Genomic DNA, 56,042 nt, shown 5'->3' on the forward strand with positions numbered 1-56,042 from the left:
TGAACCAGTTGCCGCCACGTTCCGCGCGCAAAAGCGTGCAGGGGTCAGCGGGCGCCGAACGGCCGCCAAAGCAGCGGCGTGACGAACTCCAGGAAGTGCTCGAGCACGGCCTCGGGCGCTTCGATCTGCGGCCAGTGCGCGATGTCGTCGGCCAGCATCACGACGTCCGGGTTCGGGATGACCTCGCGGTACCTCGCGGCCATGTGGGCGCCGGAGTTCGGATCGGACGGGCCGTCGATCAGTCGCATGGGGATCGTCGTCTCACGCATTGCGCGTACCCAGCGGTTGCGGTGGGTGTAGCGGTCGTTGATGAAGCGGCCGACCTGGTGCATGACCTTCTTGCCGTCGTTGTAGTCGAGGATCTCGTGGAACTTGTCCATCAGTTCCTTCGACGGTTTGGTGTTGACGCCGAACATCTCGTTGATGGTCGGGTCGGCCAGCCGCCGCGACAACGGCGTGCCCTGCAGCGGGCTGATGATGTCGCCCAACGGAGTTCGCGACAACGCCTTCTGCAGCAGCCGCGGGGTGTACGACTCGACGAACAGCCCGCCGTTGAGCCAGGTGATCGACTCGATGTTCAGCTTGCCGTACGACTGATCGCCGAACCGGTTGCGGGCCAGCAGTTCCTGGCACACCGAGTCGCCGATGTCGTGGGCCAGGATATGGGCGGTCTGCACGCCGAGGTGGTCCAGCAGCGCCTCGTGCATATCGGCGTGGTCGTGCACCGAGTACTGGTACGCCGACGGCTTCGCGGAGAAACCCATGCCGATCATGTCCGGCGCGATCACGGTGAACTTCTCGATGAGCGTCGGCCAGATCAGTGACCAGTCCCAAGAATTGAACGGGTAGCCGTGGATGAGCAACAGCACCGGTCCGCTGCCGAGCTCAAGGCCGTCCTGGCGGTAGAAGATGTCGAATCCGAGGTAGTCGAAATACTGGCCGGCGGACTTCCAGGCTTCGAGTTCGTCGTGCATGGGTTGAGCGTAGGCCGCGGACAGTCTGACGTCGCCGCACCGCGTCAGCCAGGCATGTTGGCGCGCCGAATTACCATTGACAGCACGGAACAGAGAAGGACATCGGGATGATTCGGCTCCTGCTAGTGCTCGGCGTCGTCGCGGTCATCCTCGCTGTCATCATGATCCTCGGCGGCGCCGCGCTCGGGGCCGTCTTCTCATCCGATCGCAAGGCGCGCCGCCCCCTGCCGACCATGACACGGGCCTGGCTGCTGTCGATCGCCGTGGTGGTCCTGATCGGCATCGCGACGGAGGGCATCCTGCTGCTGCCCGCCATGGGCATCGCCGCCATCGGGTTGTTGATCATGCACATCGTGATCGACAGTCGGTCCGGCTCCACGACTGCGCGCGAACCGTCATCCCAGGAATTGGTACGGGCGCGGCTTGTTGAGGAGTTCGGAGACGACGGTATCGAGCTGCTCGACGGCGCACAGGCCGCCATCGAGCGGATCGAGCGCTCGGACGCCGCGGTCGACGGCTGGCTCGGTAACGACCTCGACTTCACCGGCGACCTGACGGCAATCCGTGAAAACTGCCGAGCCACACAAGAGCTCAAGGGCTTGATCACAGAGCTCGGCGGGATCGCCGAGCCCGATTCAGACGATCTGGCGATGCTGGAGGACGCTCGGGCGAAAGTTCGGGAGCTGGGGTCACGGTCGTGGGCGCGGGTGTATGCCTTGCAGGGATGCGCCGAGAAGGCCGAGGAGATCGACCAGTCGCTGCGCGACGACCGCGCCCGGGCACAGCTCGCGGAAAAGCGCGACGACATCCGCAGCCGCATGGCCGCGAGGTTGTACGGCGTCGAGGCGGCACCGGCTCAGACCCCGTCGTCGTCGGTGGACAAGATCACCGCGCTCGCGGAGGCGTATCAGGAGATCCGGGGCAAGATCGACCGCGACGGCCGGGACCGTTTCGCATGACCCACGACCCCGAACCGTCGGATGGCGAAACGCCGACTCGCCCATGGCTTCCGACACATTGGGCCTGGTTCGCGGGAATCGTGGGAGGACTCGGAGTCATTGGGTGCGGCTTCGCATTCCTGCTGATGCTCCCGCTGGCGATGGCCACCGACGGCTGCCACGACGGCAGCACCGACTGGGTGTGCACGCTGTCAGCGCGCGGTCAGAATTTCCTCATCGCCATTCCATGGCTGTGTCTGATGGCGGGCATCGTCGCCGCCGTGGTGACCGCTGCCTTGGCGGCACGTCGACGCTGGAGTCCATTGATCGGCATACCCATTGGCCTCGTTGTCGCCTGGGCAATGATCCCGGTAGGGAAAGCGATCGCGCTGCACGTGTGAGTCGTCCGCAAGTCCGGTCGCGACAACTGGGGCTTTTCGTTGCATTCGTCGTTGTACGTCAGAGCTTTGGTATCCAGCCAGACCACGACGGCGACAAGACAAACCCTCGACCCCGAGGGTCTTTGCAGGCGGTCATTTTCTTGTCATCCACACCGCAAGTGACCCCAAATACCGTCAGTGTGTGGAATGGCGGTAGTACCTTGGCCGACGCCTTAGTGACACATCCTGTGTCAGTGACTTTTCGTGGCTCTGAATTCGTACCGATTGCGTTTTCCTCATAGATACCTTCTTGAGGATCGCAACGCGCTGACTCGATGCCAGGCAAGTTATTGCCGACGCAACTCGCGGAAGGAGATTCTCCGTAGGTACATCGGATACCGTCAGGAGTACTGAAACCGTATGTGGTTATTTTGTTGGGACGGCCGGGATTATCGGACTCCCATTTGTATTCGTCTGGCCCAACCGGGACGTAGCCGCTCAAATCGGGGAACTTCCCCGGTTCCACCGAACGGGATAGCTCGCTGTGAATTGACGGACGCGCAGCAGCGTCACAAGCTGACGGCAGCACCATCAAGGTGGAAAACAGCGATACGACAATCAGGCGAGTGATCATTCACACCTTTGGTATCCAGCCCGACCAGGACGGAGACAATACGAAACCTTGACCTTGTGGGTCCTTGCACGCCGTCATGCCTTTGTCATCCACACCGCAAACCACACCGTTGACCGTCAGTGTGTGGAATGGAGGAAGAACTTTGTGCGGCGGCGAATCCTCCGAGCAATTCGAGCTACCCCTAGGCCATTGCTGCAGACCTCGACTCGTACTCATTACGTTGTAGCGGTAGATACCTTGCACGGAATCGCATGTTGCGGGAGAAACTGCGGGAAGGTTGTTACCTCCGCAGGACGCTGAGGCAGGTTTGCCAAAACTGCATCGAACCCCATCAGGAGTATCGAACGCGTATTTGATGAGTTTTTCGGGGCGGCCCGGGTTGTCGAGCGCTTGCGCATAGTCATCAGGGTTTGCGGGTGTGTAGCCGCTCATATCGGGGAATGCCACTGGTCCACCAGATTCATGCGGTTCCGCAGAAGCGGTGCAAGCGGAAGTCAAGACGATCGACGCAAGAAGCACCAGAGTAAGTGCGAACCGAATCATCTTGATCGTTCCTCTCGATGGTGGTAGCTGCGGTTGTCCCTAGCGGGGCTTGACATTGACATGAATATCCTGCACGTCGTAATGCACCGGACCGATGGGATGCTTGTCCGCATCTACCGGCTGAAACCACTGGCTGCCAAACAAACCGAGATTATCCAGTGTCGAGCCGGGCAGAATGTAGCCGCCGTACGGCGCTGGCACGTGGTTCGGTGCTCCCGAGGCATTGTCCATCACCACAATCGGGGCTCCACCCGGCCTAACGACGTTAGTTTGGCTGTCGCCAACGTGTACCTCGACTGTAGGCATGTTCGTATCACCGTCGCCACTATGGAGGTTCGTGCCTGCGAGAACCGGTTTACCTTCAACCTCCCGGAAGCTCAGTTCTCCCCAGTTCTGACCGTCAGGTGTGATTGTCGAGGTCGCTGGCTGTCCCGCCGCGCCCCAGGTGTTGTTGCCCGGGTTGTACGGTTCCCACGCCCCGCGGTCGCTGATGTGCGCGGGATCAACCCGATACATGGAGACGCCTTGGCTGCGGTCGAACGCATCCGCGGCGATGTACACCTTGCCGTCACTGCCTTGGTAGCCGCTGAATTGAGTTGGCAACGTGGGGTTGTCGACGACAGACCTATAACTCCCCTCGATCGGCTTCCAGCCGGCAGCCGGATCGTTCGTGACCTTTACCAGCCACGAGCCCTTCGGGCTCAGGCCCTCGCTCGTGTTGGTGCCCACAACCATCATGTAGGTGTCGTTGCCGATCTTGACGCTGCCCGCCGGCAGCGCGTTGTTGGCCCCCGCCGCGCGAGCCGCATCAGGTATCGGGAAGAGGGTATGCGGTCCCGGTGATTCATTTGGCAACCCGCTGTTGAGGTTGGTCCCGGTCAGCGGCGCACCGAAATGAGGCTTGCCGTTTCTGTCGAATGTCACAGGCACCGCAACTGAGGGATAGTGCTCATTCCCAGGTCCGCCGACCTGGGGGTTGGCATAGGAGTCCCCGAAAATTGCCACCTTTGTGCCGTCCGGCAGTGTGATGACCTCGCCGAGATCCGCTGCGCGAATCCCGGGGATAGCGTCGGGGCTGTCGGTCCCGGCGATCGGCCCCTTGTTTCGGACCTCACCGGGTGCGAGCGGCCCCTCACCGGTCAGTCCCAGCAGCTCTGCCAGTGTCGTCGGCGTTTTCGTCGGTTCCGGCAACCCTGTCGCCTTCGCGATCGCTTTGGCCAGATCAGCGTCGATTCGGTCGCCTTCGGCCTGCGCATCGGCGATCCGTGCCTCCAGATCGGCGATCTTCTTCGATACTTTCAGTTTGGTCTCATCATCGAGATAGTCGTAGTTCGCTGGAACGCTCACCTTGTTGGTTGTTTGATCAACTTCCACCGCCGGTGCTGCGGCCGCATCGTCGAGAATCGCTTTCACAGTGGTAGCGAGGGCGGTGGCGTCTTGTTCTGCGTGGTCCATCGCGGCCGCCGCCGATGACAAGTCCTCTGACCTGACGTTGTGAGCCGCGGCGCTCATCAACATCGACAGCATCGCCTCCTGCGCAGCCTGACCTTGCCACGTGGAGGTTTTCACCAACTGTTGGTAGAGCTCCGCAGAGTTCGCGTGGTTGACCGACGCGTCACGCGTAGCTTTGGCCAGCCCTGCGATCTCAGAAACCCACTCCCGCAGCACCTGCAGCAACACGAGTTCAGATCACAACCCTGTGTCGGTGATTCGCGCCGCGCCACTGCTATCAGTGCGTTCATATGCACCCGCAGCCCCGCGGTGTCCCTCGGCGTGTGACGTGAAGCGTTTACCAAAATGTGCGCCGTCCGCTTCCCACGCAGCCAGCATTTCCGGTAGTGCAGCGGCCGACAGTCCCGAGCCCAGCGCCGCTTGGCTTGCCGCAGCATGCGCCTTGAGATGTTCGGTGGAGAAATCACTGCTGTGACCATCCAAGCGGTCAGCAGTCATTCGCAGCTCGATTGGATCGACCTTCAACGGATCGCTCGGCACGGCCACTTAAACCCCCTCAAACTAGCCCCCACAGAAAATGATAGGGCCGCCCGGCAACGGTCGCCGACGGCAATTTCACCGCCCCAGTCGTAGCCAAACGACGACGGCACCGGTCAATCTGCGCGCACACGGCGGGAGCTGGGCTCGCGGCAATGCACTCGATCCTTGGCGAAATTCGTTTCGATTCACTCGAACTCGAGTGTGCGCCTGCCGAACTTGTACAGCACGAAGGGCGCGGGCAGAAATGTCCCGCCGCTCGAGCGAGCGGCCCCAAAATGCACGCGACACACCGGGATTGGGCGTACAAACACGGCCGCTCGCGGGAGATTACTGGGAGGCGATGTCGACCGAGCTGCCGAGGGCGGCGACCCAGCCGGTGACCTGGCGGGCGATGTCCTGGTCGGTCAGACCGAGCGACACCAGGACCTCACTGCGGGTGGCATGGTCCTGGAACTCCTGGGGCACGCCGACGTCGCGGCACGGCACGTCGATCTCGGCACGCCGCAGCGATGCCGACACTGCGGAGCCGATGCCGCCGGCGACCCCGTTGTCCTCAAGTGTCACAACGAGTTTGTGGGCGCGGGCCAGGTCGGCGATGGCCGCCGGGACCGGGAGCACCCAGCGGGGGTCGACGACCGTCACACCGATGCCCTGCTTGCGCAACCGGTCGGCGACCAACAGCGCCATCCGGGCGAACGCGCCCACCGCGACCAGCAGCACGTCGTCGGGCAGACCGTCGGCAGGCTCGGTCAGGATGTCGACGCCGTGCTGGCGGCGGACGGCCGGAATGTCGTCGCCGACCGCACCCTTCGGGAAGCGGACGGCGGTCGGCCCGTCATCGACGGCCAGTGCCTCACCGAGTTCCTCACGCAGCCGGGCGGCATCGCGCGGCGCGGCGACCTTGATGCCGGGCACGATGCCGAGCATCGACATGTCCCACACGCCGTTGTGGCTGGCGCCGTCGTTGCCGGTGACGCCGGCGCGGTCGAGAACCATGGTGACGGGCAGCTTGTGCAGCGCCACGTCCATCATGATCTGGTCGAACGCCCGGTTCAGGAACGTCGAGTAGATGGCGACGACGGGGTGCATACCACCCATGGCCAGACCGGCGGCCGACGTCATCGCGTGCTGCTCCGCGATACCGACGTCGAAGAACCGGTCCGGGAAACGCTGCCGGAACGCCGACAGACCCGTCGGCCCCGGCATGGCCGCGGTGATCGCGACGATGTCGCGCCGCTTCGTGGCCTGCTTGATCAGCTCCTCGGAGAACACCGAAGTCCAGCCGAGTACCGACTCGGCCGTGGACCGCCCGGTGTGCGGGTCGATGATGCCGGTCGAGTGCATCTGCTCGGCTTCGTCGTTCTCCGCGTGCGAATAACCCATGCCCTTGCGGGTGACGACGTGCACGATCACCGGCGCATTGAACCCGCGGGCGTGCCGCAGCGCCGCCTCGACGGCGTGCTCATCGTGCCCGTCGATGGGCCCGACGTACTTGAGACCCAGATCGGTGAACAGCGCCTGCGGTGCCAGCGCGTCCTTGATGCCGGCCTTGATGCTGTGCACACACTGGTAACAGAACTCGCCGACGACGGGCACGCCACGCAGCGCATGCTTGCCGCGTTCCAGCGCCTTCTCGTAGCCGGGCTGCAGGCGCAGGGCCGCGAAGTGGTCGGCCAGGCCACCGATGGTCGGCGCGTAGCTGCGACCGTTGTCATTGACGACGATGACGATGGGCCGGTTGGCGGCCGCGATGTTGTTCAGTGCCTCCCAGCACATGCCGCCGGTGAGTGCGCCGTCACCGACGACGGCGACGACGTGGCGGTTGCGGTAGCCGGAGAGTTCGAAGGCCTTGGCCAGGCCGTCGGCGTAGGACAGCGCGGTGCTGGCGTGGCTCGACTCGACCCAGTCGTGTTCACTCTCGGCGCGCGACGGGTAGCCCGAGAGGCCACCCTTCATGCGCAGGGTGTCGAAATCGGGGCACCGGCCGGTCAGCATCTTGTGGACATAGGCCTGGTGACCGGTGTCGAAGATGATCGGATCGTGCGGCGAATCGAAGACCCGGTGCAGGGCCAGGGTCAGCTCGACGACACCCAGGTTGGGGCCGAGATGCCCGCCGGTGGCGGCCACCTTGTGCACCAGGAATTCCCTGATCTCGGCGGCAAGTTCCGTCAGCTGAGGCTGCGACAGGTGCGCCAGATCAGCTGGGCCGCGGACCTGTTCAAGCATTCCGACAGTCTACGCACGCACCCCGGGTACAGCCGGTCAAGGCTGATAGATGTCCGGCACGCCGTCGCCGTCGTCGTCGGCGGTTTCCCGTTCGTGGATGCGGCGGTATGCCGCGTTGCGAGACAGCAGCAGCACCGCGGCCAGCATCCCGGCGATCACCGAACCGGTGAGCACGCCGATCTTGGCATCGGCGCCGGTGGCCGTGCCGGTACCGAACGCCAGCTCACCGATCAGCAGCGAGACCGTGAAGCCGATGCCGGCCAGCATCGCCACCCCGGCGACGTCGAGCCAGCCCAGGCCCTCGTCGAGCTCGGCGACGGTGAACCGCGCCAGCAGGAATGTGGTGCTGAACACACCGATGGCTTTGCCGAACACCAGCCCGAGAAGTACGCCGCCGGTCACCGGATGGGTGATCGCGTCCACCAGACCGGGCCAGCCGCCCACGCTGACACCCGCGGCGAAGAACGCGAACACCGGCACCGCCACCCCCGCGGACAGCGGCCGCAGCGCATGCTCGAACGCCTCGGCCGAGGCGTGCTTGCCCAGGACCGGCACGCCGAATCCGAGCAGGACCCCGGCCACGGTGGCGTGGATACCGCTCGCATGCACCAGGGCCCAGGTCGCCACCGCCAACGGCAGCAGCAGCCACCAGTGCCGGATGCCGCGCTGCACGGCCGCCACGAACAACCCACCGGGGATGACGGCGAGCGCCAGCGCCGTCGGATTGAGGTGATCGGTGTAGAAGCACGCGATGACGATGATGGCCAGCAGGTCGTCGACCACCGCGAGCGTCAGCAGGAACGTGCGCAGCGCGGTGGGCAGATGCGTGGAGATGACGGCCAGAACGGCGAGCGCGAAGGCGATGTCCGTCGCGATCGGCACCGCCCAGCCGTCGAGATTCTCGGGATGCCCGAGCGCGAGATTCATGCCCACGAAGATGGCGGCGGGCGCCAGCATGCCGCCGACTGCGGCGGCGATCGGCAGCGCGGCGCGCGCCGGGTCGCGCAGGTCGCCGGCGACGAACTCGCGTTTGAGCTCGACGCCGACGACGAAGAAGAAGATCGCCAGGAGCCCGTCGGCCGCCCAGGCCGACAGGCTCAGGTGCAGATGCCACGACTGCGGCCCGATCGCGAACTCAGACAGCGCGTGATAACTGTGCGCGGCAGGCGAATTCGCCCACACGAGGGCGGCGCCGGCCGCCAGCAACAGCAGGATGCCGCCGACGGTCTCCTTGCGGAGAATCTCGGTGAACCTCTGGGCTTCGGGCCAACTGCCCCGGGTCAGCAGCCGCCGGCGCGTGTTGCGGTTGGTCATCGGAACTCTCCTGGGCAGCGTTGAACGGCGCCGACCAGGCTTCCCGGCACACCTGTCCGCAAACTTACCGGGTCAGCAGCGCCACGCACTCGACGTGGTGCGTCAGCGGGAACGAGTCGAAGACACGAAGGTTCGCCACCTCATACCCGTGTCCGCGGTAGAGCCCGATGTCGCGGGCGAAAGAGGCTGCCTCACAACCGATGTGGATCACCCGCGGCACCCCGGCCGCGGCCAGCTGGTCGATGACCTCGTGCCCCGCGCCGGTGCGGGGCGGGTCCAGTACCGCGACGTCGGCCGCGATCCGCTGGGTACCCAGCGCCCGGCGCACCGAATCGGTCACCACCTCGACGCACCCCAGGTCGCCCAGCGCGGACCGGGCCGCGCGCGCCGATCCGCGCGACGTGTCCACCGTCACCACGCGACCCGACTCCCCCACCGAACCGGCCAGCGCCGCGGCGAAAACGCCTGCGCCGCCGTACAAGTCCCACGCCGTCTGGCCTTCGGACAGCTCGGCCCACTCGGCGACCAGCGCGCTGTAGGTGGTGGCGGCGTCGCGGTGGGACTGCCAGAACGCCGTCACCGGAACGAGCCATTCGCGATCGCCGACGCGCTGCACTGCTTCGTACTGGCCCGAGATCACCTCGGTCATGCCGGCCTTGCTCTTCTTGCCGGCACGCGGGCCGGACCGCACGACGTGCCGGTGCCCGGCGTCGTCGAGCACGACGTGCAGGTGCGCGCCGGGCGGTTGCAGCGGCAGATCGTCCAACAACCCGGCCGGCACCTGAGCACATGACAGGTCGGTCACCAACTCGTCGCTGTGATACCGGTGGAACCCGGCCCGGCCGTCGGCCCCGACCTCGAGCCGCACCCGGGTACGCCACCCGGTAGCGCCGACGGTACCGACCTCCGCGGCGACGAGGTCACCGGCCTCGTGGCCGCCGAGCCGGGCCAGCTGATTGGCCACGACCTCGCCCTTGAGTCGCCGCGCCGCGGCCGGATCGACGAAAGCCAGGTCGCAGCAACCGGATCCCTGCGCCCCGGCGATCGCGCACAACGAATCCACCCGGTCGGGAGACGCCTCGAGCACCTCGAGAACATCGGCGTGCCAGTACGAGCCGCGTTCGGAGGTCACCTCCGCGCGCACCACCTCACCCGGCAGCGCGTGCCGGACAAAGATCACGCGGCCGTCGTGCCGCGCCACGCAGCTGCCACCGTTGGCCGGCGGGCCAACGGTCACTGTTACCTCAGTCATTCAATGATGCCGGTCATTCGATGATGCCCCGTCTCGTGTCGCCCGGCGCCGAACCCGGAGTCATGGTCACCTTCACCCGTTCGGACGAATTCAGCTGCCACGGAACGGAAGTCACCATCACGTTCGGGATGAACAGCAGCCGGCCCTTGAGGCGCAGCGCGCTCTGGTTGTGCAGGATGTGCTCCCACCAGTGGCCCACCACGTACTCCGGGATGAACACCGTCACGACGGTGCGCTTCGACTCGGCGGTGATGCGCTTGACGTAATCGAGGATGGGCCTGGTGATCTCGCGGTACGGCGAGGCGATGACCTTCAGCGGCACCGACACGTCGCTGTCTTCCCACTTGTGCACCAGCTCGCGTGTCTCGGCGTCGTCGACGCTGACGGTGATGGCCTCCAGGACATCCGGGCGGGTCGCCCGCGCGTAGGCCAGGGCCCGCAGCGTCGGCAGGTGCAGATTGGACACCAGCACGACGGCGTGGTTGCGGCTGGGCAGCACGACGTCCTCGTCGGGGCCGGACTGCGCGCGCAGCTCCTGGGCGACGGTGTCGTAGTGCTTGTGGATCGCCTTCATCAGGACGAACAGCAGGCTCATCGCCAGGATCGCGATCCAGGCGCCGGCCAGGAACTTCGTCACGATGACCACCAGCAGCACGGCGCCCGTGCAGATGAAACCGATGGTGTTGACGATCCGCGCGCGCTGCATACGGCGTCGCTCGGCCGCTTCGGTCTCGGTGCGCAGCAAGCGGTTCCAGTGCCGCACCATGCCGATCTGGCTCAGCGTGAACGACACGAACACGCCGACGATGTACAGCTGGATCAGCGCCGTGACCTCGGCGTTGAACGCCACCACGAAGGCGATGGCGGCGAACGCGAGGAACAGGATGCCGTTGGAGAACGCCAGCCGGTCACCGCGGGTGTGCAGCTGCCGCGGCAGGTAGCGGTCCTGCGCCAGGATCGAGCCCAGCACCGGGAAGCCGTTGAACGCGGTGTTGGCGGCCAGGACCAGGATCAGACCCGTCACGCCGGCGATCAGGTACAGGCCCACCGGGAAGCCCTGGAAGACCGCCTCCGCCAGCTGCGTGACCACCGTCTTCTGGTGATAGCCGACGGGCGCGCCCTCCAGTTGGTCGACGCTGTCGGCCATCTTCAGGCCGATCTGCTTCGCCAGCACGATGATGCCCATGAACAACGACACCGCGATGGCGCCGAGCAGCAGCAGCGTCGTTGCGGCGTTGCGCGACTTGGGCTTCTGGAAGGCGGGCACACCATTGCTGATCGCCTCCACACCCGTCAGGGCGGCACAGCCGGACGAGAACGCGCGGGCGACCAGGAACACCATGGCGAAGCCCAGTACGTCGCCGTGCTCGGATTTGATGCTGAAACCGGCAGACTCGGCCCGCAACGGGTGGCCCAGCACGAAGATCTGGATGAAACCCCACGCCAGCATGAGGTACATGCCGATCATGAAGGCGTAGGTGGGAATCGCGAACGCCGTGCCGGACTCCCGGATGCCGCGCAGGTTCAGCGACGCCAGGATCAGGATCGCCAGCACCGAGAACAGCACCTTGTTCTGGGCGATGAACGGCACGGCCGATCCGATGTTGGACATCGCCGACGCCGTCGACACCGCGACCGTCAGTACGTAGTCGACCAGTAGCGCGCTCGCCACCGTCAACCCGGCGGTATGCCCGAGGTTCGTGGTGACCACCTCGTAGTCACCGCCGCCGGACGGATAGGCGTGCACGTTCTGCCGATAACTGGCGATCACGATCAACATGACCCCGGCCACCGCGAGACCGATCCACGGCGCCATCGAATAGGCCGACAGACCGGCGACCGACAGCACCAGGAAGATTTCCTCCGGCGCGTAGGCGACCGACGACAGCGCATCCGACGCGAAGACCGGTAAGGCGATACGTTTGGGCAGCAACGTGTGGGCGAGCTTGTCGCTGCGGAAGGGTCGGCCGATCACCAACCGTCGCGTAGCGGTCGAAAGCTTGGACACGAGAGCCAAGGGTAAGCCCCCCAGGCTCGGGTTGTAGCGTTCGGACTGAGCTGAGGCATGAAATTCGCTTCGGGGCCGGTTCCTGGCCCAGAAAGGATCGGCTGGTGCGAGTAGTCGTGATGGGCTGCGGCCGGGTTGGCGCATCGCTGGCAGACGGATTGGCCCGCATCGGTCATGAGGTCGCCGTGATCGACCGGGACAAGACGGCGTTCCATCGCCTGTCGCCCGAATTTCCCGGAGAACGCGTGCTGGGCATGGGTTTTGACCGCGACGTGCTGGAGCGGGCCGGTATCGAAGAGGCCGGCGCGTTCGCCGCCGTGTCCTCCGGTGACAACTCCAACATCATCTCGGCGCGAGTCGCGCGAGAGACATTCGGCGTGCAGCGCGTCGTCGCGCGTATCTACGACGCCAAGCGCGCCGCGGTGTACGAGCGGTTGGGCATCCCGACCATCGCGACGGTGCCGTGGACCACCGACCGGTTGCTGAATCTGCTGACGCGCGAGACCGAGACCACCAAGTGGCGCGATCCGTCGGGCAACGTCGGCGTCACCGAACTGTCCCTGCACGAGGACTGGGTCGGCTACCGCGTCACCGCACTGGAAGGGGCGACCGGCGGCCGCGTCGCGTTCCTCATCCGGTTCGGCAGCGGCGTGCTGCCGGACGCCAAGACCGTCATCCAGGCCGGCGATCAGGTGTACATGGCCGCGGTGTCGGGCCGTGTCGCCGAAGCCATCGCCATCGCATCGCTGCCGCCCGGCGACGACGTCGAAAGCCACTAGGAGCGCACATGAAGGTCGCAATCGCGGGCGCCGGCGCCGTCGGCCGCTCCATCGCGCGGGAACTGGTCGATCACCACGAGGTGACGCTGCTGGAACGCAATCCGGACCACATCGACGTCGACGCCGTCCCCGCGGCACAGTGGCGTCTCGGCGATGCCTGCGAGATCTCGCTGCTCGAGTCCGTCAAGCTTCATGAGTTCGACGTCGTCATCGCTGCCACCGGCGACGACAAGGCCAACGTGGTGGTGAGCCTGCTCGCCAAGACCGAGTTCGCGGTCCCCCGCGTCGTGGCCCGCGTCAACGACCCGCGCAACGAGTGGCTGTTCGACGACAGCTGGGGCGTCGACGTCGCGGTGTCGACGCCGCGCATGCTGGCGTCACTGGTCGAAGAAGCCGTGTCGGTGGGCGACCTGGTCCGGCTGATGAGCTTCCGCAAAGGCCAGGCCAACCTGGTCGAGATCACGCTGCCCGACGACACCCCGTGGGGCGGCAAGGCGGTCAAGCGTCTGCAACTGCCGCGCGATGCCACGTTGGTGACGATCCTGCGCGGCCCACGCGTCATCGTGCCCGAATCGGACGAGCCGCTCGAGGGCGGCGACGAACTGCTGTTCGTCGCGGTGGCCGAGGTCGAGCAGGAGCTGCGCAACCAGGTGCTGAACCCGGGCTAGTCCTCGGTGACGTGATGTTCGGCGTCGCGGAGGGCCTTCTGGGCCGTCCGGATGGCCAGGTAGGACGCCAGCGCGGCGACCGCGGTGAGCGGCCAGCCCATGGCGATCCGGGCCACCCCGAGCAGACCCGTCTGGTCGAGCCCGTAGAGGTGGTTCTGGACCAGGAACCGCGCCCCGAACACCACAACCCACACCGCGGTCGCGATGTCGAACGCGAGCACCGCCCGCCGGACGTCGCGCCAGCTGCGGTCGTGTCCGGTGACCCAGCTCCAGCCGTAGCCGACCAGGGGTCGCCGGATCACGATCGAGATCGCGAACACCCCGGCGTAGATCAGCGATGACCAGATGCCAAGCAGGAAATAGCCTTTCGAGGCGCCGATCATGTAGGCGATCAGCGCGCTGATCCCGACGCCGATGAATCCCGACACCGCCGGCTGCACCGATTCGCGCCGCGCCAGCCGCCAGACGAGCACCAGGGCCGCGACGCCAAGCGCCGCGTAGATCGCGGCCGTCAGCCCGAAAAAGCTGGAGACGGGGACGAAGACGAGGACCGGCAGGGACGAATAGATCAGGCCGCTGATGCCGCCCATCTGCTCCAGCAGAACGTGCGCCGTCAGTTTGGCGTCGCCGTCATCCTGTTGGGCCTCGATGTCGGCTTCGGTCTGCTCGTCGTTCGCGGTCCCCTTGTCGGGGAAAGTCACTTCTGAATCTCGTAATGCGGGTTGTAGATCGCTTTGGCCCCGCTGTCCAAGTTGCCGAGTCGTCCGTGCACCCGCAGGGTGCGTCCGGATTCGATGCCTGGGATGCGCCGCTGACCCAACCAGACCAGCGTGACCGTGTCGGTGCCGTCGAACAGCTCGGCTCGCACGCCACCCGAACAGCCCTTGCCGTTGGTCTCGACACACCGCAGCGTGCCGACCATCGTCACTTCCTGTCCGCGCGTGCAGTCCACCGCTCGCATGGCGCCGGTGTTCAGGGCCTCGTCGTTCAGCTCCTGGACATCGCTCTGTTCGAGGTCCTCGGTAAGCCGCCGGGTGAGTCGGCGCAAATAGCCTTCCGCCGTAGCCATGGTCTCTCCTGAGACTTGCTGCGAATCCACCGTGGACCCGCTATCTAACCAACGTCACGCTAGACCTCTTGGTTCCGATTTGCCATTTCGGCGCGGGATATATCTTCGTTATCCCGCTCACTGGACGGCGCACCCGCCCGGACCCCCTTGCGTGCGCCGTTCCGGCCGCCGGGCACCATCGAGGGATGACGGCCAACTTGCAAGGGATGACCGCGGTACTGCTGCCCGGCACGGGATCGGACGACGACTACATCCGCCGGGCCTTCGGCGGCGCACTCCTGGGCGCGGGTGCCGTGGTGATCGCCCCGCGGCCGTTGCCGGGCGACCTGATCGCCGGGTATCTCGAAGCGCTCGACGCCGCCGCACAGCACGGCCCCATCATCGTCGGCGGCGTGTCCCTGGGCGCCGCCGTCGCCACGAACTGGGCGCTCGAGCACCCCGACCAGTGCATCGCCGTCCTGGCCGCCCTGCCCGCCTGGACCGGCGAGTCCGACGGCGCACCCGCCGCCCAGGCCGCCCGCTACTCGGCACAGCAGCTGCGCGAGATCGGGCTCGACGCGGCCGTCGCCGGCATGCGCGCGGGCAGCCCCGCCTGGCTCGCCGACGAACTGACGCGGTCGTGGACGGCACAGTGGCCGGGCCTGCCGGATGCGATGGAAGAAGCAGCGGGTTATGGCGGGCCGACGCGCGAACAGCTCGCCGATCTGCAGGTGCCGATGGGTGTCGCCGGGGCGGTCGACGACGCCGTGCACCCCGTCGCGGTCGCCGCGGAATGGGCCGTGGCAGCCCCCAGGGCCGCGCTGCGGACCGTCACCCTCGATGCGATGGGCGAAGAGCCGACAGTGCTCGGCGACGCCTGTGTGGCCGCATTGCGGGAGGCCGTCAGCCTCCGGTGATGGTGCCCATCTGCTGGGTGCGCAGCTGCTGCATGGCCGAGCCCTGCTCGCTGCGACGGGCGTCCGGCTCCCCTTCGGGCTGCTGCCCGAACTGCTGCTGCAGCTGTTCGAGCGCCTGCTGAGCCTGCTCCATCTGCTGCTGCGCCATCTGCTGGGCGGCCGCGCGCAGCTGCTCCAGCAGCGGCTCGGACAGCTGCACCGGCAGCGGGCTGCGGACCGGCAGCGGCGTGTCACCACGACGAACCACGGTGTCCGCCAACGAGGTTCGCGCCTCGTCGGCGATGGCGTCGATGGTCTCCTCGGTGCCCACGACGACACAGCGCACCATCCACCGGTAGCCGTCGGTCCCGATGAAACGCATCACGACCTGCGGCTGGCCCGGCTGCGGCACCGGCAGGCCCACGACCTCGCGGCCCCACGGCCCGTCCTCGATGCGCGCCTCGGCGTTGTCGCCCCGAAGGGATTCGGCCAACTCGGCGGCGATCTCACGCCACAGTCCGCCGGTCTTGGGCGCGGCATACGCGGCCACGGAGAACCGGCCGTTGGGCGTCATGATCCAGACGGCGTTCGGCACACCCTGTTCATTGACCTCGACGTTGAGCTGCGAACCGTCGGGCACCGGGACGAGCACCCCGCCCAGGTCCAGGCGGGCCGCCTCGGCGTCGGCCGGGTCGTCGAAGTCCTCGATGTCGAACGGGCCGTCTTCTTCGGGGTTGAACTCGAATGCCATCACAAACTCGCATGTCCGCCGGAGGAACCGTGGCCGCCCGCGCCACGTGAGGTGTCAGCCAGCCCGGCCTCGTCGAACGACGTGACCTCGACCAGCTCGGGCAGCTCGACCCGCTGCACCAGCAGCTGAGCGATCCGGTCACCGCGTTTCACGATGATGGGCTCGCTGGGGTCGAGGTTGATGAGGGCCACCTTGATCTCGCCGCGGTACCCGGCGTCGACGGTCCCGGGCGCGTTCACGATCGAAAGACCAACGCGGATGGCCAATCCCGACCGCGGATGCACCAAACCGACCATGCCGTGCGGAACCGCGACGGCGATCCCCGTCGGCACCAGCTCGCGCTGACCGGGGGCCAGTTCGAGGTCGATCGCGCTGAACAGATCGACGCCGGCATCGCCGTCGTGAGCACGGGCCGGCATCGGCAGATCCCGGTCCAACCGAACTACCGCCAGAGAGGTGGACACGACCGCACAGACTACCCTTGGCCGCGTGTCAGACACGCGAGCAGCCACCCAAACCGTCCGCTATCGCGAGCGGTTGACGGTGCCTTTGTGGTGGTGGTTACCGGGTTTCGGGCTGGCGGCCCTGATCGCGCTGGAAGTGGTGCAAGGCGTGTCGGGCGTGCCGGCCTGGGCGCCGTTCGCCGTCCTGCTGCCGGTCGCCGCGGCGACGCTGGTGTGGATGGGGCGCATCGAGCTGCGCGTGGTGAGCACCGGAACCGGGCCGGACGCCGAGACCGAGCTGTGGGTGGGACCGGCACACATCCCGACGAGCGTCATCTCCCGGTCGGCCGAGGTGCCGCGCTCGGCGAAGTCGGCGGCGCTGGGACGCCAGCTGGACCCGGCCGCGTACGTCGTGCACCGGGCCTGGGTGGGTCCGCTGATCCTCGTGGTCCTCGACGACCCGGATGACCCCACGCCGTACTGGCTGGTGAGCACCCGTCATCCCGATCGGGTCCTGGCGGCATTGCAGGGCCGCTAGCGCGGCCCATAAGACGCCGAATGGCCGGTCCCCGCGCGGAAGCGCGAGAGACCGGCCACTGACGTCTGTGAATCCCTAGGCGGCGCAGTCGGTGCAGATCATCACGCCGTTCTTCTCGCTGGCGAGACGGCTGCGGTGTTGCACCAGGAAACAGCTCGAGCAGGTGAACTCATCGGCCTGCTTGGGCACCACGCGGACCGAGAGTTCCTCGCCCGACAGGTCAGCGCCCGGCAACTCGAAGTTCTCGGCCGAGTCGGTCTCGTCGACGTCGACGACGGCGGACTGTGCCTCGTTGCGCCGTGCTTTCAGCTCCTCCAGAGAGTCCTCGGAAACCTCGTCAGTCTCAGAACGCCGCGGGGCGTCGTAATCGGTAGCCATGGTCATCCCCTCCGTTACCTTGCAGCAGAGCTTTGTACCAGCGTCGAACGCTTCCGCCAAACGATTCGTGCCCGAAAAGCGCGCCGACTATATGTGATTTGCATCACAGACGCAAGAGGTGCTTGGTAATCATGCAGGGTGCGGTGCATCTACAGTGCTCATGTGGTCGCACAAATCACCGAGGGCACAGCCTTCGACAAACACGGTCGGCCGTTCCGCCGCCGCAACTACGTGCCCGCCGCGGTCCTGTTCGCGGTGCTGGCCGTGGCGACGCTGATCGCCTGGCTCGTCGTCGCGAACCAGCCCGCCGAAATCCACCAGGCGATCACCTGCAATCCCCCGCCCGCGCCGACCGATCCGAATCAGCCGAAGCTCGGCGACGAGGTGTCGCAGTCCTCGATGGTCAACGTCGTGCCGGCCAAACTCGCCGACACCAAGATCAAGGTGCTCAACGCCAGCGGCCAGGGCGGCCAGGCCAGCGAGGTCGCCGGTGAGCTGCGCGACCTCGGCTTCGGCCAGCCGGCGGCGAGCAATGACCCGGTGTACGCCAGCACCCGCATGGAATGCCAGGGCCAGATCCGGTTCGGCCCGGCCGGCAAGTCCGCGGCCGCCGCGCTGTGGCTCGTCGCGCCGTGCACCCAGCTGTTCCAGGACCAGCGCCCCGACGACTCCGTCGACCTCGCGATCGGCACCGAGTTCAACGAGCTCGCCCACAGCGACGACATCGAGGCCATGCTGGCCAGCCTGAAGCCCGACTCGACCCAGCCGGCCGACACCTCGCTGCTGCCGAAGATCCACAGCGCGACCTGCTAGCGGTACCCGACCCGCTCCAACTGCCCGGTCAGCGCCGCCGCCACGCCGGGTGCCGCAGCGATGACCAGGTCGTCGCCGTCCGCACCCGGTGCGGGCAGCCGCACCACCGCGCCCGCCTCTTCGGCGACGAGGGCCGCGGCCGCCCAATCCCACACGTGCACACCGGATTCGAAGTACGCGTCGAGCCGGCCGGCGGCGACCATGCACAGATCCAGCGCGCACGAGCCGACCCGGCGGATGTCCCGCACCTCGGCCAGCAGCTCGGCCACCGCGCCGGCCTGCTGCCGCCGCCGCTCCCGCGCGTAGGCGAACCCCGTCGCCACCAGCGCCATCGGGAGCTCGTCGATGACGTTGCAGCGCAAGGGCGTTGACACGCCATCGCGGGTCACCACGGCCCCGTGGCCGCGCGCGGCGGAGAACACCTCTCCGGTCGCCGCGTTGGCAACCGCCCCGGCCACGGACACGCCGTCGATCTGCACCCCGACCGACACCGCATAGGCGCCCAGCCCGTACATGAAGTTCACCGTGCCGTCGATGGGGTCGAGCACCCACACCGGCACGCCCGCGGGCGCCCGCGCCGCGCCGCCCTCCTCCTCGCCCAGGATCGCGTCGTCCGGCCGCAGGGCCGCCAGTCGCTCACGCAGCAGCCGCTCGGTCTCGGTGTCGACCACGGTCACCGGATCGGTCGGGCTGCTCTTGGTGCGCACCGCGCCGTCGTCCTGCTGCGGGCCGGCGAAAACCTCGCCGCGCCGCCGGCGGACGAACGCGGCGGCCTCGGTGGCCAACTGCTCGGCGAGCGCGCGCAGTGCGGCAGGTGCGGTGCCACTTTCGGGTTCGCGTGCTGTCATGACACCTATCGCAGCACACGCGGTTAGGGTGTGGGTCGCGCCCTCTTGCCCACCCCCTCCAAGGAGTGCAGATGACCGAGACGCCCACCGCCGCGACCGACGCCTCACAGCATCGAGCGCTGGGGATCGATGTCGGCGGCAGCGGCGTCAAAGGCGGCATCGTCGACCTCGACACCGGCCAGCTGATCGGCGAGCGCTTCCGGCTCCCCACCCCGCAGCCGGCCACGCCCGAAGCCGTGTCGGAAACCGTCGCCGCCGTCGTCCGCGAGTTCGGCTGGACCGGACCGCTGGGCGTCACGTATCCGGGCGTGGTGACCGAGGGCATCGTGCGAACCGCGGCCAACGTCGACAGCAGCTGGATCGGCACCAACGTGCGCGACATGTTCGCCTCGCGGCTGGACGGCCAGGACGTCACGGTGCTCAACGACGCGGACGCCGCGGGACTGGCCGAGGAGAAGTTCGGCGCGGGCCGCGAGGTGAACGGGCTGGTCGTGCTGCTGACGTTCGGGACGGGCATCGGCTCGGCGGTGATCTACGACGGGGTTCTGTTGCCCAACACCGAGTTCGGGCACATCGAGGTCGGCGGCAAGGAAGCCGAGCACCGGGCCGCGTCGTCGGTCAAGGAACGCAAGGACTGGTCCTACGAGCGCTGGACCGAGGAGGTCACCAAGGTGCTGGTGGCGGTCGAGAACGCCATCTGGCCGGACCTGTTCATCGTCGGCGGCGGCATCAGCAAGAAAGCCGACAAGTGGGTGCCGCTGCTGAAGAACCGCACTCCCGTGGTCGCCGCGACGCTGCAGAATTCGGCCGGCATCGTCGGTGCCGCGATGGCCGCCGACGGCGCCTTGCACCGCCATTAGCGACCCCTCAACGCTCCGAGACCGGCGCTGATACGGCTTCTGGCCACTATGTCGTTACAATGGTCAACGGCGGCCGCCTGAACGGATAGCGGTGAACATCCGATCGAAGATCGACGCCAATATTCGACAGCCGACGCTTTTCGGTGGCGCACGCCCACGCCACCGATGTACGAAAGACCGAAAGGGTGGCCGTGGTAGCGACCAAAGCCAGCGAGACAGCCGACGAGCCGGTGAAGCGCACCACCAAAGCCCCCGCGAAGAAGGCCGCCGCCAAGGCGCCCGCCAAGCGCGCTGCTAAGGCACCCGCGAAGAAGGCCGCCGCCAAGGCGCCCGCCAAGCGCGCGGCGAAGGCCGCGACCAAGCCTGAAGACGGGGGCGTCGCCGACGACGTGACCGACGTCGACGACCTCGCCGTCGAACCCGACGAGATCGACGTCGACGACGCCGACCTGGAACTCGACGACGACCTCGAGGCCGACGACGTCGCCGACGATGACGACGAGGACGACGCCGAAGAAGGCGAGTCCGAGGGCGAAGCCAACACCGAAGGCGCCAAGGCCGCGCCGAAGGCCGCCGACGGCGACGACGCCGACGACACCGCCGAGCCGTCCGAGAAGGACAAGGCCTCCGGCGACTTCGTCTGGGACGAGGAAGAGTCCGAGGCGCTGCGGCAGGCCCGTAAGGACGCCGAACTCACCGCTTCCGCCGACTCGGTGCGTGCCTACCTCAAGCAGATCGGCAAGGTCGCGCTGCTCAACGCCGAGGAGGAGGTCGAACTCGCCAAGCGCATCGAGGCCGGCCTCTATGCCACGCAGCTGATGTCCGAGCTGATGGAGAAGGGCGAGAAGCTGCCCGCCGCGCAGCGTCGCGACATGCAGTGGATCTGCCGCGACGGCGACCGCGCCAAGAACCACCTGCTGGAAGCCAACCTGCGCCTCGTGGTGTCGCTGGCCAAGCGCTACACCGGCCGCGGCATGGCGTTCCTGGACCTCATCCAGGAAGGCAACCTGGGCCTGATCCGCGCGGTCGAGAAGTTCGACTACACCAAGGGCTACAAGTTCTCGACGTACGCCACCTGGTGGATCCGTCAGGCCATCACCCGCGCCATGGCCGACCAGGCCCGCACCATCCGTATCCCGGTGCACATGGTCGAGGTCATCAACAAGCTCGGCCGCATCCAGCGTGAGCTGCTGCAGGACCTGGGTCGCGAACCCACGCCCGAAGAGCTGGCCAAGGAAATGGACATCACGCCGGAGAAGGTGCTCGAGATCCAGCAGTACGCGCGTGAGCCCATCTCGCTGGACCAGACCATCGGCGACGAGGGCGACAGCCAGCTCGGTGACTTCATCGAGGACAGCGAAGCCGTCGTGGCCGTGGACGCCGTGTCGTTCACGCTGCTGCAGGATCAGCTGCAGTCGGTGCTGGAGACCCTGTCCGAGCGCGAGGCCGGGGTCGTCCGGCTGCGCTTCGGCCTCACCGACGGCCAGCCGCGCACGCTGGACGAGATCGGCCAGGTCTACGGCGTCACCCGTGAGCGCATCCGCCAGATCGAGTCCAAGACCATGAGCAAGCTGCGGCACCCGTCGCGCTCGCAGGTCCTGCGCGACTACCTGGACTAGTCCCCCGGTTCAACGAAAACTGCCCCGAAACTCCGGTTTCGGGGCAGTTTTCGTTTGTCCGGCGAGTCAGCAGGGGACGCAGCGGTATCCGTTCCAGATCCAGCCCGCACCGCAGCCGTGGTCGCCGGTTTCACCGCGACAGTTCATCGGTTGCGCGACGACCGTCGGCTGTGGACTGAACGTCGTGGTGTCGGTGGAGCTTTGCGCCGCCTGCGCGACGGACGCGGGGCCGACGGGCGCGACCAGCAGCGCCGCAGCGGCAACAGCCAGGACAGTTTTGGTGTGCATGAAAGCCTCCGGCGTCGGGGTCGAATTGGATACGAACCGTCAAATTTTACGCTTGCGTCAGATTGCTGACCAGAGGTCAGGCTCCCCCACTGCCCGAAAACCTGAGGCGGGGAAAACCCTGCATATGAAAGGCTTTCGCGCATGCCAACCTCGGAGCATCCACTAGGCCAAGCGATGCTGGACGTCTCGTCCGAGTGCTTCGCGGCGATGGCTGACGTCCTCACCGCGCTCGGTGACGACCTCGCCAATCGCCGGCCCGACCTGCCCGGCGCGAACAGCTGCTATGCCATCGTCAACCACTGCATCGGGGTGGTCGACTACTGGGCGGGCTCTTTCATTGCCGGACAACGGATCCCGCGGGACCGCGACAGCGAGTTCACCGCCACCGGACGGGTCGACGAGCTGCTGACACGGCTGACGGCCCTGCAGCAGCGCTTCCCCGGCTGGGTCGAGGTGGCCGTCACCGAGGGCATCCGGGACCGCGAGCTGGCCGATGGGGTGCGCGGCGGCACCACGCGTGCCGCGGTGCTGGCCACCGCCAGCCCGGAGTGGACGCTACTGCACATCCTGCACGACATCGCGCAGCACGTCGGGCACCTGGAAATCACCCGAGACCTGCTGCTCTCCACGCGAACGGAGAGCTGACGCAAGTCGGCCCCCTGCTCCGCGGAGCAGGGGGCCGATCGCTCGACGGTAACCGTCAGTCGGTGCTGCCGGCGCCGGCGCCGGAGCCGGCGGTGGCGTGCGCCGTGGCAGTGTCGGCCTTGGCCGCTGCCTTCTTCTCCTCCGCCGCAGCCTTCTTGGCGTCGGCCTTGGCCTTGGCGGCCGCCTTCTGCTCTGCAGCCTTGGCCTTGGCCGCAGCCTTCTTGGCCTCCGCCGCAGCCTTCTTGGCCTCGGCTTTGGCCTTGGCTGCGTCGGCCTTGGTCTGACCGTCGACCTTGGCCTGATCGGCCTGGCCGTCGTCGGCCTTGGCGTTTGCATCAGCCTTGACGTCGTCGCCCTTGGCGGTATCGGCCTTGGCCTGGTCCGACTTGGGATCGGCAGCCTGCGTGTCACCGACCTTGGCCGGCGAGTCGCCCGCCTGAGCCACGGCCGGAGCCTTGGCCGCAACCGGAGCCGGAGCCGAGAAGGCAGCCGGCGAGACCACTGCGCCCGAAGCCGGGTCGGTGGTCTTGGCGCCTGCCGAAGCAGGAGCCGGCGGGTTCAGCTTCTTCTGCAGGTTGTCGATGGCCGTGGTGACCCCACCGATGACCTGGGCGTTGATGGCCCGCGCGAACTTGGTGGTCGAGAACAGCGCGTCGGCCGCAACGTGGTTGATCGCGGTCAGAATCTTGCCCACGTCACCGGTCTGGAACGCCGTGGCGACGTCCTGCACCACACCGCCGAGCTGACGGCTCAGCGTGCGGACCTGGGTCAGCACCTGCTCGATCGGGCCCTTCTGCATGCCGGCGATCTCGACGCCGTTCCAGTTCACCAGGTTCCAGCCGTCCTCGGGGTTGCCCTCGACGACGACGTAGTTGGTGTTGGACAACGGGTGCTGCGTGAACAGCATGATCTTCTGCTCGACGCTCAGATTCTTGGCATTCATCATCGTCCAGATCATGATGGTGCCGCCGTGCGAGAACACCGCTGCGTTGCGGTCGCCGTTGTCGTAGATCGTCTGCAACGCACCGTTGACCCGGTCCTCGAACTGATGGCCGTTGAGGCCCGTCGTGCTCCCCGGTGCGCTCGGGATGAACGCGTCCAGGTTCGGGGTGATCGGGTTGAAGCTGACGTTCGGCGGCGGGGTCACCGACAGACCCGCCCACGCCAGCGGCGCCGTCAGGTAGCCGAACAGCGCCGCCCGTTCCGGCGTGCCCTCGTACATGCCGGCTTCGATCTCCTGGATGCCCGGCAACACCGTGATCGGCAGGCCCAGGTACTGCGACATGGGTACAGCCGTCTGCTGCGTCCGGACCATCGTCGAGGCGTAGATGGCGTCGAAGTTCCGGTCGCCGAGCTTGGCCGCGATGTCCTTGGCCTGCTGCTGGCCGAGGTCGGTCAGCGTCGGCCCCGGCGTCGATGTGTCACCGAGCCCCGACAGGTTGCCGTATGACTGACCGTGCCGGATGAACGTGATCGTCATGTTCTCGGCCGCCCATGCCGGCAGCGCTGACATGACCAGAAGTGCGCCCGCCGTCAGTGCGACGCCGAGTCCCTTCAGCCCACGCGCGCGACGACGATGTCCCGCGCCTGAATTTGTGTGGTTAATGGTGTCCTCACTGTCTCGGGGGATATTTACCCGCGCGACAGTGCCAGTCCTGTAATGGTGATACAGGCCACAATCCCGGCCAGTGGACAGGTTTCGTCACAATTGACGAAACCTCGACGACGCAAATCGGCCCCCTTCCCGTAGGAGAAGGGGGCCGATCTGTTGTTACCCGACAGCGAACCGTCAGTCGGTGCTTCCAGCGCCCGCGCCGGCCGTGGCCTTCGCAGACTCTGCCTTGGCCTTCGCTTCGGCCTTCTTGGCCTCGGCGGCAGCCTTCTTGGCGTCAGCCTTGGCCTTGGCCTCGGCCTTCTTGGCCTCAGCGGCAGCCTTCTTCTCCTCGGCCTTGGCCTTGGCAGCGGCCTTCTTGGCCTCGGCCGCAGCCTTCTTGGCATCAGCCTTGGCCTTGGCGTCGTCGGCCTTGGTCTGGCCCTCGGCCTTGGCCGCGTCGGCATCGGACTTGGCCTCGTCAGCCTTGGCCTGCCCCTCGGCCTTGGCCGCGTCGGCATCGGACTTGGCCTCGTCAGCCTTGGCCTGGCCGTCAACCTTGTTGTCCGACGCCGGAGCGTCGGCAACCTTGGCCGGCGAGTCGCCTGCCTGCGCCGCGGCCGGAGCCTTGGCGGCAACCGGAGCCGAGAACGCCGCCGGCGAGACCGCAGCACCCGAGGCCGGGCCGGTGGTCTGCGTGCCCGCAGCCGGAGCCGGCGGAGCCAGCTTCTTCTGCAGGTTTTCGATGGCCGTGGTGACCCCGCCAATGACCTGGGCGTTGATGGCCCGCACGAACTTGGCCGTCGAGAACAGCGCGTCAGCGGCACCGTGGTTGATCGCGGTCAGGATCTTGCCCACGTCACCGGTCTGGAATGCCGTGGCAACGTCCTGCACCACCGAGTTGAGCTGACGAGACAGCGTGCGGACCTGGGTCAGCACGTTCTCGATCGGGCCCTTCTGCATGCCGGCGATCTTGACGCCGTTCCACTCGACCAGGTTCCAGCCGTCCTCGGGGTTGCCCTCGACGACGACAACGCCCGTGTTACCCAGCGGATGCTGGGTGAACAGCATGATCTTCTGCTCGGCGCTCAGGTTCTTGGCGTTCATCATCGTCCAGATCATGATGGTGCCGCCGTGCGAGAACACCGCTGCGTTGCGGTCGCCGTTGTCGTAGATCTTCTGCAACGCGCCGTTGACCCGGTCCTCGAACTGGTGACCGTTCAGACCGGTGGTCGGATCGGCCGCGGACGGGATGAACGCGTCCAGGTTCGGGTTGGTCGGGTTGAAGGCGATGTTCGGCGGTGGCGTCACGGTGATGCCCGCCCAGGCCAGCGGAGCAGTCAGGTAGCCGAAGATGCCTGCGCGCTCCGGGGTGCCTTCGTACTTGCCGGCTTCGATCTCCTGCAGACCTGGCAACACCTGGATCGGCAGACCCAGGTACTGCGACAACGGCGTCGCCGTCTGCTGCGTCCGAACCATCGTGGACGCGTAGATGGCGTCGAAGTTCCGGTCGCCGAGCTTGGCCGCGATGTCCTTGGCCTGCTGCTGGCCGTCCGGCGTCAGCACCGGGCCCGGCACCTGCGTGTCGATGTTGCCCGACGTGTTGCCGTACGACTGACCGTGCCGGATGAACGTGATGGTCATGTTCTCGGCCGCCCATGCCGGCAGTGCCGACATGACCAGAAGGGCACTCGCCGTCAGTGCGACGCCGATTCCCTTCAGTCCTCTTGCGCGACGGCGCTTGCCCGTCGCGTCTTCAGAATTCGTGTGGTTGATCATGTCCTCACCGTGTCGGGGATATTTACGCGCGCGATCGTGTCAATCCCCGACCGTGATTCGGGCCACATTCCCGATGAGTGGACAGATTTCTCATACTGTCGTTCATTTTCCGTTAACCAAGGGCATCGACTCCGAAATTTGCCGGAAGAACTGCAAAAACCCCCTCGGCGTCCGGCCGGTAGGGCACGGTGCGGGTCACCGCGCCGACGGGCAGTGCGCCGTACAAATGAGGGAAGAGCATCGAGGCCGGGTCCGTCGGCACCCCGGGTTCCCAGCGAACCGGTGAGCCCAGCAAATCCGGATCGCAGACCAGCAGGAGCAGGTCGGACTGCCCGCGGTAGAGCCGATTGGCCGGCAGGTGCACCTGTTCGGGAGCCGACAGGTGCACGAACCCGACCTCGTCGAGTGAGGGTGGTCTGAGCTCACCATCGAACTGAGCACGCGCCCAATCCGTTTCACTACATAGATGGACCAGGACTGCGGGCGCGGCGATCATGCGGTCAGCCTGCCGCGCCCGCAACTCCAGCGATAGGTGAGACACGACACACCCGTGAACACCCGGGGAACAACGCTGGAATCCAAATCGTCTGAGAGAGTAGAGATGTGTAACCGGCAAAGCGCCCAGGCGGCGACGAGCAGAAGGAGGAGCCATGAACGCAACTCTGACCGGCCCGACACTGACACGGGCCGACCGCTGTGACCGGTGCGGTGCTGCCGCCCGCGTTCGCGCAACCCTGCCTTCCGGCATGGAGCTCCTGTTCTGCCAGCATCACGCCAACGAACACGAATCCAAGTTGGTCGAACTGGCCGCCGTGTTGGTGGTCAGCACCGAGGACTGAGTGACCCGCCGGTCACCTCAAATACGGTCCTGATGGGGTCTCTTCGGTAATGCTGGTCTGGTCATGAACGACCAGACTTCTCCGATCAAGCCGACACGTCATCACGTGTTACGGGTAGTCCGTCGCGCACTGGCGAAAAGCTGGGACGACTCGATCTTCTCGGAGTCGGCGCAGGCGGCGTTCTGGTCGGCGTTGTCACTTCCGCCACTACTGCTCGGGATGTTGGGCAGCTTGGCGTACGTGGCACCGTTGTTCGGTCCCGAGACCCTTCCGATGATCCAGGAGCAGCTGATCGGGACGGCGAAGAACTTCTTCTCGCCGAACGTGATCAACGAGATCATCCAGCCGACCGTGCGCGATATCGCGGTCGGCGCCCGCGGCGAGGTGGTGTCCCTCGGGTTCGTCATCTCGCTGTGGGCGGGCTCATCGGCGATCTCGGCCTTCGTGGACGCGGTCGTCGAGGCACACGACCAGACACCGCTGCGCCATCCGGTGCGGCAGCGGTTCTACGCCCTCGGGCTGTACCTGGTGATGCTGCTGTTCGTGATCGCGACTGCTCCGGTGGCCGCCATCGGACCGATGAAGATCGCCCAGCACATCCCCCAGACCTGGTCCAACGCGATGAAGTACGGGTACTGGCCGGTGCTGCTGCTGGGCATCGTGTTGGCCGTGACGGTGCTCTACCGGGTGTCGCTGCCCAAGCCGCTGCCGACCCACCGGTTGCTGTTCGGCGCCGTCCTGGCCACGGTGGTCTTCGTGGTGGCGACGGTGGGACTGCGGTTCTACCTCACCTGGATCACCGAGACCGGCTACACGTACGGCGCCCTGGCGACGCCGATCGCGTTCCTGCTGTTCGCATTCGCGCTGGGCTTCGCGATCATGCTCGGCGCTGAACTCAACGCCGCGATCCAGGAGGAATGGCCGGCGCCGGACACCCATGCCCGACGCCTGCGCGAATGGCTCGAAGAAAAGGCCGAGACCCTCACGGGCGATCAGCCCGCCGAGCCGGCAGAGCCGCCGGCCTGACCGGCTGGACTACTTCTTCATCTGTTCGTAGATGCGCTTGCAATCGGGGCACACCGGCGAACCGGGCTTGGGTGACTTCGTCACCGGAAAGACCTCGCCGCACAGGGCGACGACATGAGTGCCCATGACAGCGCTCTCGGCGATCTTGTCCTTCTTGACGTAGTGGAAATGCTTAGGTCGGTCGTCGTCCGTACCGTCGTCGACCTGTTCATCGGAATCGGTGCGTTCGAGGGTGTCGGTCTGCATGCACTCATTGTGCACTCCACCCGAACCGGTCGCGGCGGCACTGAGTCAGATGTGGGACAGTAGAAGGATGAAACACGGCCAAGAGCTGAGTTTCGACGACGACGGTCGGCCGGTCCTCATCACTCGCGCAGCACCCGCCTACGAAGAGCAGCACCGCGCCCGCGTCCGCCGCTACCTGACCATCATGTCGTTCCGCGTGCCGGCGCTGTTGCTGGCAGCCCTCGCCTACAGCATCTGGCACAACGGCCTGATCTCGCTGGCGATCCTCATCGCATCCATTCCCCTGCCGTGGATCGCGGTACTCATCGCCAATGACCGCCCGCCGCGCTCCGCGCAGGAACCGCGCCGCTACGACGCGGTCCGCCGTGCGCCCATGTTCCCGACCGCCGAGCGGCCGGCGATCGAGGACCGGCACCCGGTCATCGACGGCGATATCGAGTCTTGACCTCTACCTGAGTTTCCTTCTTTCTCCTTTCTAAGGACATTCTCAGGTCGACCCGGGAAAACCGCTGGTCAGAGGCCATGAGTCGAGAGCGCCTCGGGAACTTCTCCTGCCGCTGCGGCGTTGAAGCAAGTGACAGTTCGAGCTGAGCACGAGCAGGAGGCCGCAAATGGCAAAAGCCACCACAAGCCGTATCGATTCCGATCTTGACGCCCAGAGTCCCGCCGCGGACCTGGTGCGCGTGTACCTGAACGGCATCGGTAAGACCGCTCTGCTCAACGCCGAGGACGAGGTGGAACTGGCCAAGCGCATCGAGGCCGGTCTGTACGCGGCTCACCTGCTGGAGACCAAGAAGCGACTCGGTGACAACCGCAAGCGTGACCTGGCCGCCATCGTCCGCGACGGCGAGGCCGCACGCCGGCATCTGCTCGAAGCCAACCTGCGCCTCGTGGTGTCGCTGGCCAAGCGCTACACCGGCCGCGGCATGCCGCTGCTGGACCTGATCCAGGAAGGCAACCTCGGCCTCATCCGCGCGATGGAGAAGTTCGACTACGCCAAGGGCTTCAAGTTCTCGACGTACGCCACCTGGTGGATTCGTCAGGCGATCACCCGCGGCATGGCCGACCAGAGCCGCACCATCCGGCTCCCCGTCCACCTGGTGGAGCAGGTCAACAAGCTCGCCCGCATCAAGCGCGAGATGCACCAGAGCCTGGGACGTGAGGCCACCGACGAAGAGCTCGCCGAAGAGTCGGGCATCCCGGTCGAGAAGATCAACGACCTGCTCGAGCACAGCCGCGACCCGGTGAGCCTGGACATGCCGGTCGGCACCGACGAGGAAGCCCCGCTCGGCGACTTCATCGAGGACTCCGAAGCGCTCTCCGCCGAGAACGCCGTCATCTCGGAGCTGCTGCACACCGACATCCGGCACGTGCTCGCCACCCTGGACGAGCGCGAGCAGCAGGTGATCCGCCTGCGGTTCGGCCTCGACGACGGTCAGCCCCGCACCCTGGACCAGATCGGCAAGCTGTTCGGCCTGTCCCGCGAGCGGGTCCGCCAGATCGAGCGCGAGGTCATGTCGAAGCTCCGCAACGGCGAGCGTGCCGAGCGCCTGCGGGCCTACGCGAGCTGATCGCCGCCACCCACAACTGCACACCCTGGTGCCCGCCGGAATACCCGGCGGGCACCGTTTTTTCCGGCCGGTCTGCCCGCCGTCGCCCGCCGGAGGAATCACAGCGTCGATCGGCCGTGGTGGATGCCTGTTGACCCGGCCAAACCGGTAAGCTGGGCACCGGCGGAGGCCTGGAGGAATTTGGCATGAACGATCTGATCGATACGACCGAGATGTACCTGCGGACGATCTACGACCTCGAAGAAGAGGGCGTGGTGCCGCTGCGTGCGCGCATTGCCGAACGACTCGAGCAGAGCGGCCCCACCGTCAGCCAGACGGTGTCGCGCATGGAGCGCGACGGGCTGCTGCACGTCGCCGGTGATCGCCACCTGGAACTGACCGACAAGGGCCGCGCGCTGGCGGTGTCGGTGATGCGCAAGCACCGGCTTGCCGAGCGCCTGCTGGTCGATGTGATCGGCCTGCCGTGGGAGGAAGTCCACGCCGAGGCGTGCCGCTGGGAACACGTGATGAGCGAGGACGTCGAACGCCGACTGGTCCAGGTGCTCGACAACCCGACCACGTCCCCGTTCGGTAACCCGATCCCCGGCCTCGCCGAACTCGGCGTCAGCTCGGCCGGCGACACCGACGTCAGCCTCGTCCGGCTCACCGAGCTGCCCACCGGATTCCCGGTCGCGGTCCGGGTGCGCCAGCTGACCGAACACGTCCAGGGCGACACCGAGCTGATCGCCCGGCTCAAGGACGCCGGCGTCGTGCCGAACGCGCGTGTCACGGTGCAGGCCACCGACCAGGGCAGCGTCCTGATCGTCATCCCCGGCCACGAACAGGTCGAGTTGCCGCATCACATGGCGCACGCCGTCCGCGTCGAGAAGGTCTGACCGGGGCCCACGAGGCTCACGCCGACCTGCCGAAGATGCGGCGTGGCGGCATCTGCACGCCGAGACGCTCGGCCAGCTTGTAGCCCGTCAGCGCCAACTCGCGAATCCGGTCCGGCCTCATGCCGGATTGCAGCGCGGCATCGAGCATGCCCGCCATCCGGTGCCCGCTGTCGACGTCCAGCGCGGCCTGCAATGCCACCCCGGCGAGCGGTCCGTCGCCACGGGCATACGCGCTGAACGCGAGCAACACCAACGCCTCCACCCGCCACGGCGCGGGCAGGGTGCGGGTCAGCGAGGCCCACACCGACTCGGCCGCGGCCGCGCGCTCACCGAGCGCCAAGGCGTACAGCGTGTCCCGCACCCGCGAATCCGTCACCGCACACGCCAGGCGCACCGCGTCGTCGTCGGGTAAGGGCGAGCCGTCCGGGGACCCGGTCGCACACGCCACCGCGTGCTCGACGTCGGCGCGCGCCTCGGCGTCGGGGCGGCCACGGTAATCCACTGCGGCAGCACGCTTTTCGATCGCCGGCCGCAACGCTTCGGCACGCCGGGCGTCGGTGACGGCGACGACCTCGACGAGGTCCGCGCGCCGGGCGTAGAGACGCCGGCCGTCGAGCACCGCGGCCATGGTGACGGGCGACGATTCGGGGTCCTCGACAACGCCGGCGTTCCCGCAGCCGTCGGCGCACTGCCACCGGCCACCAGCCGCCACCCGGTCGACGACGTGCACCGCGAACAGCTCGATGCCGTGGTCGGCCAGCGCCTCCTCGAGTTCGTCGCTGACGTCGCGGTACATGTCCGCGCACATCGGGCAGTCGACGCCGTGTTCGTCGACGATCACCCCGATGGCCGCGTCCGCATCCGCCGCGGCGGCCATGTCCGCGAGATGGCCGAGGGCGTCGGGCAAGGCCTCGAAGAATCCTTCCGAGAGGTCCACGCGCAGGACCGCGCCCATCTCGCCGCCGATGATGGTGACGAGGACCAGTGACTTCTCCGGCGCGAACCCCAGGACCGCGGGGACTGCCGCGATCAGAGCGCCGGGCCGGTTCAGTTGGAAATCGAATGAGCTGAAAGTTGTCATGGCCTGAAGGTGGCAGCACGGTCCGTCAGGAATCGGCGGCCGACGCGGTGGGCGGGCGGGTCTGTGGATGAACTCGGATCTGTGGATAACGGGCCCCACTCGAGGTGTTTCCGCAAAGTTCGCCGGTGATCGGGCTGCATGATCACCCGCGCCGTGCCAACCTGGCTGTCATGGGTTCCACGCAGGAGTTCGACCTCGTCGTCATCGGATCCGGCCCCGGTGGGCAGAAGGCCGCGATCGCCGCCGCCAAGCTGGGAAAATCCGTCGCGGTCATCGAGCGTGGACGCATGCTCGGCGGCGTCTGCGTGAACACCGGGACCATCCCGTCCAAGACGTTGCGTGAGGCGGTCGTCTACCTCACGGGGATGAGCCAGCGCGAACTGTACGGCTCCAGTTACCGGGTGAAGGAACGGATCACCCCTGCCGATCTGCTGCGCCGCACCACGCACGTCATCGGCCGGGAACAGGACGTGGTCCGTAACCAGCTCCTGCGCAACGGGGTCGAGCTGTTCGAAGGGCACGGCCGCTTCCTCGACCCGCACACCCTGGTCATCGAGGACCCCACCCGCGACGAGAACGTCAACATCCGCGCGCGGTATGTCGTCATCGCCACCGGTACCAAGCCCGTGCGGCCGGCCGGGGTGAAGTTCGACGAAGAACGTGTCCTGGACTCCGACGGGATCCTGGACCTCAAGAGTCTGCCGCAGTCGATGGTGGTGGTCGGCGCGGGCGTCATCGGTATCGAGTACGCGTCCATGTTCGCCGCACTCGGCACCAAGGTGACCGTGATCGAGAAGCGCCCGACGATGCTGGACTTCTGCGATTCCGAGATCATCGAGTCCCTCAAATTCCACCTGCGCGACCTCGCGGTGACGTTCCGCTTCGGCGAAGAGGTGACCGCGGTGGACGTGGGTCCCGCCGGAACCTTGACCACGCTCGCCAGCGGCAAGCAGATCCCCGCCGAGACGGTGATGTACTCGGCCGGCCGGCAGGGGCAGACCGAGCACCTCGACGTCGCCCAGGCCGGCCTCGAGATCGACAGTCGCGGAAGGATTTTCGTCGACGACAACTACCAGACCAAGGTCGACCACATCTACGCCGTCGGCGACGTCATCGGCTTCCCGGCACTGGCCGCGACCTCGATGGACCAGGGCCGGCTGGCGGCGTACCACGCCTTCGGCGAGCCCTGTAAGGGCATGACCGACCTGCAGCCGATCGGCATCTACTCGATTCCCGAGGTGTCGTACGTCGGCGCCACCGAAGTCGATCTCACCGACAGCGCGGTTCCGTACGAGGTCGGGGTGTCGCGCTACCGGGAACTGGCCCGCGGACAGATCGCCGGCGACTCATACGGGATGCTCAAACTCCTGGTGTCCACCGAGGACCTCACGCTGCTCGGCGTGCACATCTTCGGCTCCAACGCCACCGAACTCGTCCACATCGGCCAGGCTGTGATGGGCTGCGGCGGGACCGTCGAGTACCTGGTCGACGCCGTCTTCAACTACCCGACCTTCTCCGAGGCCTACAAGGTCGCCGCGCTCGACGTGATGAACAAGCTGCGGGCGCTGAACCAGTTCAAGGTCTAGCTGCTGCAGCCGTCGTCGGGGGCGCCCGTTGCACGGTCGGCGGGTCCGCCCTCCTGGGCCCGCTGATAGAGCACCTGGATCTGCACATCGAAGGGCGACGAGTACGACAGGTCGTTGCCGCTGCAGCCACCGCCCTGCAAGCCGCCGACCACTCCCCTGACCTCGGCCGCAGACACCCACGGCGAGCCGCTGGTGCCGTCCACCAATCCCGGGCAGCGCAGCGCCGGGAACCCGCGGTCGGGGCGTGACGTCGGCCCGCTACAGCTGACCTGGCCCCCGCCGTCGCCCAGCGGGTATCCCGTCACCGTGATCGGAACATCCGGGCCCGGCGCGGTGCCGAGCACGAAGCCGCCGCCGGCGCGATGTTCCAGCGTCTCGGTCGTGGCCGCGCCGCCGTGGCTCACCCGGGCGATCGCGAAGTCGGCGGCCGGGTCCTGGCCATGCACCCAGCGCGGATCCAGGTAGACCGCGTCGATGTGCCAGAAGTCGCCGGGGACACCGCCGCGGTAACCGGGCGCGAATGTCGCGTCGAACGACGCATCCAGGCAGTGTGCGGCCGTGATGATCAGATTCCCGGCCAGCGAATCGAGCACCGCGCCACTGCAGGTGTGCACCGAATCGCTGCCCAGGAACACCGCTCCGACGCGCGGATCGGGACGGGGCCCCGGGACCGCTGCCGCACCCGCGGCGAACGTGCCGGCGTCGCCACCACGGGGATCGGCCTTGATCGTGGGCGGGCTGCACGCAGTGGCCAGCAGCGCGACGCACGCGCTCACGGCCAATCGGGTGCCCAGCATCTGTCCGATCTTGCCCGATACCAACTGCACGAGCAGCACCTGGTGCACCATGCGTACTGCGGCCCGACACCGGGAACAACACAAGAATGCGCGACACTTGTAAGAGACACATCCGGCGAGGTGTGGCACGCAGGACGGCAAGGAGTGTGAAGGTGAGCGAGCACGACGGGAACGCGCCCGACGCGAGCGGCCAGCGGCCCGACGACAGCCGGGGCCAGCAGTATCAGCCCGAGCAGAGCGGCATGTACGAGCTGGAGTTCCCCGCGCCCCAGCTGTCGGCCGCCGACGGCCGCGGACCGGTGATGGTGCACGCCCTCGAAGGCTTCTCCGATGCCGGCCACGCCATCCGCCTGGCCGCCGAGCACCTGAAAAACACGCTGGACACCGAACTGGTCGCGTCGTTCGCCATCGACGAACTGCTCGATTACCGGTCGCGCCGGCCGCTGATGACGTTCACGACCGATCACTTCACCAAGTACGACGATCCCGAGCTGAACCTGTACGCGCTGCACGACACCGCCGGGACGCCGTTCTTGCTGCTGGCCGGCATGGAGCCGGACCTGCGCTGGGAACGTTTCATCACCGCGGTGCGGCTGCTCTCCGAGCGGCTCGGGGTCCGGCAGGTCATCGGGCTGGGTGCCATCCCGATGGCGGTCCCGCACACCCGCCCCGTCACCATGACCGCACACGCCGGCAACAAGGAACTGATCGCCGATCACACGCCGTGGGTGGGCGAGGTGCAGGTTCCGGCCAGTGTGTCGAACCTGTTGGAGTACAGGCTGATTCAGCACGGCCACGAAGCCCTGGGCTTCACCGTGCACGTGCCGCACTACCTGGCGCAGACCGCGTATCCGCCCGCCGCGGAGGCGTTGCTGGGTGAGGTCTCCCGGATCGCGTCGCTGCAGATTCCGCTGCACGAGCTGTCCGAGGCGGGCGCCGAGGTGTACACCAAGATCAGCGAGCAGGTGGAGGCCAGCGCCGAAGTCGCTCAAGTGGTCAGTGCACTGGAACAACAGTACGATTCGTTCGTCGCTGCTCAGGAAAATCGGTCGTTGCTGGCACGTGACGAGGAACTACCCAGCGGCGACGAGCTCGGCGCACAGTTCGAGCAGTTCCTCGCCGAACAGTCCGGCGATGGGTTCTCCGATCCCCAGGCCGGCGACGACGGCACTGTCGGCGACTGACCACGCGGTCGGCTTGGCCGACACGATGGGAAGGAGCTGGGACGATGTCCGACGGGAAGCCCAACCTGCACTCGGTGCGTGACGTGACGCCGCGGCTGGAGTACCGCACCATCCACGGCTACCGGCGAGCCTTCCGGATAGCAGGTTCCGGGCCGGCGATCCTGCTGATCCACGGCATCGGCGACAACTCCACCACGTGGGAAACCGTGCAGACGCGCCTCGCCCAGCGATTCACCGTCATCGCTCCGGACCTGCTCGGCCACGGCCAGTCCGACAAGCCGCGCGCCGACTACTCGGTGGCGGCGTACGCCAACGGCATGCGGGACCTGCTCAGCGTGCTGGACATCGAACGCGTGACGGTCGTCGGCCATTCGCTGGGCGGCGGCGTGGCCATGCAGTTCGCCTACCAGTTCCCGCAATTGGTCGAGCGCCTGGTACTGGTCGGCGCCGGTGGCGTCACCCGCGACGTGAACATCGCGCTGCGGCTCGCGGCGCTGCCGTTGGGCACCGAAGCGCTGGCACTGTTGCGAATCCCGTTGGTACTCCCGGCGCTTCAGTTCGCCGGGCGTCTCGGTGGCGCGCTCCTCGGTTCGACCGGTCTGGGACACGACCTGCCGAACATGCTGCGGATCCTCAACGACCTGCCCGAACCCAAGGCCTCATCCGCCTTCGCCCGGACCCTGCGCGCAGTCGTCGACTGGCGCGGCCAGGTGGTCACGATGCTGGACCGATGTTATTTGACCGAAGCCATTCCGGTGCAATTGGTTTGGGGCACCCAGGATGCCGTCATCCCGGCCGCCCATGGCGAACTGGCACACGCCGCGATGCCGGGTTCCCGGCTCGAGTTCTTCGACAACTCAGGACATTTTCCATTTCACGACGACCCCGATCGGTTCGTGAAACTCATCGAGGAGTTCATCGACACGACCGCGCCGTCGGTCTACGACCGTGACGCCCTGCGCGGCCTTCTTCAGGCCGGCGTCACAACAAAGACGATGGACGCCTCGGTCGATATGAAAGCCGCGGTGTTCGACGCGATGGAGACCGACGAGCGCAGCGCGACCTAGTGGCCGTCGGCCGACGACGTGACGCCGCGGTGCGCGCGCAGCGCCTCGATTTCCCGTTCGAAGTCCTCAGCGGACGAGAATGAGCGGTACACCGAGGCGAACCGCAGATAGGCGACCTCATCGAGGTCACGCAGCGGACCGAGGATCGCCAACCCGACCTCATGGCTGGGCACTTCGGGAGATCCGGTGGCCCGCACCGCATCTTCGACCTTCTGTGCCAACAGGTTCAGGGCATCGTCGTCGACCTGCCGCCCCTGGCAGGCGCGCCGTACACCCTTGATCACCTTGTCCCGGCTGAACGGTTCTGTGACGCCGCTACGTTTGACCACCGCAACGACTGCGGTCTCCACCGTGGTGAACCGGCGGCCGCACTCCGGGCATGACCGGCGACGCCGAATCGCCTGCCCTTCATCAGCTTCTCGTGAATCGACCACACGCGAGTTCGGATGCCGGCAGAACGGACAGTGCATCACCGCTCCTTCGCCGCACCGACAATCGACCGTTTCGAACGGTCTCGAGCCTACCCGTGCCGCTCGGACGCGGCCGGGCGCCGTGCCGATCGAGGTGCGCACGGGCCGTCCTCAGCCGACCGGCGCGATCAGCGTCTGCCCGGCATTCAGGGCCACCGACGGCAGCTTGTTCAGTTCCTTGATGCGGTCGACGACGGCGCTGACCGGCGCATCGGGCGCCACCCGCCGGGCGACCTGCTGGATCGACTCCCCGGTCTGCACCCGGACCACCGCGAGCTGCGCGGGCACCGATGCTGCCGAAGACGTCGGCTGGACAGCTTCACCGAACTGCGCGACCAGACCCAGCCACACCGTGATCCCGGCCGCGACGAGGGCCAGCAGCACCGTGGTCAACGGCGTGATCGGGTTGCTGCGGTGCGAGGCGCGGGAGGTCAGGACACCGGTGCCCCGGTGGCGGAAGGCCGCGCCCGCGGGACGGGAGCCGGCAGGCCGCAGCCGGGCCTGGCGGTGCCGATTCACATCTGAACGCCGAGGCACGGTGCGGACGACGACGTCGGTCGGGTATTCACGGGTGATGACGGTCATGTCGGTTCCTCTCAGGAGTTCGTACATAGGTTCGATCGCTCTTGTGTTCGACTATATCGCCCAAATGTTCGAACGGTAGAACATGTGATCGAACTGTTGCGAAGGATACGACCACCCACCGACAAGTTCCGTTCCCCGACTCCGCGACCCCTTTCGCGACGTCACAACCGGATCCACCCCGCGACACGCCGAGCCGCCCGATCTCGAACACATGTTTGATGAATCGTGCGCACTGGGCTAGATTCGTCTCCATGAGCGACAGCACCGACACCACGGACGCCCAGCCAGGCGGACGGTCCAGCAGCCTCACCGAGCGCCAGCGGACCATCCTCGACGTCATCCGCACCTCGGTCACCACGCGCGGTTATCCGCCCAGCATCCGGGAGATCGGCGACGCCGTCGGGCTCACCTCGACCTCGTCGGTGGCCCACCAGCTGCGCACGCTGGAGAAGAAGGGCTATCTGCGCCGCGACCCGAACCGCCCGCGCGCCGTGGACGTGCGCGGCGCGGACGACTCGACCGGCGCCACCATCACCACCGACGTCGCCGGTTCGGATGCACTGCCCGAACCGACCTTCGTCCCGGTGCTCGGCCGGATCGCCGCCGGTGGCCCGATCCTGGCCGAAGAGGCCGTCGAAGACGTCTTCCCGCTCCCCCGCGAACTCGTGGGCGAGGGCTCGCTGTTCCTGCTGAAGGTGGTCGGCGAGTCGATGATCGACGCCGCGATCTGCGACGGCGACTGGGTCGTCGTGCGGCAGCAGAACGTGGCCGACAACGGGGACATCGTCGCGGCGATGATCGACGGTGAGGCCACGGTGAAGACCTTCAAGCGCACGAAGGGCCAGGTGTGGCTGATGCCGCACAACCCGGCGTTCGATCCGATCCCGGGCAACGATGCGGTCGTGCTCGGCAAGGTTGTGACCGTCATCCGCAAGATCTGACGCCCGCCGGACCTACAGATGAGCCCCGCTGCAGTCGCTCGCAGCGGGGCTCAGTCGTGATTCACGTCAGCCGCGGATGAACCCGTTGGTGACCGCGAATTCCTCACTGGCAAACCAGATTTGGACGGGCGCTTCGTCATAGCCGGGAGACCCCGGCACCCAGTACAAACCCGACTCCGTATTGGCCTTGATGCCGTAGCCCTCGGGCGGCTCCGCACCCGTGGCGACGCGGAACGACATCTGCGCGGTCTCGGGCTCCTCGGCCCCCAGCGCGTGGTGCCTGCCGCTCGCGGGACCGGCCACCACGGTCTCCTCGGCCGGCGTCGCGATCGCCGGCGGCTCGTCCACCGGCGCTTCCACGGGCGCTTCGGCAGCCGGTTCCGCCGTATCGGCAACCTGCTCCTCGGGCTCGGGCGCACGTTCGTCAGCGGCCTCGTCACCGGCTTCCCGCTCGTCAGCCGCCCGCTCGCCGGCGTCCCGGGGCCGCAGACCCGCGAAGCCCGCCAACCCGGCCGCCGTCAGGCCCGCTGCCGCACCACCGCGACGCAGGGCCTCGGGAAGCTGCACCGACGTCGTCGGCTCGTCGGCGGACTCGTCGTCTTCCGGCTCCGACTCGGTGGGCTCACTGGGCTCGGCCGCGTCCACCGGTTGGGCCTCGGCTTCGGCCTGTGCCTCGAACTCGTCGTCGGCCGGCTCATCCGCCTCATCCGCGGCAGGCTCGGCCGCGGGCTGTCCGGCCGTGAAATCGGGGTACACCGTCGGCGCGGTGTCGATGACGTCCGGGTTGCTCTGGAACTCGGGTCCCCCGTGCGGGCCGTCGAAATGCTGGTCCTCGGCCGGGTACTCGTCGCCGTACTCGCTGTCGGCGCCGCCGTCCGCATACTGCGGGTCGCCGTACTCCCCGTCGCCGAACTCGTGGTCGTCGTAGTCGTACGCGTCCTGGTCGTCGACGGCGTCCTGGCCGGCACTCCGCCGGCGTCGCAGCAGCGCCGCGATCACGATGCCGACCACCACCAGCAACAGCGGGATGATCGCCAGCAGCCACCACCAGTGGAACTGGTACCACTTGCCGGACTCGTCGGCCTGCGAGGTCACGCCACCCGGCAGATCGACGCTGGGCACCTGCAGGCCGCCCAACTGCGACGCCAGCTCGGCCGGCTCGGTGCTGAACGCCCGGGTGGACTTGTTCCACGAGATCGACCCGCCGCTGAACTTCTGGCTGACGACGTCGCCGTTGACCGTCTGGTCGGCGGTCGGTGCGCCGAGCTTGCCGGTGGCGCCGCCGAGCTTGTCCCACGCCGCGTTCATCGCGCCGCGGACGACGAACGCGCCGTGCTCGGGCGTCCAGAAGATCGCCGGGTTGTCGGCGGCGGCGAAGGTGGCGATCCGGCTCTTCGGCGCAATGCCGCCGTCGGTCTCGTTGCTCGCGGGGAATCCGAGATCGCCCTGCGGTCCGCCGGCTGCGCGGTACTTGGCCAGCACATCGCCGGTGATCGCGTGCGCACCGGTCGCCGGCGAATAGAAGATGGTGCCGCCGGCGAAGTTCTGCGCCACGCCGTCGCCGACCTTGTACTGGGCGCCCTGCTCGTCCCCGAGGGTGCCCTGCGGGCCGCCGGCCGCGCGGCGCGCCGCGGCGATGGCCGTCGTCGCGTCGCCTGGCACGTCCACCCCGGTCAGCTGGCCGGCCAGGTCGGCCGGCGTGGTGGTGAACGTCTTGGTCTTGGCGTTCCAGCTCACCTCACCGCCGGTGAAGGGCTGGGTGACGACGTCACCTTTCCAAGACTCGTCGGCCGTGGGCACACCGAGGGTGCCCGCCGAACCGCCGAGCTTGTCCCAGGCCGCGTTGATGGCACCGCGCACCACCCAGGCGCCGTTGTCGGGCGTCCAGAAGATCACCGGCTTGTCGGCGGCGCTGAACGTGCTGTTCCGGCTGTCGGTGGCCTTGCCGGCACCCTCGTCGATGGTCGGGAAGCCGAGATCGCTGTCCGCGGCGCCGCCCAGCGCCTGATATTTGTCGAGAATCGCGCCGTAGATGAGGTGGGCGCCGGTGCTCTCGCTGAAATAGATCTTGCCGCCCGCGAAGTTCTGCGCAAAGCCCGCGCCGACCTGGTAGACGTCACCGTCCTTGGCGCCCAGCTCACCTGTGTCACCGCCCGCGGCATCCCACGTGTGGGATATCGCCGCGTCGGCGTCGCTTTCCGGTGTCGCGTATGCCGTCGGAGCCATGAGCAATGCCACCGCGACAGAAAGGGCCCAGACACCAGCCCATCCGCCGCGGGTTCGCAGCCCGGTCATCGAATTCCTCCCGCGGTCGGCAAAACTCCGGATACAAATTCCGTCAGACAAACTCTCTTGATTGAGAGATTCTGTCAACTTTGCTTCAGTTCATGCCCATCGTGCGGGATATCGGGCAGTGACGCACCAGTGTGTCGCGGTTCGATATGCAAATAAATTCGCGCGGCAATTAGTTAAACGCCCAATCCGCGGCCGATGATCTCCTTCATGATCTCGGTGGTTCCGCCGTAGATGGTCTGGATCCGCGAGTCCAGGAATGCCCGGGCAATGGGATATTCGCGCATATACCCGTAGCCACCGTGCAGCTGCAGACACCGGTCGACCAGACGGACCTGCGCCTCTGTCGAATACCATTTGGCCATCGCCGCCTGGTCGATTGTCAGCTTTCGATCGAGATGCAGGCGAATGAACTCGTCGACCATGATTCGCACCGCGGTGGCCTCCGTCGCCAGTTCCGCCAACACGAATCGGCTGTTCTGGAAGCTGCCGATCGGCTTGCCGAACGCTTTACGCTCCTTGGCGTATTGCAATGTCGATTCCAGAACGGCCTCCATCGCGGCGGCTGCCATCACGGCGATGGAAATGCGCTCCTGGGGCAGGTTCTGCATCAGATACACGAATCCCATGCCCTCGACCCCGAGCAGGTTCTCGGCCGGAACTCTGACGTCGGTGAACGACAATTCCGCGGTGTCCTGCGCGTCGAGGCCGATCTTGTCGAGATGACGGCCGCGCTCGAAACCCGCCATGCCGCGCTCGACCACGAACAGGCTGAAGCCCTGCGCGCCCTTGTCGAGGTCGGTGCACGCCACCACGATCACGAGGTCGGCATGAATGCCGTTGGTGATGAACGTCTTCGAGCCGTTGAGCACCCAGTGGTCGCCGTCCTTGACCGCACGGGTCTTGATGCCCTGCAGGTCACTGCCGGTGCCCGGTTCGGTCATGGCGATGGCGCAGATCAGTTCACCGCTGCAGAATCCGGGCAGCCAGCGCTGCTTCTGCTCGTCGTTGGCCAACTCCAGCAGGTACGGCGCGATGACGTCGTTCTGCAGCGTGAAGCCCAGGCCGCTGTGCCGTCCCGCCGCGGTCTCCTCGCTGACGATGACGTTGTAGCGGAAGTCCGGGTTCCCGCCACCGCCGTACTCCTCCGGTACGGCCATGCCGAGAAAGCCCTGCTTACCCGCCTCGCGCCAGACCTCGCGGTCGACGATCTTGGCCTTCTCCCATTCCTCGCGGTAGGGCTCGGCGTGCCGGTCGAGGAACGCGCGGTAGGACTCCCGGAACAGCTCGTGCTCGGGTTCGAACAACGTGCGGTCGTACTTGATGACACCCATGCGAGACCTCCGGTACTGGATAAGTTTGCAACAACTTATCCCAACCGGACGGTTGGTTGTGAGCGGGCCCACACCCGGCGCGTCGCCGGGCACGAACTACCGAGACTGGCTACGTCCCGACTGCGAACGGCCGGCCTGCGAACGACCCGACTGCGACTGCGAACGTCCTGCCTGCGAACGGCCAGGAGCCTGCAGACCGCCTGTGCTGCGGCGGCGACGACGCTGCGCCTGTCCCGCCGTCGCGGTCTTGGCCGGACGGTTGCCGCCGCGAGGCGCGGGCGCCTCCTTGGGTGCCGGCGCGCGGTACGGCGCGATCTCGCCGACCAGTGCCTGCACCGGCGCTGAATCGGCGACGACTTCCTGCGGCCGGGCCGTGATGCCGGCCTTGCGCAGCAGCTGCTGGGCGTCCTTGCGCTGCTCGGGCAGCACGACGGTCACGACATCGCCGGCGCTGCCGGCGCGGGCGGTGCGTCCCGAGCGGTGCAGGTAGGCCTTGTGCTCGGCCGGCGGATCGACGTGGACGACGAGCTCGACCTCGTCGACGTGCACGCCGCGCGCGGCGATGTCGGTGGCGACGAGCACGCGCGCCTCGCCCGAGCTGAACGCGGCCAGGTTGCGATCACGCGCCGGCTGCGACAGGTTGCCGTGCAGGTCGACCGACGGCACGCCGGCCTCGGTGAGCTGCCGGGCCAGCTTGCGGGCCTGGTGCTTGGTGCGCATGAACAGGATGCGGCGGCCGGTGCCCGACGCCAGTCGCTGCACCAGGTCGCGCTTCTCGGCCGCACCGGCGACGTGGAACACGTGGTGCGTCATGGCCGGCGGCGGCGCGTCGATCTCGTCGACAGAGTGGGTGATCGGGTCGGACAGGAAGCGCCGCACCAGCTTGTCGACGCCGTTGTCGAGCGTCGCGGAGAACAGCATGCGCTGCCCGCCGGCGGGCGTGGCCGCCAGAATCCGGGTGACGCCCGGCAGGAAGCCGAGGTCGGCCATGTGGTCAGCCTCGTCCAGCACGGTGACCTGCACGGCGTCGAGGCTCACCAGCTTCTGCTTCATGAGGTCTTCGAGACGGCCCGGGCAGGCGATGACGATATCCACACCGCCGCGCAGCGCGTCGACCTGGCGGTTCTGCGACACGCCACCGAAGATGGTGGTCACCTTCAGTCCGACGGCGGTGGCCAGCGGTTCGACGGTCGCGGCGATCTGGGTCGCCAGTTCGCGCGTCGGGGCGAGCACCAGACCAGTGGGACGCGACGGGTGCCGCGCGGCGCCGGCCAGCCGGGCCACGAGCGGAATGGAGAAGGCCAGCGTCTTGCCACTGCCCGTGCGGCCGCGGCCGAGCACATCCCGGCCCGCGAGGGTGTCGGGCAGCGTGCTGATCTGGATCGGGAACGGCGCAGCGATGCCGCGGCCGGCGAGCGAGGCGACGAGCGCCTCGGGAACGCCGAGCTCGGCGAACGACGATGATTGTTCTGCGGACATGAAGGGACACAGCCTTTCCGGCACGGGGGGTCGACAATGCCGGCGGCAGTATCGGTCGCCGCGAGAAATGCTGGTGCAGAGGGAACTGAAGGCTCTCAGCCGTTCCACGACGTGATCAGCGGGCGCGTCCGGTATGGGTGCGCAGCCGATGTTGTTCAAAGCTTAGTGCCGAACGACTCGCACCGTTGACGACCACAGGCAGCCCCGCCCCTCCCGCGCAGCGAAAGACCTTGCCCCACAGGCGGTATGGCTACGGTGTGATTTCACCCACGGTCAGTCGGTACGGCCGTACCGAAGAATCGACACGGTCGACAAATTTTCGGCAAACGCCGGGTACCGGCCAGGCCACAGTGCGACGATGCGAAACGGGTGCCGATGACCGGGGTCGGCGACGTCGAAAGGGGGCGAGGGATGCGCACATTCGGACGCACCATCCCCGCAGCCGCAGCCGTGATGCTGACGGTGCTGAGCACCGTTCTGCTGGGCGTGGTTTCCATGGTGACCGCCGCGTTCACCCTCGCCGCGACCGCCCTGATCGTCCCGGGCACCGGCACGCCGAATGCCAACATCGTGGCCGGTTACCGCGAGAACGCCGACAACTACTACATCGCACCGTTCAACCCGTTGTGCACTCAGCCGACCTGCACGCTGAAAGGCATCAACTATCCCGCCCAGTTCTGGCCGATCCCCCTGCCCGGCTGGGGTGGACTGTCCGGCGCCAAGTGGAACGACTCGACGGGCCAGGGCATCCAAGCGCTGGATACGGCGCTACAGCTGGCCCTGCCGACAGCGACGCCCCAGAATCCCGTCATCATCTTCGGCTACTCCCAGGGCGGCAACATCGTCAGCCGGGAGAAGTCCACACTCGGCGGCCTGACCCAGGCACAGAAGGACGCACTGGCGTTCGTCATGATCGGCAACACCAACCGGCCCAACGGCGGCCTGTTCGAACGGCTGGCGCTCCTCGGCACGGTGCCGATCTGGGACGTCACCTTCGGCCTGCCGGCACCCACCAACACCGGTATCAAGACCACCGACATCGCGTTCGAGTACGACGGCGTCGCCGACTTCCCGCTGTACCCGATCAACCTGCTCGCCGACCTCAACGCCATCGCCGGTTTCTGGTACGTCCACGGCACCTACCTGGCGCCGAACGCGAACAGCGACGTCGGCGAAATCCCCGACCTCGAATACACGGCTCCGGAACTGAACGCCGCGCTCACCGATCCGAAGAATCAGACCGTGTACGGCGACACCACCTACATCACCATCCCGACCAAGACCCTGCCGATCGTCCGGCCGTTCCTGGAATTCGGCGGCTTCACCCACACCAGCTTCATCATCAAGCCGATCGTCGATCTGGTCTCCCCCGTGCTCCGCGTGCTCATCGACACCGGCTATGACCGCAGCCTCAGCCCGGGCGTCCCGGCGCCGTTCCGGCTGATCCCGCTGCTCAACCCCATCACGCTGACCGTGGACCTGATCAACGCGGCCGGCCAGGGCGTCAAGGCCGCGATCAGCGACATCACCGGCGGCAAGGTGCAGCTTCCGATCGCCGCGACCACTCCGGCCCCGACGCCGACGACGGTGGCGGCCCGCAACACGTCGAGCACGCCGACCGCGGTGTCCGCCACGCCGACCGGTGACACCAAACTCGCGCCCGCCACCGCCCCGAAGCTGTCGACGACCTCGGATCCCAAGGACACCGACACCAAGGACACGGATACCAAGGGCACCGACACCAAGACCCCGGATACGAAGACACCCGATACCAAGGTGACCGACCCCAAGACCACCGACTCGACCGGCCCGAAGCAGGACCCGAAGCCCGGCACCGACCCGACCTCCGATCAGGGCCCGGCGAAGGACGGTCAGACCTCTGCCACCGACAAGGGCGGCGAGAAGTCCGGCGACAAGACCACCGACAAGACCGGAGACAAGGCCAAGAAGCCGAAGAAGGACAAGAAGGTCAAGACCCCCAAGGCCGTGAAGCCGGCTGCCGAGAAGGCCGACAAGCCGGCAAAGGCTGCCGCCTGAACTAGGCGGTGACGAACTCGCCGAGGCTGGCGGCCAGCGCCATCGGCACCCAGCCCTTGATCCGGGTGCCGTCGGCGGTGTGCTCTGTGGCCTCGACGCGGCCCTCCGCGTGCACGCGGGCCACGAGGTCGCCCCGCTCGTAGGGAATGGTCACGTCGACGGCCGCGTCGGTCGGCTCGACGAGCTCGCACATGCGCAGCCGCAGCCGGTCCAGACCTTCACCGGTGTGCGCTGACACGAACACGGCGTCCGGCAACGCGCGCCGCAGGTGGGCGAGCGCCAGGTCGCCGGCGGCGTCGATCTTGTTGACCACCAACAACTCACGTGGAGCGGCGATGTCGTACTCGGCGACGACTTCCCCGACGACCTTGCGCACCGCGTTGATCTGCGCCAGCGGATCGGCATCGGAGCCGTCGACGACGTGGACGAGCAGGTCGGCGTCGACGACCTCCTCCAGCGTCGACCGGAAGGCCTCGACCAGCTGGGTCGGCAGGTGCCGGACGAATCCGACGGTGTCGGTCAGCGTGAAAGGCCGGCCGTCGTCCAACTGGCCACGGCGCGTGGTGGGTTCGAGGGTGGCGAACAGCGCGTTCTGCACCAGCACGCCGGCGCCGGTGAGGGCGTTGAGCAGGCTGGACTTGCCGGCGTTGGTGTAGCCGACGATGGCGACGGACGGGGTGTCACTGGCCCGGCGGCTGTGCCGCTGGGTGTCGCGGATCTTCTTCATGTCCTTGATCTCGCGGCGCAGCTTCGACATCCGCTCGCGGATGCGTCGCCGGTCGGTCTCGATCTTGGTTTCACCGGGACCACGCGTACCCACACCGCCACCGGCACCACCGGCACGACCACCGGCCTGCCGGGACATGGACTCACCCCAGCCGCGCAGTCGCGGCAGCATGTACTCCATCTGGGCCAGCGACACCTGGGCCTTGCCCTCGCGGCTGGTGGCGTGCTGGGCGAAGATGTCGAGGATCAGCGCCGTGCGGTCGATGACCTTGACCTTCACCACCTTTTCCAGCGAGTTCAGCTGCGCGGGGCTCAGTTCACCGTCGCAGATGACGGTGTCGGCGCCGGTGGCGAGCACGATCTCGCGCAGCTCCTGGGCCTTGCCGGAGCCGATGTAGGTCGAGGCGTCGGGTTTGTCGCGGCGCTGGATGAGGCCTTCGAGGACCTCGGAGCCGGCGGTCTCGGCGAGGGCGGCCAGTTCGGCCAGGCTGTTGTCGGCGTCGGCCGACGTGCCGTCGGTCCACACGCCGACCAGCACCACGCGTTCGAGGCGCAGCTGGCGGTATTCGACTTCGGAGATGTCGGCCAGTTCGGTCGACAGACCGGCAACGCGGCGCAGTGCCGCACGGTCTTCGAGGGCTAGTTCACCGACGCTGGGTGTTTCGGGATAGGTCATAGGTAGTTATCGATGGTGCCCGCAAAGTCAGCGGGCCGCATCTGAATTTCCTTCGTTCTCGTGCCACCATTCGGCGGCCAGTTCACCGTGCGCCAGCAGCACCGACGGCCCGCGCAGGAAGCTGGTGTCCGCGGTGATGGTCACGTTGACCTCACCGCCGGGGATCACCACCCGCAGGGTGCCGGTGTCCGCGCCGGTGTGGTTCAGTGCTGCCAACGTGGCAGCGACGGTTCCGGTTCCGCAGGAGCGGGTTTCGCCCACCCCGCGCTCGTGCACCCGCATGGCCACCACCCCGTTGGCGGGCGCGGTCAGCACCTCGACGTTGACGCCCTCGGGGAACTGGTCGGCGTCGAAGGACACCGGCGCCGCGACGTCCAGTGCGGTGAGCCCGGCCATGTTCAGCGACGGATCGACGCAGGCCAGGTGCGGATTGCCGACGTCGACGGCCAGGCCCTCGAAGGTGCGGCCGGCGATGACCGCCTTGCCGTGCCCGAACGAACGGACCTTGCCCATCTCGACGGTGACCTCGGCGTTGACGGCGTCGGCGCCGTGCAGGACCACCGGACGCGGCCCGGCCAGGGAGCCGACGACGAATTCGTCGCGGTGTTCGAGCCCGGAGGCGCGCAGGTAGTGCGCGAAGACGCGGACGCCGTTGCCGCACATCTGGGCGATGGAGCCGTCGGCGTTGCGGTAGTCCATGTACCAGTCGTCGGCGGCGACGCCGTCGGGAAGCCGGTCGAACACGCCGGCTTCCTGCGCGGCCCCCGCCTTGGTGACCCGCAGCAGGCCGTCGGCCCCCAGTCCGCGGCGCCGGTCGCACAGCGCGGCGATGACCGAGGGGGTCAGCTTCAGTTCGGCGTCGACGTCGGGCAGCACCACGAAGTCGTTCTGGGTGCCGTGCCCTTTCGAAAACCGCACAGCTTCAGGATACGTGGCGCCACCGACGGATGGTCTCGGCCGCATTGGCCCCGCTGTCCGAGGCGTCCCCCGGAAGCCAGACGATCCGGTGATCGCGGCGGAACCAGGACCGCTGGCGCCGTACGTAGCGCCGGGTGCCGATGAATGTGCGTTCCTGCGCCTCGGCCAGGGCGGCCGCGTCGCCGCCGGCGTCCAGCGCCGTCAGCACCTGCGCGTAGCCCAGGGCCCGGGCCGCCGTCACCCCGTCGCGCAGGCCGCGGGCGCGCAGGGCGACGACCTCGTCGACCAGCCCGGAGGCGAACATCAGGTCGGTCCGACGCTGCAGCCGGTCATCGAGAACCTCTGTGTCCCAATCCAATCCGACGATGAGGGTGTCCCAGCGCGGGGCCCCGATCTGTGGCGCCGAGGCCGCGAACGGCCGGCCGGTGAGTTCGACGACCTCCAGCGCCCGCACGATGCGCCGACCGTCGGTGTTCAGGATCGACGCGGCGGCCTCGGGATCGACGCGCGCCAGCTCGCCGTGCAGGGCCGTGACCCCGACCTCGGCCAGCCGGTCCTCCCACCGGGCCCGCACCGCGGGATCGGTCGCCGGGAACGACCATTCGTCGAGCAGTGCCTGGATGTACATCATCGATCCGCCGACGATCACCGGCACGGCGCCGCGCGCAGCGATGTCCTCGATGTCGGCCGCGGCGGCCGCCTGGTACTTCGCGACGGTGGCGTTGTCGGTGACCTCGAGGACGTCGAGCTGATGGTGGACGATGCCGCGCCGCTCGGGCACCGTCAGCTTGGCGGTGCCGATGTCCATGCCGCGGTAGAGCTGCATGGCGTCGGCGTTCACGATCTCGCCGCCCAGCTGTTCGGCGAGGTCGAGTCCCAGGGCCGACTTGCCGCTTCCGGTGGGGCCGACAACCGCGATGGGCCTCACTGCGGGGTCCAGGTGCCGACGAAGTAGCCGACGCCGTAGGGCGCGCCGCGGTACAGCTCGGTCGCTTTCGCGTCCGGTCCGGCCAGCCCGGCCAGCACCTGGTAGGCGACGCGGCCGAGTGCGCCGGACAGGCCGGCGATCGTGGCGACGTCGCCGGTGCCCAGCGCCTCGTCCCACTGTGCTTGTCGCGCAACCGAATCCGGATCGAAGCCGCCGGGCGCCGCGGCGGTCAGGGTGTTCGCGCCGTCGGCAACCACGAGCACGCCGACGGGGTCAGCGGCCGATTCCAGCTCGGCGCGCAAGGCACGACCGCGCTCCAGCGCGATGTCCGGAGCCAGGTCGTCGGCGAAAACCCGCACGTCGACCGTCGCTCCCGCGGTCACATTCCCCCGCACCCAGCCGGCGATCAGCGCGCACAACGGCAGTGGTCGTACCTCACCGGACGAGTCCGGCGTGAAGGTGACCCGGACGTCGGCGCCGTAACCGGCGAAGGTGCCGACCGCGTCGGAGGACACCCGGTCGTCGTCCGGACCGACGCCGATCGCCACCCAACGCGCCGGGAGGTCCTGTGCCGCGCACCGCACCGCGGCCGTCAGGTCGGCCAGTTCGGCCGCCGCGCCGGACGCCAGTTCAGGCACCAGAATGGGGGCCGACGGGACGATGGCGATATGTGTCAGGCCGGCGCTACGCACGCGTCCACGCTAACGAGTCCGGCAAACGCCTGCGCAGACGGCGGGTCGACCTGTTTGAATAGCGTGCGAGTACCAGATGACGGCGCCGCGTCGCGCGGCAGAAGCGTGGGTCACCCACGCGCGGGCATGAGGAGCACGAGATGACCACCACCGAACCCGGCAACACCCCGAAACCGACTCCTCGGCCCGGTCCGCCGCGCCCCGGTCCCAAACCGAGCGCCATCGCGCACCATCCTCCGGCCCCACCGGTGGCCGCCCCGCCGACGTGCGATCCGCACCGCTTCGGCCGCGTCGACGACGACGGCACGGTGTGGCTGATCACCGCCGACGGCGAGCGCAAGATCGCGTCGTGGCAGGCGGGCGACGCCGAGGCCGCGTACGCCCACTTCGGCCGCCGCTACGACGATCTGAGCACCGAGGTGGCGCTGCTGGAGCACCGGCTCGGCAGCGGCAGCGGTGACGCCCGCAAGATCAAGTCGGCCGCCGCGACGCTGCTGGAATCGCTGCCGGAGGCCTCGGTACTGGGCGATGTCGATGCCCTGACCGCCCGGCTGACCACGATCGTCGAGCAGGCCGGGGCCAGCGCGCAGGAGGAGCGGGCCAAGCGCGACGAGCACCGGGCCGCCCAGACCGCCCGCAAGGAAGCCCTGGCCGCCGAGGCCGAGGAGATCGGCGCCAACTCCACGCAGTGGAAGGCCAGCGGCGACCGGCTGCGCGCGATCCTCGACGAGTGGCGGACCATCACCGGCCTGGACCGCAAGGTCGACGACGCGTTGTGGAAGCGCTACTCGGCGGCCCGCGAGGCGTTCAACCGACGCCGGGGCTCGCACTTCGCCGAGCTCGATCGCGAGCGCGTCGGCGTGCGACAGGCCAAGGAGGCGCTGTGTGAACGCGCCGAAGCGCTGTCCAGCTCCACGGACTGGGGCGCCACCTCCGCGACGTTCCGCGATCTGCTGACGCAGTGGAAGGCCGCGGGCCGCGCCGCCAAGGACGTCGACGATGCCCTGTGGAAGCGGTTCAAGGCCGCCCAGGACACGTTCTTCAGTGCCCGCAACGCGGTCAACGCCGAGAAGGACGCCGAGTTCAACGCCAACGCCGACGCCAAGGCCGAGCTGCTGGCCGAGGCCGAGAAGATCGACATCAGCGATGTCGACGCCGCACGCGCGGCATTCCGGGCCATCGGCGACAAGTGGGACGCCATCGGCAAGGCCTCGCGCGACCGCACCGCGGAGTTGGAGCGCCGGCTGCGGGCCGTCGAGAAGAAGATCCGCGACGCCGCGCAGAGCGGCTGGAGCGACCCGGAGGCGCAGGCCCGGGCCGACCAGTTCCGCGAGCGCGCCGAGCAGTTCGAGCGTCAGGCCGAGAAGGCCGAGGCCGCCGGCAAGACAAAGGATGCCGAGAAGGCGCGGGCCAGTGCGGCACAGTGGCGTGAGTGGGCTTCGGCGGCGGACGCCGCGATCAAGAAGTAGGTGAGTCCGGGCCGTCGAGCAGCCCGCGTTTCTGCTGCTCGGCGGTGGACTCGCGGCGCTGCGCCTCGGCGGCCAGCTGCACCGCGGTGCGTGACCACACCACGCGGGCCCAGTGGAACGTCAGCAGGATGACGGCGATCCACGCCAGGTAGAGCCCGAATCCGGGTCCCGGGTACGGCTTGACGACGGTGTTGCGCGACCAGATGGCGAGCATGCCGAGGAAGCACGACACGGCGGAGCCGGCCAGCGCGATCCAGGCCAGGCCCCAGCGGCGGGTCAGCAGCGCCAGCATCGAGAAGCCGACGCTGAACACCAGGATCAGCCAGACGAACACGCGCGACGGCAGCAGGATCTTCGCGTCGAGGGCGACCTGATCGCCCAGCAAGACGTCGAAGCCCTTGACGCCGCCGGTGTGCGGCAGCACGAACGACAGCAGGATCACGAAGACGCAGATCGCCACGACCATGGCGCGCCCGCCCGGATCGATCTCCCGGGCGATGCGCTGTTCGGCGGCGTCGATGTCGCCTTTGAATTCCTCGAATTCGCCGTTCGAGCCGCCGGTCGGCTGTTCGGGCTTGGTGTCGTTCATCGTGAACATCCCTGCTCTACGGGCGTGACGGGGGGCGCGCCGATCTGCGGCATGCCCAGCCCGACGCCGGTGGTGGGTTTGCGGCCCGCGGCGTGCGCGTCGCCCGCGCGGGTGCGGCGGTGGCTGATGATCGGCGCGTCGGCGATCAGGTGGTGCGGCGCGGCACCGGTGACGGTCGTGGTGACGATGTCGCCGGGGCGAATGTCGGCAGCCCGATTGTCGCCGAAGCCCGGGGTGAAGTGCACCAGGCGGCCGTCGCGCGCCCGGCCCGACATTCTCTCGGTGGCCGAATCCTTGCGGCCTTCGCCGGTGGCCACCAGCAGCTCGACCTCGCGGCCGACCTGCGCCAGGTTCTCCTCCCAGGAGATGCGCTCCTGCAACTCGATGAGCCGCATATAGCGTTCGGAGACAACCTCTTTGGGGAGTTGGTCGGGCAGCTCGGCGGCCGGGGTGCCGGGCCGCTTGGAGTACTGGAAGGTGAAGGCGCTGGAGAACCGGGCGCGCTCGACGACGTCGAGCGTGGCCTGGAAGTCCTCTTCGGTCTCCCCCGGGAACCCGACGATGATGTCGGTGGTGATGGCCGCGTGCGGGATCGCGGCGCGCACCCGCTCGATGATGCCGAGATACTTCTCGGCCCGGTAGGAGCGGCGCATCTCCTTGAGGATGCGGTCCGATCCCGACTGCAGCGGCATGTGCAGCGTCGGGCAGACGTTCGGGGTGGCCGCCATGGCTTCGATGACGTCGTCGGTGAACTCGGCGGGGTGCGGCGAGGTGAACCGGACCCGCTCGAGGCCCTCGATGTCGCCGCAGGCGCGCAGCAGTTTGGCGAACGCGCCACGATCGCGCTCGATGTCGGTCCAGGCGTCCGGATTTTCGCGGAGTCGTTCGTCCTGCGAGAACGAGACACCGTACGCGTTGACGTTCTGGCCCAGCAGCGTGATCTCCAGGACGCCCTGATCCACGAGGGATTGCACCTCGGCCAGGATGTCGCCCGGACGCCGGTCGACCTCCTTGCCGCGCAGCGACGGCACGATGCAGAACGTGCAGGTGTTGTTGCAGCCCACCGAGATGGAAACCCACGCAGCGTAAGAGGATTCACGCGTGGCCGGCAGTGCCGAGGGGAATTCCTGCAGGGCCTCGACGATCTCGACCTGGGCTTCGCGGTTGTGGCGGGCGCGTTCCAGCAGCACCGGCAGCGAGCCGATGTTGTGCGTGCCGAACACCACGTCGACCCACGGCGCCTTGCTCAGCACCGTGTCGCGGTCCTTCTGCGCCAGGCAGCCGCCGACGGCGATCTGCATGTTCGGGTCGGTCTGCTTACGCGGCGCCAGGTGGCTGATGTTGCCGTAGAGCTTGTTGTCGGCGTTCTCGCGCACCGCGCAGGTGTTGAAGACCACGACGTCGGCGTCGTCGCCGTCCTCGGCACGCCGGTAGCCGGCGTCTTCGAGCAGACCGGCGAGCCGCTCGGAATCGTGGACGTTCATCTGACACCCGTAGGTGCGGACCTGGTAGGTGCGTCCCGCGCCGGAACCCGTAGCGGACTCCGTGGCGTCAGCTTCCACGTCCGGAGTCGCTGTCGAAATCACGTGCCAATCGTACGGGCGGCGCGGTTTATACCAAATTTGCCGAAGGGTTTCCGGGTTTCTGTGACTGATCCGCGCGCCGAGGCTTACCTGGGTAGTGTCTGTGCGCATGGTCACCGGCGAGCCGTCACCTGCCACCCCGATGATCTCGGTCAAGGGGGTCAACAAGCACTTCGGCGCACTGCATGTGCTGAAGGACATCAATCTCGAAGTCCCGCGCGGACAGGTGGTCGTGCTGCTCGGGCCGTCAGGTTCGGGTAAGTCGACGTTGTGTCGCACCATCAACCGGCTGGAGACCACCGACTCCGGCTCGATCCACATCGACGGTGAGCTCCTGCCCGAAGAGGGCCGCAAGCTGGCCACGCTGCGGTCCGAGGTCGGCATGGTGTTCCAGTCGTTCAACCTGTTCGCGCACAAGACAATTCTCGAGAACGTCACGCTCGCGCCGATGAAGGTGCGGCGGAAGAACAAGGACGAGGCCCGCAAGAAGGGGCTGGAACTGCTGGAGCGGGTCGGCGTCGCCAACCAGGCCGACAAGTACCCGGCGCAGCTGTCGGGCGGTCAGCAGCAGCGCGTCGCGATCGCCCGGTCCCTGGCCATGGGCCCGAAGGTCATGCTGTTCGACGAGCCCACCAGCGCACTGGACCCCGAGATGGTCAACGAGGTGCTGTCGGTGATGACGTCGCTGGCGACCGAGGGCATGACCATGATCGTGGTGACGCACGAGATGGGCTTCGCCCGCCGCGCGTCGAACCGGGTGGTGTTCATGGCCGACGGCACCATCGTCGAGGACGCCGAGCCCGACGAGTTCTTCACGGCGCCGAAGTCCAACCGGGCCCGGGACTTCCTGGGCAAGATCCTGGACCACTGATCGTGGAACGATCGATTGGGCAGAGGTTCGTGACGCGCACTCTCCGCCGCCTGGCCGCCGTCACGGTGCTGATCGTGGCGCTGCTGTCGCTGAGCGCGTGCGGCGCGAACAGCAAGAAGATCACCATCGGCACCAAGTTCGACCAGCCCGGCCTCGCCGCGAAGAAGCCCGACGGCACGCTGGCCGGCTTCGACATCGACGTCGCGACCTACGTGGCCGGGCAGCTGGGCTACAAACCCGACGACATCGAGTGGAAAGAAGCACCGTCGGGTCAGCGCGAGAACCTGATCCAGAACCACCAGGTCGACTTCATCGTCGCCACCTACTCGATCACCGACGCCCGTAAGCAGAAGGTGTCGTTCGCCGGACCGTATCTGGTCACGGGCCAGAGCCTGCTGGTACGGGCCGACAACAACGAGATCACCAGCGTCGAATCGCTGCAGAACCACAAGAAGCTGTGCTCGGTGTCGGGTTCCACACCGGCACAACGCATCAAGGACAAGTACCCGGGCGTGCAGCTGCAGCAGTACGACACCTACTCGGCGTGCCTGGAAGCGGTGAAGACCGGCGCCATCGACGCGCTCAGCACCGACGAGGTGATCCTGGCGGGCTACGCCGCGCAGACCCCGGGCGCCTTCAAACTGGTCGGCAAGCCCTTCTCGGTGGAGAAGTACGGCATCGGATTGCTCAAGGGCGACAAGGAATTACGCCAGAAGATCAACGACGCCATCGAGAAGATGCAGAAGAGCGGCGAGTGGCAGGCCGCCTTCGACCGCAACCTGGGTCCGGCCGGCCTGACGGCGCCGCCGCCTCCCCCGTTGGACACCAACATCAACGCCGCCGGTGGCGCGAAGCGCGTCGATCTGTGGGGCACCTACGGCGGCAAGATCGTGAAGGCGTTCTGGACGACGATCCAGCTGACGCTGCTCGCCGCCGTCGGGGCACTGATCCTGGGCACCGTGCTGGCCGCGATGCGGCTGTCGCCGGTGCCGGTGCTGCGCTGGCTGGGCACGGCGTACGTCAACGTGGTGCGCAATACCCCGTTGACGCTGATCATCCTCTTCTGTTCGTTCGGCATCGGGAACACCCTGCGGATCACCCTGGTCGATCCACATTCACCGACTGCCTTGGTGGACAGCAACTTTCGGCTCGCGGCGCTCGGGTTGACGGTCTACACCGCGTCGTTCGTGTGCGAGACGCTGCGTTCGGGCGTCAACACCGTGCCGCTGGGGCAGGCCGAGGCCGCGCGCTCGCTGGGCCTGAGCTTCGGCCAGAACCTGCGGTTGATCCTGTTGCCGCAGGCTTTTCGCGCGGTGATCAATCCGCTGGGTTCGGTGCTGATCGCCCTGGTGAAGAACACCACCATCGCGTCGGCCATCGGCGTGGCCGAGGCGGCGCTGCTGATGAAGGAGATGATCGAGAACACCGCGGCACTGCTGGCGGTCGGCTCGATCTTCGCCGCTGGTTTCGTGGTCCTGACGTTGCCGTTGGGGCTGTTGTTCGGTTGGTTGGGTAAGCGATACGCGGTGGTGCGGTGATGAGCGAAGCTTCCGTCCTCTACGACGCCCCGGGCCCGCGGGCGCAGCGGCGCAACCTGTTGTTCGCGGCCGTCATCGTCGCGGTGATCATCGCGATGGCCGGCTGGGTGCTGTGGCAGTTCGAGTCCAAAGGCCAACTGACCGAAGCGAAATGGCATCCGTTCCTGACTGCGAACCTGTGGACGACGTACGTGCTGCCCGGCGTGGCCGGCACGTTGACGGCGGCCGCGGTCTCGATCGTGCTGGCGCTCGTGCTGGGTCTGGCGTTGGGCATGGGCCGGTTGTCGGACGCCCGTCCGGTGCGCTGGGCCTGCTCGGTGTTCGTCGAGTTCTTCCGCGCCGTCCCGGTGCTGATCATGATGCTGTTCGCGTACTTCCTGTTCGCGCTGTACGACGTCTTCCCGTCGCGGCAGCTGGCGCTAGCCGGCGTGATCACC

The 56,042-nt window shown here is 67.5% G+C and carries 55 protein-coding genes and 1 pseudogene (1 of these 56 cut by a window edge); 25 read left to right on the plus strand and 31 right to left on the minus strand.

Going from position 1 to position 56,042, the window contains the following annotated elements; translation table 11 throughout:
- Positions 1–44 precede the first annotated feature (44 nt).
- Entirely contained in the window at positions 45–974 is a 930-nt protein-coding gene (locus H289_RS0116020; RefSeq protein WP_020101818.1) for an alpha/beta fold hydrolase, read from the minus strand.
- A 107-nt stretch (positions 975–1,081) separates the two neighbouring features.
- On the opposite strand from H289_RS0116020, the gene H289_RS0116025 reads away from it, so the two are divergent.
- Both H289_RS0116025 and H289_RS0116030 read left to right on the plus strand, forming a co-directional pair.
- Positions 1,082–1,933: a hypothetical protein gene (locus tag H289_RS0116025; protein WP_020101819.1), complete on the plus strand. Its 852-nt coding sequence runs from the start codon at positions 1,082–1,084 to the stop codon at positions 1,931–1,933.
- On the plus strand, positions 1,930–2,313 hold the full coding sequence (locus tag H289_RS0116030; RefSeq protein WP_020101820.1) for a hypothetical protein: 384 nt from the start codon (positions 1,930–1,932) through the stop codon (positions 2,311–2,313). Before H289_RS0116025 ends, H289_RS0116030 begins: the two co-directional genes overlap by 4 nt.
- Positions 2,314–3,508: 1,195 nt before the next feature.
- On the opposite strand, the gene H289_RS30640 is transcribed toward H289_RS0116030, so the two are convergent.
- The 6 genes from H289_RS30640 to H289_RS0116055 all read right to left on the minus strand — a co-directional run bounded on the left by H289_RS30640 (position 3,509) and on the right by H289_RS0116055 (position 12,261).
- On the minus strand, positions 3,509–5,149 hold the full coding sequence (locus H289_RS30640) for a DUF4185 domain-containing protein (protein ID WP_020101821.1): 1,641 nt from the start codon (positions 5,147–5,149) through the stop codon (positions 3,509–3,511).
- 9 nt (positions 5,150–5,158) lie between these two features.
- Positions 5,159–5,467 (minus strand): type VII secretion target, encoded by a 309-nt coding sequence (locus H289_RS32465; RefSeq protein WP_081633430.1) that lies wholly within the window; start codon positions 5,465–5,467, stop codon positions 5,159–5,161.
- A 321-nt stretch (positions 5,468–5,788) separates the two neighbouring features.
- Positions 5,789–7,687, minus strand: a complete 1,899-nt coding sequence (gene dxs / locus H289_RS0116040; protein WP_020101822.1) for a 1-deoxy-D-xylulose-5-phosphate synthase — start codon at positions 7,685–7,687, stop codon at positions 5,789–5,791.
- A gap of 36 nt (positions 7,688–7,723) precedes the next feature.
- Positions 7,724–9,001, minus strand: coding sequence for a Na+/H+ antiporter NhaA (nhaA, locus tag H289_RS0116045; RefSeq protein WP_020101823.1), 1,278 nt, complete (start codon positions 8,999–9,001; stop codon positions 7,724–7,726).
- Between the two features lie 64 nt (positions 9,002–9,065).
- Entirely contained in the window at positions 9,066–10,253 is a 1,188-nt protein-coding gene (locus tag H289_RS0116050; RefSeq protein WP_029105314.1) for a class I SAM-dependent RNA methyltransferase, read from the minus strand.
- A gap of 13 nt (positions 10,254–10,266) precedes the next feature.
- On the minus strand, positions 10,267–12,261 hold the full coding sequence (locus H289_RS0116055) for an APC family permease (RefSeq protein ID WP_029105315.1): 1,995 nt from the start codon (positions 12,259–12,261) through the stop codon (positions 10,267–10,269).
- A 104-nt stretch (positions 12,262–12,365) separates the two neighbouring features.
- On the opposite strand from H289_RS0116055, the gene H289_RS0116060 reads away from it, so the two are divergent.
- On the plus strand, positions 12,366–13,040 hold the full coding sequence (locus H289_RS0116060) for a potassium channel family protein (protein ID WP_081633431.1): 675 nt from the start codon (positions 12,366–12,368) through the stop codon (positions 13,038–13,040).
- 8 nt (positions 13,041–13,048) lie between these two features.
- Positions 13,049–13,708: a potassium channel family protein gene (locus H289_RS0116065; protein ID WP_020101827.1), complete on the plus strand. Its 660-nt coding sequence runs from the start codon at positions 13,049–13,051 to the stop codon at positions 13,706–13,708.
- Here H289_RS0116065 and H289_RS0116070 read toward each other — a convergent pair.
- Both H289_RS0116070 and H289_RS0116075 read right to left on the minus strand, forming a co-directional pair.
- On the minus strand, positions 13,705–14,298 hold the full coding sequence (locus H289_RS0116070) for a DUF3159 domain-containing protein (protein WP_081633448.1): 594 nt from the start codon (positions 14,296–14,298) through the stop codon (positions 13,705–13,707). The two genes, H289_RS0116065 and H289_RS0116070, sit on opposite strands and share 4 nt — an antisense overlap.
- Positions 14,299–14,405: 107 nt before the next feature.
- Positions 14,406–14,777 (minus strand): OB-fold nucleic acid binding domain-containing protein, encoded by a 372-nt coding sequence (locus H289_RS0116075; protein WP_020101829.1) that lies wholly within the window; start codon positions 14,775–14,777, stop codon positions 14,406–14,408.
- 185 nt (positions 14,778–14,962) lie between these two features.
- On the opposite strand from H289_RS0116075, the gene H289_RS0116080 reads away from it, so the two are divergent.
- Positions 14,963–15,673, plus strand: coding sequence for an alpha/beta fold hydrolase (locus H289_RS0116080; protein WP_020101830.1), 711 nt, complete (start codon positions 14,963–14,965; stop codon positions 15,671–15,673).
- Here H289_RS0116080 and H289_RS0116085 read toward each other — a convergent pair.
- Both H289_RS0116085 and dut read right to left on the minus strand, forming a co-directional pair.
- Positions 15,660–16,403: a DUF3710 domain-containing protein gene (locus tag H289_RS0116085; protein WP_020101831.1), complete on the minus strand. Its 744-nt coding sequence runs from the start codon at positions 16,401–16,403 to the stop codon at positions 15,660–15,662. The two genes, H289_RS0116080 and H289_RS0116085, sit on opposite strands and share 14 nt — an antisense overlap.
- On the minus strand, positions 16,403–16,867 hold the full coding sequence (gene dut / locus H289_RS0116090; RefSeq protein WP_029105316.1) for a dUTP diphosphatase: 465 nt from the start codon (positions 16,865–16,867) through the stop codon (positions 16,403–16,405). Before dut ends, H289_RS0116085 begins: the two co-directional genes overlap by 1 nt.
- Before the next feature lie 25 nt (positions 16,868–16,892).
- Here dut and H289_RS0116095 point away from each other — a divergent pair, with 25 nt between their 5' ends.
- Positions 16,893–17,384, plus strand: a complete 492-nt coding sequence (locus tag H289_RS0116095) for a DUF3093 domain-containing protein (protein ID WP_029105317.1) — start codon at positions 16,893–16,895, stop codon at positions 17,382–17,384.
- Between the two features lie 75 nt (positions 17,385–17,459).
- Here the strand turns inward: H289_RS0116095 and H289_RS0116100 are convergent, their stop codons facing one another.
- Positions 17,460–17,762, minus strand: a complete 303-nt coding sequence (locus tag H289_RS0116100; RefSeq protein ID WP_029105318.1) for a DUF4193 domain-containing protein — start codon at positions 17,760–17,762, stop codon at positions 17,460–17,462.
- A gap of 162 nt (positions 17,763–17,924) precedes the next feature.
- Here H289_RS0116100 and cei point away from each other — a divergent pair, with 162 nt between their 5' ends.
- Positions 17,925–18,575 (plus strand): envelope integrity protein Cei, encoded by a 651-nt coding sequence (gene cei, locus H289_RS0116105; RefSeq protein WP_020101835.1) that lies wholly within the window; start codon positions 17,925–17,927, stop codon positions 18,573–18,575.
- Here the strand turns inward: cei and H289_RS0116110 are convergent.
- Positions 18,572–19,423: an inositol monophosphatase family protein gene (locus tag H289_RS0116110; protein ID WP_020101836.1), complete on the minus strand. Its 852-nt coding sequence runs from the start codon at positions 19,421–19,423 to the stop codon at positions 18,572–18,574. The genes cei and H289_RS0116110 overlap by 4 nt on opposite strands.
- A 71-nt stretch (positions 19,424–19,494) precedes the next feature.
- Between H289_RS0116110 and ppgK the strand changes: the two genes are divergently transcribed.
- Positions 19,495–20,283 carry a polyphosphate--glucose phosphotransferase gene (ppgK, locus tag H289_RS0116115; protein WP_020101837.1) on the plus strand — a complete coding sequence of 263 codons (789 nt, stop codon included), beginning with the start codon at positions 19,495–19,497 and terminating at the stop codon, positions 20,281–20,283.
- A 191-nt stretch (positions 20,284–20,474) separates the two neighbouring features.
- Positions 20,475–21,902, plus strand: a complete 1,428-nt coding sequence (locus H289_RS0116120; protein WP_029105319.1) for an RNA polymerase sigma factor — start codon at positions 20,475–20,477, stop codon at positions 21,900–21,902.
- A 66-nt stretch (positions 21,903–21,968) separates the two neighbouring features.
- On the opposite strand, the gene H289_RS0116125 is transcribed toward H289_RS0116120, so the two are convergent.
- Entirely contained in the window at positions 21,969–22,190 is a 222-nt protein-coding gene (locus H289_RS0116125) for a hypothetical protein (RefSeq protein WP_020101839.1), read from the minus strand.
- 141 nt (positions 22,191–22,331) lie between these two features.
- On the opposite strand from H289_RS0116125, the gene H289_RS0116130 reads away from it, so the two are divergent.
- The gene (locus H289_RS0116130) at positions 22,332–22,835 is read left to right on the plus strand and encodes a mycothiol transferase (protein ID WP_029105320.1); all 504 of its coding nucleotides are present in this window, start codon (positions 22,332–22,334) and stop codon (positions 22,833–22,835) included.
- Positions 22,836–22,890: 55 nt separating this feature from the next.
- Here H289_RS0116130 and H289_RS32470 read toward each other — a convergent pair whose 3' ends face one another.
- From H289_RS32470 to H289_RS0116150, 3 genes are all read right to left on the minus strand, one after another.
- On the minus strand, positions 22,891–24,348 hold the full coding sequence (locus H289_RS32470) for a histidine phosphatase family protein (protein WP_020101841.1): 1,458 nt from the start codon (positions 24,346–24,348) through the stop codon (positions 22,891–22,893).
- 276 nt (positions 24,349–24,624) lie between these two features.
- The gene (locus tag H289_RS32475; protein ID WP_020101842.1) at positions 24,625–26,205 is read right to left on the minus strand and encodes a histidine phosphatase family protein; all 1,581 of its coding nucleotides are present in this window, start codon (positions 26,203–26,205) and stop codon (positions 24,625–24,627) included.
- A gap of 112 nt (positions 26,206–26,317) precedes the next feature.
- Positions 26,318–26,701 carry a DUF952 domain-containing protein gene (locus H289_RS0116150; RefSeq protein WP_020101843.1) on the minus strand — a complete coding sequence of 128 codons (384 nt, stop codon included), beginning with the start codon at positions 26,699–26,701 and terminating at the stop codon, positions 26,318–26,320.
- 154 nt (positions 26,702–26,855) lie between these two features.
- Between H289_RS0116150 and H289_RS0116155 the strand changes: the two genes are divergently transcribed.
- Positions 26,856–27,044, plus strand: a complete 189-nt coding sequence (locus H289_RS0116155; RefSeq protein WP_029105321.1) for a DUF7455 domain-containing protein — start codon at positions 26,856–26,858, stop codon at positions 27,042–27,044.
- A 63-nt stretch (positions 27,045–27,107) separates the two neighbouring features.
- On the plus strand, positions 27,108–28,070 hold the full coding sequence (locus tag H289_RS0116160) for a YihY/virulence factor BrkB family protein (RefSeq protein ID WP_020101845.1): 963 nt from the start codon (positions 27,108–27,110) through the stop codon (positions 28,068–28,070).
- A gap of 9 nt (positions 28,071–28,079) precedes the next feature.
- On the opposite strand, the gene H289_RS0116165 is transcribed toward H289_RS0116160, so the two are convergent.
- Positions 28,080–28,316 (minus strand): DUF3039 domain-containing protein, encoded by a 237-nt coding sequence (locus H289_RS0116165; protein ID WP_029105322.1) that lies wholly within the window; start codon positions 28,314–28,316, stop codon positions 28,080–28,082.
- A 49-nt stretch (positions 28,317–28,365) separates the two neighbouring features.
- Between H289_RS0116165 and H289_RS30660 the strand changes: the two genes are divergently transcribed.
- The 3 genes from H289_RS30660 (at position 28,366) to H289_RS0116180 (ending at position 30,762) form a co-directional block, all read left to right on the plus strand.
- Positions 28,366–28,761: a DUF3099 domain-containing protein gene (locus H289_RS30660; protein WP_051128515.1), complete on the plus strand. Its 396-nt coding sequence runs from the start codon at positions 28,366–28,368 to the stop codon at positions 28,759–28,761.
- Positions 28,762–28,927: 166 nt separating this feature from the next.
- Positions 28,928–29,887, plus strand: coding sequence for a sigma-70 family RNA polymerase sigma factor (locus H289_RS0116175; protein ID WP_020101848.1), 960 nt, complete (start codon positions 28,928–28,930; stop codon positions 29,885–29,887).
- 185 nt (positions 29,888–30,072) lie between these two features.
- Positions 30,073–30,762, plus strand: a complete 690-nt coding sequence (locus tag H289_RS0116180) for an iron-dependent transcriptional repressor DtxR (RefSeq protein ID WP_020101849.1) — start codon at positions 30,073–30,075, stop codon at positions 30,760–30,762.
- A gap of 16 nt (positions 30,763–30,778) precedes the next feature.
- Here H289_RS0116180 and H289_RS0116185 read toward each other — a convergent pair whose 3' ends face one another.
- Positions 30,779–31,843, minus strand: a complete 1,065-nt coding sequence (locus H289_RS0116185; RefSeq protein ID WP_020101850.1) for a DUF4192 domain-containing protein — start codon at positions 31,841–31,843, stop codon at positions 30,779–30,781.
- 170 nt (positions 31,844–32,013) lie between these two features.
- Here H289_RS0116185 and sthA point away from each other — a divergent pair, with 170 nt between their 5' ends.
- Positions 32,014–33,429, plus strand: a complete 1,416-nt coding sequence (gene sthA / locus H289_RS0116190) for a Si-specific NAD(P)(+) transhydrogenase (protein ID WP_029105323.1) — start codon at positions 32,014–32,016, stop codon at positions 33,427–33,429.
- On the opposite strand, the gene H289_RS0116195 is transcribed toward sthA, so the two are convergent.
- On the minus strand, positions 33,426–34,277 hold the full coding sequence (locus H289_RS0116195) for a trypsin-like serine peptidase (RefSeq protein ID WP_020101852.1): 852 nt from the start codon (positions 34,275–34,277) through the stop codon (positions 33,426–33,428). The genes sthA and H289_RS0116195 overlap by 4 nt on opposite strands.
- Positions 34,278–34,468: 191 nt before the next feature.
- Here H289_RS0116195 and H289_RS0116200 point away from each other — a divergent pair, with 191 nt between their 5' ends.
- Positions 34,469–35,410, plus strand: coding sequence for a proteasome assembly chaperone family protein (locus H289_RS0116200; protein WP_051128516.1), 942 nt, complete (start codon positions 34,469–34,471; stop codon positions 35,408–35,410).
- 44 nt (positions 35,411–35,454) lie between these two features.
- Positions 35,455–36,477, plus strand: coding sequence for an alpha/beta fold hydrolase (locus tag H289_RS0116205; RefSeq protein WP_020101854.1), 1,023 nt, complete (start codon positions 35,455–35,457; stop codon positions 36,475–36,477).
- Here H289_RS0116205 and nrdR read toward each other — a convergent pair.
- Positions 36,474–36,947, minus strand: a complete 474-nt coding sequence (nrdR, locus tag H289_RS0116210) for a transcriptional regulator NrdR (RefSeq protein WP_029105324.1) — start codon at positions 36,945–36,947, stop codon at positions 36,474–36,476. The two genes, H289_RS0116205 and nrdR, sit on opposite strands and share 4 nt — an antisense overlap.
- A gap of 111 nt (positions 36,948–37,058) precedes the next feature.
- On the minus strand, positions 37,059–37,532 hold the full coding sequence (locus H289_RS0116215; RefSeq protein WP_029105325.1) for a LysM peptidoglycan-binding domain-containing protein: 474 nt from the start codon (positions 37,530–37,532) through the stop codon (positions 37,059–37,061).
- A 251-nt stretch (positions 37,533–37,783) separates the two neighbouring features.
- Here H289_RS0116215 and lexA point away from each other — a divergent pair, with 251 nt between their 5' ends.
- A complete protein-coding gene (gene lexA, locus H289_RS0116220; protein WP_020101857.1) occupies positions 37,784–38,473 on the plus strand; it encodes a transcriptional repressor LexA in 690 nt (229 codons plus the stop codon).
- A 66-nt stretch (positions 38,474–38,539) separates the two neighbouring features.
- On the opposite strand, the gene H289_RS0116225 is transcribed toward lexA, so the two are convergent.
- The 3 genes from H289_RS0116225 to H289_RS0116235 form a co-directional block, all read right to left on the minus strand.
- Positions 38,540–40,768, minus strand: coding sequence for a sunset domain-containing protein (locus H289_RS0116225; RefSeq protein ID WP_020101858.1), 2,229 nt, complete (start codon positions 40,766–40,768; stop codon positions 38,540–38,542).
- 173 nt (positions 40,769–40,941) lie between these two features.
- Complete coding sequence (locus H289_RS0116230; RefSeq protein ID WP_020101859.1) at positions 40,942–42,099, minus strand: acyl-CoA dehydrogenase family protein; 1,158 nt, start codon at positions 42,097–42,099, stop codon at positions 40,942–40,944.
- A 96-nt stretch (positions 42,100–42,195) separates the two neighbouring features.
- Positions 42,196–43,578 (minus strand): DEAD/DEAH box helicase, encoded by a 1,383-nt coding sequence (locus H289_RS0116235; RefSeq protein WP_020101860.1) that lies wholly within the window; start codon positions 43,576–43,578, stop codon positions 42,196–42,198.
- 411 nt (positions 43,579–43,989) lie between these two features.
- Here H289_RS0116235 and H289_RS30665 point away from each other — a divergent pair, with 411 nt between their 5' ends.
- Entirely contained in the window at positions 43,990–45,615 is a 1,626-nt protein-coding gene (locus tag H289_RS30665) for a PE-PPE domain-containing protein (RefSeq protein WP_020101861.1), read from the plus strand.
- Position 45,616: 1 nt separating this feature from the next.
- Here the strand turns inward: H289_RS30665 and hflX are convergent, their stop codons facing one another.
- Genes hflX through H289_RS0116260 form a run of 4 tightly spaced genes read right to left on the minus strand, consistent with a single transcriptional unit; the run spans position 45,617 to position 49,555 of the window.
- Complete coding sequence (hflX, locus tag H289_RS0116245; RefSeq protein WP_020101862.1) at positions 45,617–47,017, minus strand: GTPase HflX; 1,401 nt, start codon at positions 47,015–47,017, stop codon at positions 45,617–45,619.
- 27 nt (positions 47,018–47,044) lie between these two features.
- A complete protein-coding gene (gene dapF, locus H289_RS0116250; RefSeq protein ID WP_020101863.1) occupies positions 47,045–47,935 on the minus strand; it encodes a diaminopimelate epimerase in 891 nt (296 codons plus the stop codon).
- 4 nt (positions 47,936–47,939) lie between these two features.
- Complete coding sequence (gene miaA / locus H289_RS0116255) at positions 47,940–48,863, minus strand: tRNA (adenosine(37)-N6)-dimethylallyltransferase MiaA (RefSeq protein ID WP_020101864.1); 924 nt, start codon at positions 48,861–48,863, stop codon at positions 47,940–47,942.
- Positions 48,860–49,555, minus strand: a complete 696-nt coding sequence (locus H289_RS0116260) for a class III extradiol ring-cleavage dioxygenase family protein (RefSeq protein ID WP_020101865.1) — start codon at positions 49,553–49,555, stop codon at positions 48,860–48,862. Before H289_RS0116260 ends, miaA begins: the two co-directional genes overlap by 4 nt.
- A 140-nt stretch (positions 49,556–49,695) precedes the next feature.
- Between H289_RS0116260 and H289_RS0116265 the strand changes: the two genes are divergently transcribed.
- A complete protein-coding gene (locus tag H289_RS0116265; RefSeq protein ID WP_020101866.1) occupies positions 49,696–51,024 on the plus strand; it encodes a DUF349 domain-containing protein in 1,329 nt (442 codons plus the stop codon).
- On the opposite strand, the gene H289_RS0116270 is transcribed toward H289_RS0116265, so the two are convergent.
- Both H289_RS0116270 and miaB read right to left on the minus strand, forming a co-directional pair.
- Positions 51,014–51,622 carry an Rv2732c family membrane protein gene (locus H289_RS0116270; RefSeq protein WP_020101867.1) on the minus strand — a complete coding sequence of 203 codons (609 nt, stop codon included), beginning with the start codon at positions 51,620–51,622 and terminating at the stop codon, positions 51,014–51,016. The two genes, H289_RS0116265 and H289_RS0116270, sit on opposite strands and share 11 nt — an antisense overlap.
- On the minus strand, positions 51,610–53,175 hold the full coding sequence (miaB, locus tag H289_RS0116275; RefSeq protein WP_020101868.1) for a tRNA (N6-isopentenyl adenosine(37)-C2)-methylthiotransferase MiaB: 1,566 nt from the start codon (positions 53,173–53,175) through the stop codon (positions 51,610–51,612). Before miaB ends, H289_RS0116270 begins: the two co-directional genes overlap by 13 nt.
- A 163-nt stretch (positions 53,176–53,338) precedes the next feature.
- Here miaB and H289_RS0116280 point away from each other — a divergent pair, with 163 nt between their 5' ends.
- From H289_RS0116280 to H289_RS0116290, 4 genes and pseudogenes are all read left to right on the plus strand, one after another.
- Positions 53,339–54,067 (plus strand): amino acid ABC transporter ATP-binding protein, encoded by a 729-nt coding sequence (locus H289_RS0116280; RefSeq protein ID WP_196810047.1) that lies wholly within the window; start codon positions 53,339–53,341, stop codon positions 54,065–54,067.
- 29 nt (positions 54,068–54,096) lie between these two features.
- Positions 54,097–54,891, plus strand: a pseudogene (locus H289_RS33690) (glutamate ABC transporter substrate-binding protein); the annotation flags it as partial.
- A 39-nt stretch (positions 54,892–54,930) separates the two neighbouring features.
- Positions 54,931–55,605, plus strand: coding sequence for an amino acid ABC transporter permease (locus tag H289_RS33045; RefSeq protein WP_231388050.1), 675 nt, complete (start codon positions 54,931–54,933; stop codon positions 55,603–55,605).
- A protein-coding gene (locus tag H289_RS0116290) for an amino acid ABC transporter permease (RefSeq protein WP_020101871.1) crosses the window boundary here: on the plus strand, positions 55,605–56,042 show its beginning. 444 nt of this gene lie beyond the right edge of the window; only the first 438 of its 882 coding nucleotides appear in the window; the start codon lies at positions 55,605–55,607; the stop codon falls past the right edge of the window. The genes H289_RS33045 and H289_RS0116290 overlap by 1 nt, the downstream gene beginning before the upstream one ends.

The organism is Mycobacterium sp. 360MFTsu5.1 (assembly GCF_000383495.1).
Classification (GTDB): Bacteria; Actinomycetota; Actinomycetes; order Mycobacteriales; family Mycobacteriaceae; genus Mycobacterium; species Mycobacterium mucogenicum_B.

What these genes read in the sequence shown, in the direction of transcription:
- H289_RS0116020 (WP_020101818.1), bottom strand. Translation starts at nt 974, where the DNA reads ATGCACGACGAACTCGAAGCCTGGAAGTCCGCCGGCCAGTATTTCGAC.
- H289_RS0116025 (WP_020101819.1), top strand. Translation starts at nt 1,082, where the DNA reads ATGATTCGGCTCCTGCTAGTGCTCGGCGTCGTCGCGGTCATCCTCGCT.
- H289_RS0116030 (WP_020101820.1), top strand. Translation starts at nt 1,930, where the DNA reads ATGACCCACGACCCCGAACCGTCGGATGGCGAAACGCCGACTCGCCCA.
- dxs (WP_020101822.1), bottom strand. Translation starts at nt 7,687, where the DNA reads ATGCTTGAACAGGTCCGCGGCCCAGCTGATCTGGCGCACCTGTCGCAG.
- nhaA (WP_020101823.1), bottom strand. Translation starts at nt 9,001, where the DNA reads ATGACCAACCGCAACACGCGCCGGCGGCTGCTGACCCGGGGCAGTTGG.
- H289_RS0116050 (WP_029105314.1), bottom strand. Translation starts at nt 10,253, where the DNA reads ATGACTGAGGTAACAGTGACCGTTGGCCCGCCGGCCAACGGTGGCAGC.
- H289_RS0116065 (WP_020101827.1), top strand. Translation starts at nt 13,049, where the DNA reads ATGAAGGTCGCAATCGCGGGCGCCGGCGCCGTCGGCCGCTCCATCGCG.
- H289_RS0116070 (WP_081633448.1), bottom strand. Translation starts at nt 14,298, where the DNA reads ATGGGCGGCATCAGCGGCCTGATCTATTCGTCCCTGCCGGTCCTCGTC.
- H289_RS0116075 (WP_020101829.1), bottom strand. Translation starts at nt 14,777, where the DNA reads ATGGCTACGGCGGAAGGCTATTTGCGCCGACTCACCCGGCGGCTTACC.
- H289_RS0116080 (WP_020101830.1), top strand. Translation starts at nt 14,963, where the DNA reads ATGACGGCCAACTTGCAAGGGATGACCGCGGTACTGCTGCCCGGCACG.
- H289_RS0116085 (WP_020101831.1), bottom strand. Translation starts at nt 16,403, where the DNA reads ATGGCATTCGAGTTCAACCCCGAAGAAGACGGCCCGTTCGACATCGAG.
- H289_RS0116100 (WP_029105318.1), bottom strand. Translation starts at nt 17,762, where the DNA reads ATGGCTACCGATTACGACGCCCCGCGGCGTTCTGAGACTGACGAGGTT.
- H289_RS0116110 (WP_020101836.1), bottom strand. Translation starts at nt 19,423, where the DNA reads ATGACAGCACGCGAACCCGAAAGTGGCACCGCACCTGCCGCACTGCGC.
- ppgK (WP_020101837.1), top strand. Translation starts at nt 19,495, where the DNA reads ATGACCGAGACGCCCACCGCCGCGACCGACGCCTCACAGCATCGAGCG.
- H289_RS0116125 (WP_020101839.1), bottom strand. Translation starts at nt 22,190, where the DNA reads ATGCACACCAAAACTGTCCTGGCTGTTGCCGCTGCGGCGCTGCTGGTC.
- H289_RS0116130 (WP_029105320.1), top strand. Translation starts at nt 22,332, where the DNA reads ATGCCAACCTCGGAGCATCCACTAGGCCAAGCGATGCTGGACGTCTCG.
- H289_RS32470 (WP_020101841.1), bottom strand. Translation starts at nt 24,348, where the DNA reads ATGTCAGCGCTGCCGGCATGGGCGGCCGAGAACATGACGATCACGTTC.
- H289_RS32475 (WP_020101842.1), bottom strand. Translation starts at nt 26,205, where the DNA reads ATGATCAACCACACGAATTCTGAAGACGCGACGGGCAAGCGCCGTCGC.
- H289_RS0116150 (WP_020101843.1), bottom strand. Translation starts at nt 26,701, where the DNA reads ATGATCGCCGCGCCCGCAGTCCTGGTCCATCTATGTAGTGAAACGGAT.
- H289_RS0116155 (WP_029105321.1), top strand. Translation starts at nt 26,856, where the DNA reads ATGAACGCAACTCTGACCGGCCCGACACTGACACGGGCCGACCGCTGT.
- H289_RS0116160 (WP_020101845.1), top strand. Translation starts at nt 27,108, where the DNA reads ATGAACGACCAGACTTCTCCGATCAAGCCGACACGTCATCACGTGTTA.
- H289_RS0116165 (WP_029105322.1), bottom strand. Translation starts at nt 28,316, where the DNA reads ATGCAGACCGACACCCTCGAACGCACCGATTCCGATGAACAGGTCGAC.
- H289_RS30660 (WP_051128515.1), top strand. Translation starts at nt 28,366, where the DNA reads ATGTGGGACAGTAGAAGGATGAAACACGGCCAAGAGCTGAGTTTCGAC.
- H289_RS0116175 (WP_020101848.1), top strand. Translation starts at nt 28,928, where the DNA reads ATGGCAAAAGCCACCACAAGCCGTATCGATTCCGATCTTGACGCCCAG.
- H289_RS0116180 (WP_020101849.1), top strand. Translation starts at nt 30,073, where the DNA reads ATGAACGATCTGATCGATACGACCGAGATGTACCTGCGGACGATCTAC.
- H289_RS0116185 (WP_020101850.1), bottom strand. Translation starts at nt 31,843, where the DNA reads ATGACAACTTTCAGCTCATTCGATTTCCAACTGAACCGGCCCGGCGCT.
- sthA (WP_029105323.1), top strand. Translation starts at nt 32,014, where the DNA reads ATGGGTTCCACGCAGGAGTTCGACCTCGTCGTCATCGGATCCGGCCCC.
- H289_RS0116195 (WP_020101852.1), bottom strand. Translation starts at nt 34,277, where the DNA reads ATGGTGCACCAGGTGCTGCTCGTGCAGTTGGTATCGGGCAAGATCGGA.
- H289_RS0116200 (WP_051128516.1), top strand. Translation starts at nt 34,469, where the DNA reads ATGTACGAGCTGGAGTTCCCCGCGCCCCAGCTGTCGGCCGCCGACGGC.
- H289_RS0116205 (WP_020101854.1), top strand. Translation starts at nt 35,455, where the DNA reads ATGTCCGACGGGAAGCCCAACCTGCACTCGGTGCGTGACGTGACGCCG.
- nrdR (WP_029105324.1), bottom strand. Translation starts at nt 36,947, where the DNA reads ATGCACTGTCCGTTCTGCCGGCATCCGAACTCGCGTGTGGTCGATTCA.
- H289_RS0116215 (WP_029105325.1), bottom strand. Translation starts at nt 37,532, where the DNA reads ATGACCGTCATCACCCGTGAATACCCGACCGACGTCGTCGTCCGCACC.
- lexA (WP_020101857.1), top strand. Translation starts at nt 37,784, where the DNA reads ATGAGCGACAGCACCGACACCACGGACGCCCAGCCAGGCGGACGGTCC.
- H289_RS0116225 (WP_020101858.1), bottom strand. Translation starts at nt 40,768, where the DNA reads ATGACCGGGCTGCGAACCCGCGGCGGATGGGCTGGTGTCTGGGCCCTT.
- H289_RS0116230 (WP_020101859.1), bottom strand. Translation starts at nt 42,099, where the DNA reads ATGGGTGTCATCAAGTACGACCGCACGTTGTTCGAACCCGAGCACGAG.
- H289_RS0116235 (WP_020101860.1), bottom strand. Translation starts at nt 43,578, where the DNA reads ATGTCCGCAGAACAATCATCGTCGTTCGCCGAGCTCGGCGTTCCCGAG.
- H289_RS30665 (WP_020101861.1), top strand. Translation starts at nt 43,990, where the DNA reads ATGCGCACATTCGGACGCACCATCCCCGCAGCCGCAGCCGTGATGCTG.
- hflX (WP_020101862.1), bottom strand. Translation starts at nt 47,017, where the DNA reads ATGACCTATCCCGAAACACCCAGCGTCGGTGAACTAGCCCTCGAAGAC.
- H289_RS0116265 (WP_020101866.1), top strand. Translation starts at nt 49,696, where the DNA reads ATGACCACCACCGAACCCGGCAACACCCCGAAACCGACTCCTCGGCCC.
- H289_RS0116270 (WP_020101867.1), bottom strand. Translation starts at nt 51,622, where the DNA reads ATGTTCACGATGAACGACACCAAGCCCGAACAGCCGACCGGCGGCTCG.
- H289_RS0116280 (WP_196810047.1), top strand. Translation starts at nt 53,339, where the DNA reads ATGATCTCGGTCAAGGGGGTCAACAAGCACTTCGGCGCACTGCATGTG.